This is a genomic window from Enterobacter cloacae complex sp. IR5401 (genome assembly GCF_049238425.1).
In the GTDB taxonomy this organism is placed as follows: Bacteria; Pseudomonadota; Gammaproteobacteria; order Enterobacterales; family Enterobacteriaceae; genus Enterobacter; species Enterobacter hormaechei_C.
Genome location: NZ_JBMKHN010000001.1, coordinates 576,059 through 633,729, shown reverse-complemented (window position 1 = coordinate 633,729; position 57,671 = coordinate 576,059). Strand labels below are relative to the sequence as shown.

The window sequence follows — 57,671 nt, the reverse complement described above, 5'->3', positions numbered from 1 at the left end:
TGGATTTGCACCATGAAGCTGGCGCGCCGTCTGTGGCCAGGGATCAAATACAGCAATATGGCGCTGTATAAGTCGCGCAAACTCAGCGTGCGAACGCCGGAAGGGCTGCATCATCACCGTGCCCTCTATGACTGCTATATCACCGCAGCGCTCCTGATTGATATCATGAATACTTCCGGCTGGACGCCAGACGATATGGCGACCATTACCGGGCGCCCCGCGCTACTGACTACCTTTACGTTCGGTAAATATCGCGGGAAGCCAGTATCGGAAGTGGCGGACAAAGATCCGGGCTATCTGCGCTGGCTGTACAACAACCTCGACAGAATGAGCCCGGAACTGCGCCTGACGCTGAAGCATTATTTAGGCGAAGCCTGAGTCCCCGCCCGGCCTGGCAGCGTATCCTGCGCCAGGCCAATCAAAAAGGCGTACTCCAGCGCCACCCCTTCATAGGATTTAAATCGCCCTGATTTCCCTCCGTGCCCCGAGTCCATATCGGTACACAGCAGCAGCAAATTATCGTCAGTTTTCAGCTCACGCAGCTTCGCCACCCATTTCGCGGGCTCCCAGTACTGCACCTGGGAATCGTGCAGGCCGGTGGTCACCAGCATATGCGGATAGGCTTTCGCCTCGACGTTATCGTACGGGCTATACTCTTTCATGTAGCGATAATAGGTTTCATCCTGCGGGTTCCCCCACTCTTCAAACTCCCCGGTGGTCAGTGGAATGGACTCATCCAGCATGGTCGTCACCACGTCCACAAACGGCACCTGGGCGATAACGCCTTTAAACAGTTCAGGCCGCTGGTTGATCACGGCGCCCATTAGCATGCCCCCGGCGCTGCCCCCCATGCCAAAGCAGAGCTGCGGATCGCCATAACCCTGCGCGATCAGCGCATCGCAGACATCAAGGTAGTCGTTAAAGGTATTTTTCTTTTTGAGAAATTTTCCGTCTTCATACCAGTGCTGACCCAGTTCGCCGCCCCCGCGAATATGGGCAATCGCATAAACAAAACCGCGGTCGAGCAGGCTCAGCCTGCTGCTGCTGAAATCGGCGTCCATGCTTGATCCATAGGAGCCATAGCCATAGACGAGGATGGGGTTTTTACCTTTGTTGAAGTGCGCCTTGTGATAGACGAGCGATACAGGGACTTCAACGCCGTCGCGTGCGCTCACCCACAGGTGCTCACTGCGATAATTTTCCGACTCAAAACCCCGGACCTCAGCCTGTTTAATCACCTGACGCTGCCCGGTGTCCATATCCAGTTCAAACAACGTATCCGGGGTGGTCATCGACGAATAGCCGTACCGCAGGCGGGACGATTCCGGTTCCGGGTTAAAGCCGATCCACGTTACGTAAGCCGGGTCATCGAACGCAATGCCCACCACTTCGCGGGTTTTGCGGTTGATTTGGCGGATACTGGTCAGTCCGCGCTGACGCTCTTCCACCACCAGCCAGTCGGTAAACAGGGTGAACCCCTCCAGCATCACCTGATCGCGCGCGGGAATTAACACTTCCCATTTGCGTTCATCGCGCACTTTGGTTTTATAAAGGCCAAAGTTTTTGCCCTCGCGGTTCGAACGCAGGTAAAAGCTGTGCTGGAAGTGATCCAGGCTGTACTCATGATCTTTACGGCGCGGCAGGAAGCACAGCGGCTGCGCATCCGGCAGCTCTGCATCCAGCAGCAGCACTTCTGAAGTGGTGGCGCTGGAGAGGAAAATGATCACGTAGTGGCGAGACGACGTTTTGTGCAGGCTGACATAGAACGTCTCGTCTTTTTCCTCGTAGACTAATTCATCGTCGGCGGAATCGGTCCCCACCGTATGACGCCAGACCTGATAAGGCAGCAGCGTTGAGGCATGCTTTTTAACGTAGTAGACCGTTTCTGAATCGTTACCCCAGACGAAATCGGGGGAGACATTATCCAGCATTTCGGGATACCAGTTTCCCGTTTCAAGATTGCGGAAACGCAAACCGTACTGGCGGCGGGAGAGGTAATCCTCAGCCAGCGCCATAATGGCGTTATCGGGGGAAATGGACATGCCGCCCAGCGTATAAAACTCACTGTGGGCAGCACGTTTGTTGGCATCCAGCAGGATCTCCCATTCGTCCCACTCGGCGCTCAGCACAGACTGGCGCTGGTAGATGGGATATTCGTTTCCCGGCTCATAAATATGGCGATAGCGATAACCGTTTTTGCACCACGGGGCAGAGACATCACGCTGGGGGATACGCTGCACCATTTCGTTCAGGAGCTGATCCTGAAGCGCCTGCTGGCTGGCCATGACCTGGCGGCCATAGTCGTTTTCCTCGTGCAGATAGTCGAGCACCTCTGGCCGGGAACGTGAATCGTCCCGCAGCCAGTAGTAGTTATCGATACGCGTATCGCCATGCGTGGTGATCGCATAAGGAGTACGTCGGGCTTTTGGAGGCATGGCATTCTTACTTTTTCGTTTTACATCCTATAAGGTTGGCAAAACACGCGTATGATGCAAGCGAAACATGGCCTTCTAGCCCGCGAGAGTCTGCTTCTGCTGCTGAATATCCTGCTCAATTCCCTCGCGAACGTCCTGGGGGATCTTCAGCGCATCGCCCAGGGCGTTCAGGTAGCTGCGCTCCATAAAGTGATCGATATCGATGGCGGCACAGCTCAGAAAATAGAGCTCCAGCGCCTCTTCTTCGTTTTTCACGCCTTGCGCCAGACGCTGCGGATCGAGCGGCTGTTCGATGGCCTGCGCCACCAGCGCCCTGCCCTGCTCCTCAACGCCCGCTTCCCGCATCTGCTGTTCAATTGCGGCACGTTCACTGGCATCAATATGCCCGTCACTCTTGGCCGCAAAGACCAGAGCGAGGATCAGCCGCTCGGTGCGTAAATCTAACGGCGATACCTGCTTCCCGTACTGCGGTTCATCCTGATGCGCGTTGCGCACCTTATCTTTGTATTTGCTCCATAAGACGGAACCTGCAATAGCCCCTCCGCCCGCCAGCAGCGCGCCGGTACCGTATTTGGTAAGCAGTTTCCGCGATGATTTATTGGCAACCAGCAAACCGGCCAGCCCGCCGAGCGCACCCGGCACCAGCAGCTTGCTCAGACCCTGCTCGCCCGACGACGAGCCTTTTTGTCCCAACAGGGATTGCAGTTGATTCATCCAGCCTGACATATTTTTCCTCACGTAACAGTGCGTAACCTTCACAGCCTAAGCGAGCGGGTGTCAGGAAATGTCTGTCAGTGCTAAAGAAGCGCAAATTTCACCGCTGTCCGTATATCCCCATACAAGACAGACGCAAACGTTTTCGTTTATACTGCCCGCATCTTTTTCAGGGGGATTTTTATGACTCGTTTAGGAACCGCGCTGCGCCCTGCCGCGACGCGCGTCATGCTGTTGGGATCGGGTGAACTGGGTAAAGAAGTGGCCATTGAATGCCAGCGTTTGGGCGTGGAGGTGATTGCAGTGGACCGTTACGCGAACGCCCCTGCCATGCACGTTGCGCATCGCTCGTACGTCATCGATATGCTTGACGGCAATGCGCTGCGGGCGTTAATTGCCGAGGAAAAACCGGATTTCGTGGTGCCTGAAATTGAGGCCATTGCCACTGAGATGCTGGTTGCCCTTGAGCAGGAAGGCCAGCGCGTAGTGCCTTGCGCCACTGCGGCAAAACTGACCATGAACCGGGAAGGCATTCGTCGCCTGGCGGCAGAAGAATTACAGCTCCCGACCTCCAGCTACCGTTTTGCCGGGGATAAAGCTGCGTTTCTCCAGGCCGTCGAAGAGATTGGCTACCCGTGCATCATTAAGCCGGTAATGAGCTCCTCCGGCAAAGGGCAGAGCTTTATCCGCGACAGCAGCACGCTGGACCAGGCCTGGGACTATGCCCAGCAGGGCGGTCGTGCCGGTGCCGGGCGCGTCATCGTGGAAGGCGTGGTGAAGTTTGATTTCGAAATTACCCTGCTTACCGTCAGTGCCGTGGACGGCGTTTATTTCTGCGACCCGATTGGTCATCGTCAGGAAGACGGCGATTATCGAGAATCCTGGCAGCCGCAGCAGATGAGCGCGCTGGCGCTGGCACGCGCGCAGGAGATCGCCCGCAAGACGGTGCTGGCGCTGGGCGGCTACGGCCTGTTCGGCGTGGAATTGTTTGTTTGCGGCGACGAGGTGATCTTCAGCGAAGTCTCCCCTCGCCCGCACGATACCGGGATGGTTACGCTGATTTCACAGGATCTCTCCGAGTTCGCGCTGCACGTGCGCGCTTTCCTCGGCCTGCCGGTTGGCGGCATCCGTCAATACGGCCCGGCAGCCTCCGCGGTGATCCTGCCGCAGCTGACCAGCCAGAATGTCACCTTTGATAACGTCGAAGGTGCGGTTGGTGCAGGCTTACAGGTCAGACTGTTCGGCAAACCGGAGATCGACGGAAGCCGTCGTCTGGGCGTGGCATTAGCAACCGGGGAAAACGTGGACGAAGCCGTCGCGAGAGCGAAAATAGCGGCCACTGCGGTAAAAGTGACAGGGTAAATAACTAAAGGCTGGTCAACTAAGCGACCAGCCACATTACATGATTAACATTGTTCCGTTTCTATCGCTTCCATTCGTATTCCATGTCCTCGTAGGCTTCATTCGTTTTCGAGATGAAAACAAAAATACCGAGGCCAATAAAAATAACGAAGGGAATGATGATGCTCGCAATCAGTTCCCAGATTGCTGGCGGATCGTTTTGCGCCAGGAAACTGATACGATAGGCAATGAGGGATAACACGCAGAATAAAGCCGCCATCCCCGCAGGATAAAGGGGATTACTCCAGTTACACCAGGTAAGTTTTTTTGGGATAGCTGTCTCCATGGAGGAAAGCGAAGTAATACAAAATTTGTTTTTGTCTGAATAAGCTGCCAGTTGCTCCCCCTGGGCATATTTGACCGCATCCGCCGCAAATGCCAGAGCCAGCCACCGATACCCGGCACTCTTTGCGCCCAGAGAGGCATCGATATCCAGCCGTTCCACCGTGAGCGCTTTTTTATCCAGTGCCTGCATTAATGGATATTTTTCAATACGGGACAGCCCGGTATACCAGAGATTTTTCGGCGTAAGTACCGAACCCGTCTCAAGGAAGACCGCCATTTTGTCCTCTACATCGGTCACGTCAGACATAGGCTGATATAAATATACCGGTTTTTCGCCCTCCTCCCGGACATAATGACTGGTCAGCAGGAATGCACATGCATTTTCCATGCTCTTTGATTCGCCGCTTTCTTCATGTAAATCAACGATAACAATCAACCGGTTTTCAACTCTGTAATCAGATAAGTTCATCCATTGGCTAACGATCGCGTAGTCAGGACATTCTGTGCTGTACTCAATTTTACACGTGCTTGCCGTTTCAATACCCAACCGCTCCAGAGTGCGCCTCAGTTCATCAATGCAGGATCCACTCCCTCCGTGAACCCAGACAACAGTTTCAAAAATACGGTAGTTATAGTCCTTCAATTTTTCTGCCATCGGGTCCAGTAAGCGGTAAAACATCTGTTCATTCCTGGTCTGGTCGAAGCGATCTTCCAGCTGAATATTAACCGGCGTTTTCGGTGCCAGCGGAAATTCGCCTTCCAGTTTCAACATATTCAGCGCGGGTTCCTCCAGGGGGGTGATTGCAGACCATGCTGCGATAGCGATATTTTTTCGCGCATACGCCTTTAAATTAATCTCCTGCTCTTTTGCTATGAATTTTCGGGTTTCAGCATAATGAATGTTGGCGTCATGAAATATGAAACTTGTAAAAACTAGCAACGATACAACACAGATGGGCAGAATAACTGAAGGCACAAAAAAGAGAGCCGTAACGTGTTCCTGTTCAGGCCAGGTGAGAGCCCGGATCGCGAGGCCCATTGCGACGGCTATCACATAGAGGAAAACAATCATGACGACTGGCACAGTGGAATCCGGGTCTGGCTGTTGTTTGTATAACCACCACGCGCGCATTACGAAGCTCCCGCCACAGGTAAGGTACTTTTGATTTCACATCCACACGCCGCGCGACAGCCATCTACCACAACCCCACGGCCATGCATGGTCCAGGTTGGGTGACATTCAGTGATTGCGAACGTCCCTTTATGGAGCGGACACTGCGCAAGATCATCTTTTAAGGCCACGGGCTGCCCCATAAAGTCTGCCCCAGAGGCCTTAGTGACTTTTCCTCCGCTTATCAGCGGATCGTTTAACCTAATGACGCCTTTCATCGCTTTATCTCCCTATTTTCCCGCATCCATGTTGCATTGCATGTGCTCCCAGCCGGTATAGCCTTTCACGTCGGGTACGCTGTCGGGTAAATCTTGCCAGTTAGCCTTAAGTTGCTGCGTGCTGCCCTCGAGCCCCTGCTTAGTCATGTAGACCATTCCCCACGCCCAGCCAGGGGAACGGGGGTCCAGCTTCCCGCTGACTTTATTTCCCATTCCGTCATCCACGGTATAGGCAATCCCCGGCCCGCCGGGCAGAATGCGCGGGTCTTCAAATGGCTTTGATGACATATAAAGCCGGTGTTTGGTCAGTAAAAAGCCCTGATCGTTGACGACAGTGAAAGATATGACATCATCATAATAAGGAGCGTTACTTCCATCAGGTTCATTGCTCCCTGGTGACATAGATGCACCACCTCTTTCCCACGTTTTCCCATAGTCTTTTGATACTGAAAAACCACCAGTAACATTTCCCCACCACGGAATTGCAAGATAGTGCTCTGAAGGATGCACGAATTTTTTGGTAAAGATTCGATAAAACTGACTGGCAATTTGTGAATGGATACCTTTCTTAGTATCGCTAAACCAGAGTTCGCCTTCACAATCCCACCCTTTCAGTTCGAGATAACGGTGATCATCGAATCGATAAACTACCTGCGTCGGCGGTTCTTTCGCCAGGCATCCGGTCACCAGCACAACAGACGTGGCTGCGAGAACGGTACATAATCCTTTCATCAGTTATCGCCCCGCATCCATATCACAGCGCATATGATCCCAGCCGGTATAGCCCTTCACCTCGGGTACGCTGTCGGGTAAATCTTGCCAGTTAGCCTTAAGTTGCTGCGTGCTGCCCTCGAGTCCCTGCTTAGTCATGTAGACCATTCCCCACGCCCAGCCAGGGAAACGGGGGTCCAGCTTCCCGCTTACTTTATTTCCCATTCCGTCATCCACGGTATAGGCAATCCCCGGCCCGCCGGGCAGAATGCGCGGGTCTTCAAACGGTTTTGACGACATATACAGCCGGTGTTTGGTCAGCATAAATCCCTGGTCCTTAACAACAGTAAAGGAAATAATGTCATCGTAGGGCGGTGAAGAATCTCCATTCGGTTCGTTAGAACCCGCTGAATAAAACTGAGGGGACCAGGTTTTACCATAATCTTTTGAAATTATTGTTCCTGGAGAGCCCCAGGTAGGGATAGCTATATAACGCTCCGATGGATGTATGAATTTTTTGGTGAAGATCTTGTAAAATTGGCTAACAGGTTGGGTATGTATACCCAGCTCAGTATCCGTGTACCAGAGTTCGCCTTCACAATCCCACCCTTTCAGTTCGAGATAACGATGTTCATCGAACCGATAAACAACCTGTGTGGGCGGTTCTTTGGCCTGGCATCCGGTCGCCAGCACAACGGACGTCGCTGCGAGAACGGTACATAATCCTTTCATCAGTTATCGCCCCGCATCCATATCACAGCGCATATGATCCCAGCCGGTATAGCCTTTCACGTCGGGTACGCTGTCGGGTAAATCTTGCCAGTTAGCCTTAAATTGCTGTGTGCTGTGCTTAAGCCCCTGCTTAGTCATATAGACCATTCCCCAGGCCCAGCCAGGGAAACGGGGGTCCAGCGTATCGCTTACTTTATTTCCCATTCCGTCATCCACGGTATAGGCAATCCCCGGCCCGCCGGGCAGAATGCGCGGGTCTTCAAATGGCTTTGATGACATATACAGCCGGTGTTTGGTTAGTAAAAAGCCCTGATCGTTGACGACGGTGAAAGAAATAATATCCTCATAGGATGGTTGGTTAGTACCATCGGGCTCATTAGGCCCTACCGAAAAAAACTGGGGAGACCATGTTTTACCATAATCTTTTGAAATCATTGTTCCTGGGTCATCCCAGGTGGGTATGGCAATATATCGTTCAGAAGGATGAACAAATTTTTTGGTGAAAATCCGATAAAATTGACTGACGGGCCTGGTATGAATACCCCGAAGAGTATCCGTATACCAGAGTTCACCTTCGCAGCCCCAGCCTTTCAATTCGAGAAAACGGTGATCATCGAACCGGTAAACAACCTGTGTCGGTGGCTCTTTCGCCTGGCAGCCCGTCGCCAGAACAATGGTAGTAATCGCCAGTCCTATAAATAATGTTTTCATGCTCTATCCTTGAACTAGTTGGCTCTCACTTTTGGGTTTAGGCATATCCCATTGCAGATTTGTCATTACCTGATTTCCTGCGGTTAGATCTCGGGACGGTTTTATAGTTGTAGAATTGTTAAAATGATTTTTCACACCATAGTCGCCTTTCGGTAGTACCTCATCAGGCCAGTTCATATAAAATTTAGTTTGTGTCTCTGGTAATTTTCCGCTTCGATAATATTCTAATGCTGGTTCATAACCGTTCTGCGGATCGCGCCAGTCCGCACGATGTAACAACCCTTCCCAAAATTTCCCCGCCTGATAATCGAATGATTTGCACTGCCCAATAGCCAAATCAAACGCCATAGCGTGCGATGGCGCAAATTCGCTCATCACAATAGAGGAGTGCTGGCTGTAGCCTACCGGGTCAATTTTCTGCCATTCCGCTTGCAGTTCTTCCGGTGTTTTCTTCCAGGTAAGGGTAACTAACTGAAAATCACGCGAACCTGACACCTCACCATAAATAACCTCATGCTTGCGTTCAAAACTCTCTTCTTTAAGCTCTGAAGCAGATAAAACGTGACCAGGCTGCCAGCCAATATTTTGATAGCGGTTCACAGCAAAGGTTGTCGTTACCGTGCGCTTAATGGCGCTGGCTTTGGCGGAATAGGAAATGTAGGCGTCCGGGCTGTCCGGATCGACATAATAGGTATACGGTTTATCACTGGTTTTAGGATCGTTATCCGGGTGATTATCCTCCCCCTGGAGTTTGAAAATAAAAGGTTCCGGTAACTCCTCACCGTTTATTACCACATCGCGAGCGCTGTAACTGGCGTTCGTGAGAAAGGCATATTTTGCATCCCCCTCATTTCGCGGTGGTAGCTCAAAGGGGTTAGCGTCAGGGATGTTTCCTACTTCACCATGCTGGTAAAACACACGCTGAAACAGATTCGGTATATCACTGGCAATATTCTGAGGAATGCCCCGCCAGCCAAACCCCTGCACATTCTCCAGCGACACGACGCCATCGTTCGGGCAAAAGTAGTTATACACTTTACCGTCGTTGCTTCGGCAATATCTGTCATCCGTTCGCAGCGGATTATCGGAAGGTTTACGCAGGGTACAGGAGGCCTCCAGAGCCTGTAATTCGCTCTCTGCCATTTTCCCACCCCCTTTCCATTGCGTATGCATCAGGCGACAGAAATTTTTAAATGTCTGCTGTCTGGCATCGTCGGTCTGTTGATAACCCGGCTGAATATTTTCAGCCACGCGCGACTCAAGAGAATACGGTGAGTGATTAAGAATCACACAGTTTACCGGAGCATACCCGGCCTGTTTCACCAGCATATTTGCCAGCATAGTAATAATCGTGCCCTGACTATGGGCCACAACGTTAATCACATCTTTCGCCGTAATCGGCTCACTTCGAACCTGAATAATCAAATCCGCCAGCCGTTGAGCGGCAAAAAACTGGTAAATGCGGTGCGGGTTTTCATAAATGGGATGGGTAAAATCGCCATCATTGAAGTGCAGCGAGGCAAATCCCGCAGCGGCAACGCCGAAGCCACCGGCGCCGGGCCCCAGCATATCCGGGATCGTCGTCGTCGCGTTGGCAAAGGTCCCGCCCCCCTTGGCAAAACTCTTATCAAGTGCGTTCTTAAAGTTATCGTTCTGGTACTGAAACGGCCCTTTTCCGTCATTACCCAGCGACTTTTTATTCGTCTCGTTATCTTCCTGGTACGCATCATAGGGAAGATGCGCTTTGTCACTCAGCTTCCCGACCTCCTCCCGGTAGCGCTTCTGGTCCGCCCGGTAGTCAGCATGCGTAACCGGTTTATATCCCCAGTAAAACGGGATGATGGGGGAACGCCCTGGAGTGATAATTCTGTAGTCTTTCCATTCGTGGGCGTAAAAATCCTGCCGGTTAAGTCGCTTACCCAGCCCGGCAAGTATACCTTTCTCCTGGTTCTGGTAGGCTTCACCCACGTCGTTCACGCCATGGACGAGGATCACAATGCCGGGCATCGGGCGCGGTATCCCGACGTTGCGCGTCTGGGCGACTTCGCCCAGGGTTTTGTGTACCGGAATATCGCCTTCTGATACCACCCGTGGAGCGTAGGGTTTTGTCTTCGCCTCCGTCATTCCATTATCTCCATTTTATAGCTGTCGAGGTCGTCAGCATCGAGCAGGGGTGAACGACCGCAGCTGTCCGTCACGCCTTCCACCACCTGTCCGGATGCACTGGTCAGCCTGAATTTTTTGTTTGCCAGAATTTGCTCCGGATCATCGCCGGCGTGCAGTTTGTAGCGAAGTTTAAAGGCGCCTTTCTCAAAGGATGGCGTCGGTACCGACACACTTTCCGGACCGTCGTATTTCAGGCTCGGCGCTTTGAGCTCAATGCCCGTCGGCGAGAAAATGGTGACCAGTCCGGTCGGGCTGATACGGATCCCGCCGCCCCCGCAGACAAACTGCATTCCCTTTCTGGCACTGCCGTTCATTTTCCCGGCGGTGCTCGTCAGCGTGAAATCCTGCTGCGACAGCATGTGCATTTCGCCCCGCTGCGCCTGCGTCGTAATATCCCCCGCACCGGCAATCATCTGGATGCCGAGTTTGCGGGCAAACAGCGACAGTTTTTCCCCTACGGCCAGCGAGAATTTTTTCACCACATTCACGCTGGCATTCCCGCCCGCTGTGGCAATCAGGTCTTTCCCGGCGGAAAGTTGCAGGCTGTCCGGCGTAACCAGCGCAATTCCACTTTTTCCATATGCCAAAATACCGGGCTCCGCGAGATGACTCAGCGTCTGGCTGAGCGCATTTTGCCGATCGGTTTCCACATTACTCGCACCTGCCGTAAGCGCACTTTGTTGTAGGGTCATCGCCAGCGATAACGCCTTTTCAAGTTGTGTAATAGCCGCTGTCATATCCAGTTGCTTACCCCCCGCGCGGGACTGTGCTTCCGTGGTGATCATCACGCCTTTGGCAGCACGCAGCGCCATCCAGTCGTCGGTGCGAGCCTCCACACCTTCCCCGCGCTTTTTGCCTTCAGCATCAACCAGGTGACCCACACTCACTTGCCCTTTGCCGTACTCCGTAGCGATTTTGATGTGCTCCTGCCCGCGACGATCTTCAAGACGGATCTTGTTCAACGCGGCCGTGCGGATCACGTTTCGGGTATCGTTACGGTTTGTGACTAAATCCGGGTGGCTGCCGTCGTGCATGACATGCGCGATAAAAGGTCTGTCCGGATCGCCGCCTTCGAAACCAACGGCAACTTCAGTCCCCTCCAGTAGCGGAAAGTGAATACCAAAGGTGTCACCGGCGTACGGCCTGCCGAGGCGTACCAGGGCGCTTTCGAATCCGACCCGTTTTTCATCAAGGTCAAAATCGAACTTAACCCTGTAGCGCCCAACCGCATCAAGTCCGGCATAGGTTTTATCTCCCCCGATAGCCTTCACTCTGGCGGGCACCGTTCCGGCTATCACCGGCCGGGATAAGTATTCAGGACGGAAGCTATAGCCCTGGATATAGGGGATCCCAGAAAGTACGGCGCGATAGTGTTCAGCACGGCTGCCGCGGATAGTCATCGCAGTTATCACAAACCCGGACTTAAACCCGTCAGGTACAGGCCCTGAGGGATAAAACATAATGCCTGGCTGAAGCTCGGGATCGCTGGTTGTCGCCCCCAGAAGACTCTGTCCGTTCAACAGGCGTTCATAACGCAGACGAGCGTAAAATGCGGCGGTTTCCGCCTCTTCACCGTGAAAATCCCCCGCAGTCAGATAGTGATCGGCATAGTGATAGTGTTGGCCTGTCGTTACACCTTCGGGAATATCGCTCGTTTTAACGGTCTTATCCGTCTGCGGCGATTGCGGGTCACGGTAGTTATAGGTGCGAACCAACACATTTTTGGGGATCAGGCCGTGCTGCTCCTCCAGATCGGTAATGTATTCGCTATAACTGGTCATGCCTGAATGTCGGACATAAGGCATCTGTTTGTCGCTGAAGTTGTAACGACGCGCAGAATCCCCAAAAATAACGACGGTTTCCGTTTTCACTTTGTTGTGATTCTCAAATCGGAACCAGATCCCTATCTCTGCCAGCAGCCGACGGATGAACCGCAAATCGGTTTCTTTCCACTGAACGATCATTTCCCGTCGTGGATAACTGTGGCTCAGTTGGTCAAAATCAATGTTGTAGCCGTCAAAGTGACCACTGTCCTTCATCAGCTTTGTAACGAGCTCCGGGACTGTCATGTTCATGTAAACCGCAGAACGGTAATTTTGATCCAGCAGCGCCAGCTCATGCTCCAGCACGCATTCATACAGTGCTTCGTCACCTGAAGACATCAGCCGCGAAAATTGGGTGATCGTGCCATTAATCTGGCGAACCGGCAGCCAGGAGGTTTGCCCATGCCATGAGGCTTCCAGATTGGGTGCACGCAGAATAAACTCAGCCCTTTGATTAAGAACAGCATTAATGGCAATGTTTAGATCCGGACTGGTAAAGCGAATGGTATAGCGATAAGGCTCGCTTAATATCTCTTTTCCTGTAAAAGAATGAACATCTGAAATAACATTTTTGCTACGCGGGAAATACAATAAATATCTGTTTAACGTGTCCTGCCTTTGAGCTACCTCAGATTCCCCTGACATTATTAGCTATCCTTTTAACAAACATTCCGTTCATTAAAAACAATACACCCATCACTCCCCCATTAAAATACCCAACTTCAGGTTGAATTAATTCACGGGAAGTGAATCTATTCACAGAATAAATAAAAAAGGACCAGACAATCTTATCACACATAAATTCAGAATGATTTATTCATCAAATATATAAGTGAAGGATTATTTAATAATGAAAAATAATACGCCTGGGGTTAGGGATATTAGAAATGTTGTGTAGAGAAGAAGAACTTATACATGCTGGTCACATAAAGTGACCAGCATCAGGCCAGAGGGCCTGCTTTATGCATTGGGCATTTGTTACTGTTTCGCGCCTTCTACCGCTTCGCGAGCCAGTTTAGTGATGCGATCCCAGTCGCCTGCTTCCAGCGCATCCGCCGGAACCAGCCAGGAGCCACCGATGCACAGCACGCTTTTCAGCGCCAGGTAGTCACGGTAGTTTGCCGGAGAGATACCGCCCGTTGGGCAGAAACGCACCTGGGAGAATGGGCCCGCAATCGCCTGCAACGCTTTGGTGCCGCCGTTCGCTTCAGCCGGGAAGAATTTGAATTCTTTCAGGCCGTAGTCCATGCCCAGCATCAGTTCAGAAACGGTGCTGATACCCGGGATCAGCGGAATAGAACCTTCGGTTGCGGCTTTCAGCAGGGGCTCGGTCAGCCCCGGGCTGATGGCAAACTGTGCGCCCGCTTCGGTCACTTCCGCCAGCTGCTGCGCATTCAGAACCGTACCTGCACCGATGATCGCTTCCGGCACTTCTTTGGCGATAGCGCGAATCGCATCCATCGCACAGGCCGTACGCAGGGTCACTTCCAGAACACGAACGCCACCCGCAACCAGCGCCTTCGCCATTGGGACAGCGTGCTCCAGTTTGTTTACCACAATAACCGGCACGACAGGGCCAGTAGTCAGGATTGCTTCTGCACTTGTTTTCCAGTTTTTCATCAGAGTTTTCTCTCGCCAGATCGTTAAAATCAAGTCGTCTTAAAACGTAATACAGGTTGCGCCCTGCTCCGCACCGGAGAGTTTCTCACGCAACGCACCAAACATTTCGCGTCCGGTACCCACGCGGGATGCGCTCAGGTCAGGAATATGTGGCTGACGCGCCGCCAGCTCTGCTTCGTCCACCAGCAGGGTTAACTCGCCTGTCTGACCGTTAACGCGGATCATGTCACCATCACGCACTTTCGCCAGCAGGCCGCCGTCGTAGGCTTCCGGGGTGACATGAATCGCTGAAGGCACTTTACCGGATGCCCCCGAGAGGCGTCCATCGGTCACCAGTGCAATTTTGAAACGGCGGTCCAATAATACACCAAGCGGCGGCATAAGTTTATGTAATTCTGGCATCCCGTTCGCTTTTGGTCCCTGATGACGCACCACGACCACACAGTCTTTATCAAGCAGACCCGCGTCAAAAGCAGGTAAAACGTCGTGCTGGCTTTCAAACACCACCGCCGGGGCTTCAATCACCTGATTCTCTTCCGGCACGGCAGAGGTTTTCATCACGGCACGTCCAAGGTTACCGCTCAGCACTTTGGTGCCGCCGTGAGGAGAGAATGGCTGTTCGAAGGTTGCGATAACCTGAGGATCGAGCGAGTCGCTCGCCCCTTCGCGCCAGTCCAGCTCACCGTTGTTCAGCCAGGGTTCAAGGGTATAGCGATGCAGGCCAAAGCCCGCCACCGTGTTGACATCCTCATGCAGCAGGCCGCCTTTCAGCAGCTCGCGCATCAGCACCGGCACGCCGCCCGCGGCCTGGAAGTGGTTGATGTCCGCCGGACCGTTCGGGTACAGACGCGCCATCAGCGGTACCACGGAGGAGATATCGGAGAAGTCATCCCAGTTAATCAGAATGCCCGCCGCGCGCGCCATCGCGACAAGGTGCATGGTATGGTTGGTTGAACCGCCGGTCGCCAGCAGGGCGACAATCCCGTTTACGATAACTTTTTCATCCACCATTTTGCCCATTGGCATCCACTCGTTGCCGTTACCGGTCAGGCGCGTCACCTGACGGGCTGCGGCTTCGGTCAGCGCTTTACGCAGTGGCGCATCCGGCTGGATGAACGACGAGCCCGGTAGCTGCATCCCCATAAACTCCACCACCATCTGGTTGGTGTTGGCCGTACCGTAGAACGTACAGGTGCCCGGCGCGTGATAAGACGCGGCTTCCGCTTCCAGCAGTGCCTGACGGTCCGCTTTTCCTTCGGCATACAGCTGACGGATACGGACTTTTTCCTTGTTTGGCAGACCGCTAGCCATCGGGCCTGACGGCACAAAAATCGCTGGCAGATGGCCAAACGACAGCGCGGCCATCACCAGCCCCGGGACGATTTTGTCGCACACGCCCAGATAGAGCGCGCCATCAAACATATTGTGAGACAGGCCCACTGCCGCCGACATGGCGATCACTTCGCGGCTCAGCAGGGACAGCTCCATACCGTCCTGGCCCTGGGTTACGCCATCACACATGGCCGGCACGCCGCCTGCAACCTGGCCCACCGCGTTCACGCTGTGCAGCGCATTGCGGATGATAGACGGGTAGACCTCATACGGCTGGTGGGCTGAAAGCATGTCGTTATAGGAGGTAATGATGGCGATATTGTTACGCAACATGCTTTTCAGCGCGTCTTTATCAACAGGCTGGCAGGCCGCAAAGCCGTGGGCCAGATTCCCGCAGGCCAGCTGTGAGCGATGGACCGTTTCACTCTTCGCCTGTTCGATGCGGGCAAGGTAGGCAGCACGGGTCTCTTTCGAGCGTTCAATAATGCGTCGTGTTACGCGTAACAATGTCGGATTCATAAAAGCTCCTCTAATTTATCTGTCCAGGCTCGGGAGTTTACACAGTTTCTGACGGTTGTTAACAACGCTGAAACGCCTGATATCCGGAGCACAGGGGCAAAATGTCTGAAGGGAGTGTAATAAAAAAAGCTCCGCGGGTGAATCCACGCGGAGCTTAAAAGATAAAAATTATGCCACTTGCTGTGTTAGATCATGTTACCGGTAAAATAACACCTTTGGGCTAGAGAAGGTGGTTATTCAAACTCGTTCCAGGAGCGGCCATCACGGGTGATCATCGCAACGGAGGCGACAGGTCCCCATGTTCCCGCCTGATACGGTTTTGGCGCGTCCTGATCGGCTGCCCACGCTTCGGTGATGGAGTCGACCCACTTCCACGCCTCTTCCACTTCATCGCGGCGGACGAACAGCGCCTGGATACCACGCATGGTTTCCAGCAGCAGACGCTCGTAAGCGTCGGCCAGATGCGTCTGGTTGAAGGTTTCAGAGTAGCTCAGGTCGAGCTTGGTGGTTTGCAGGTTGTGTTTGTGATCAAGACCCGGCACTTTGTTCAGGATCTGAATATCCACACCCTCGTCCGGTTGCAGACGGATGGTCAGTTTATTCTGCGGCAGTTCCTGCCAGGATTCTTTGAACAGGTTCAGTTCCGGATTTTTGAAGTAGACCACCACTTCGGAGCATTTTGCCGGCAGACGTTTCCCGGTACGCAGGTAGAACGGCACACCGGCCCAGCGCCAGTCGTCGATATCCACGCGGATCGCCACAAACGTCTCGGTGTTGCTGGACTTGTTCGCGCCCTCTTCTTCCAGATAGCCAGGAACTTTTTTCCCCTGGGCAAAACCTGCGGTGTACTGGCCGCGCACGGTTTTCTCACGCACGTTGGAGCGGTCAATACGGCGCAGTGATTTCAGCACTTTCACTTTGGCGTCACGAATGCTGTCGGCCGTCAGATCTGACGGTGGAGACATGGCAATCATGCACAGAATTTGCAGCAGGTGGTTCTGGATCATGTCACGCATCTGGCCGGCCTGGTCGAAGTAGCCCCAACGGCCTTCGATGCCCACCTCTTCCGCCACGGTAATTTCCACGTGGTCGATAGTGCGGTTGTCCCAGTTGTTCACAAACAGGGAGTTGGCAAAACGCAGCGCCAGCAGGTTCAGTACCGTCTCTTTGCCCAGATAGTGGTCAATACGGTAAACCTGACACTCCTCAAAGAACTCGCCTACCTGGTCGTTGATTTCACGCGAGGTCGCCAGCGACGTACCCAGCGGTTTCTCCATCACTACGCGCGCCGGTTTGGCGTTCAGCTTCGCCTCGCCCAGACCTTTGCAGATGGCGCCGAAGGTGCTTGGCGGCATGGCGAAATAGTTAATAGTGACACGATTTTCCTGGTCAAGCATTTCACCCAGACGGGTAAAGGCGCCTACATCGTTGACGTCCAGGTTGCAGAAATCGAGACGCCCGCTCAGCTTATCCCAAAGGCTTTCATCGATTTTCTCTTTCATGAACGTTTCGAGCGCCTCACGCACGACTTTGGTATAAGCCTCCTTATCCCAGTCTGCGCGCCCTACCCCAAGGATCCGGGTGTCGGGATGGATCTGGCCCGCTTTTTCGAGCTGATACAGGGAAGGCAGCAATTTTCGGCGTGCAAGATCGCCTTTCGCGCCGAAAATGACCAGGTCACATGCCTGGGCTGTTTGCGTTACCGCCATGTCATTCTCCTCAGTTAGATCGCCTGGTACTCTGCCAGGTATCGTTGTAATTTTATTACAATGCACTGTACTGCTTTTACGCGTTTCCTGAAACCATTAGCGCTTAACGTCACGTGCGATACGGTGATTTTTCGTCGCCAGGGCCATTACGCCCGTCTGATGACGCAACAAACGTCGATTCTTTGCGCAACGGGGTCAGAGCAAAACCCGACGTCGATCAAGTAATGAAAAAAAACAACAACATTTCTTGTCGACGATTACCCTTTCGGGAGTACTGGGGGTAATATCGGCTAAATCGAATCAAGGTTTCATCTCTTTATGAAATCATTTATGCCCTCATGAGCGTCTTGTTAACAATGAACATGCTGGAAAAAATCCAGTTTCAACTGGAACACCTTAGCAAATCCGAGCGCAAAGTGGCTGAAGTTATTCTCGCCGCGCCCGCTCAGGCGATTCATTCAAGCATCGCCGCTCTGGCACAGGAATCGGGCGTCAGCGAACCGACGGTCAATCGATTCTGTCGTAGTCTGGACACGCGCGGCTTTCCTGATTTTAAACTGCATCTGGCCCAAAGTCTGGCAAACGGCACCCCGTATGTTAATCGCAATGTCGATGAAGACGACAGCGTTGATGCATACACCGCAAAAATATTTGAATCGGCAATGGCCACGCTCGACCACGTTCGCCAGTCTCTGGACATGAGTTCAGTAAATCGCGCGGTCGATCTTCTCACGCAGGCCAAACGGATTGCCTTCTTTGGCCTTGGCTCGTCCGCCGCCGTGGCGCATGACGCCATGAATAAGTTCTTTCGCTTTAACGTGCCGGTGATTTACTCCGATGACATTGTGCTGCAACGCATGAGCTGTATGAATTGTAGCGAAGATGATGTCGTGGTACTCATCTCTCATACGGGCCGCACCAAGAGCCAGGTGGAGCTGGCGCAGCTCGCGCGTGACAACGATGCGATGGTCATCGCCCTGACGACGGCAGGTACGCCGCTCGCCCGGGAAGCGACGCTCGCCATTACCCTGGACGTACCGGAGGATACCGACATGTACATGCCGATGGTCTCCCGCCTGGCGCAGTTGACGGTCATCGACGTACTGGCGACCGGTTTTACCTTACGCCGGGGTGCAAAATTCCGGGATAACTTGAAGCGGGTCAAGGAAGCCCTGAAAGAATCGCGTTTTGATAAAGAATTGCTTATAAAGAGCGATGTTCCCTAATAACGACGAAGTACGATTTACGGCATTCGGTCCCCTCGCTACTGCCTTGCGATAGATGAAGGCCGATTCTATGTTCACGCAACACCAAAGTTGTTTCAGTCAACGGAGTATTACATGTCCAGAAGGCTTCGCAGAACCAAGATCGTCACCACCTTAGGCCCGGCCACCGACCGCGATAATAACCTCGAAAAGATTATCGCCGCGGGTGCTAACGTGGTGCGTATGAACTTCTCTCACGGTACGCCAGAAGACCATAAATTACGTGCCGACAAAGTGCGTGAAATCGCAGCTAAACTGGGCCGCCATGTTGCTATCCTCGGTGACCTGCAAGGTCCAAAAATCCGCGTATCGACCTTTAAAGAAGGCAAAGTCTTCCTCAACATCGGCGATAAATTCCTGCTGGACGCCAACCTGAGCAAAGGCGAAGGCGATAAGGAAAAAGTGGGTATCGACTACAAAGGTCTGCCTGCTGACGTTGTGCCTGGCGACATCCTGCTGCTGGACGACGGACGCGTACAGCTGAAAGTGCTGGAAGTTCAGGGTATGAAGGTGTTCACCGAAGTGACCGTCGGCGGCCCGCTCTCCAACAACAAAGGCATCAACAAACTCGGCGGTGGCCTGTCTGCCGAAGCGCTGACCGATAAAGACAAAGCGGATATCGTGACCGCAGCGCAGATCGGCGTGGATTATCTGGCCGTCTCCTTCCCGCGCTGCGGTGAAGATCTGAACTATGCTCGCCGCCTGGCGCGCGATGCAGGCTGCGATGCGAAAATCGTTGCAAAAGTGGAACGCGCTGAAGCGGTCTGCGATCAGGACGCGATGGACGACGTGATCCTGGCGTCTGACGTGGTGATGGTTGCCCGTGGTGACCTGGGCGTGGAAATTGGCGACCCTGAACTGGTCGGTATCCAGAAAGCGCTGATCCGTCGCGCGCGTCAGCTGAACCGCGCGGTGATCACCGCCACCCAGATGATGGAATCCATGATCACCAACCCAATGCCGACCCGTGCAGAAGTCATGGATGTGGCGAACGCCGTGCTGGATGGCACTGACGCGGTGATGCTGTCAGCGGAAACCGCGGCGGGTCAGTATCCGGCGGAAACCGTGGCCGCCATGGCGCGCGTCTGCCTGGGTGCGGAGAAGATCCCAAGCATTAACGTCTCCAAGCACCGCCTGGATATCCAGTTCGACAATGTGGAAGAAGCGATTGCGATGTCTGCGATGTACGCAGCCAACCACCTGAAAGGGGTCACGGCGATCATCACCATGACCGAATCTGGCCGTACCGCGCTAATGACGTCCCGTATCAGCTCCGGTCTGCCGATCTTCGCCATGTCCCGTCACGAGCGTACGCTGAACCTGACGGCGCTGTATCGCGGCGTGACGCCAGTATACTTCGACAGCACCAACGACGGCGTGGCCGCCGCGCACGATGCCGTGAACCTGCTGCGCGACAAAGGTTATCTGGTATCCGGTGATATCGTTATCGTGACGCAGGGTGACGTGATGAGCACCATCGGCTCAACCAATACCACCCGCGTACTGACCGTAGAGTAAGCTCCGCTCCCCTCTCCCCTAAGGGGAGAGGGGTGAAGGTTTCCTATTTTTTCGGGAAAAGCTCTTTACGCTTGTACGGCTCTGTTTCGCCAGGTTTGCGCGTTTTGAGCAGCTTTAGGATCCACGTATATTGCTCCTTATGCGGCCCCACCAGCACTTCCACCTCTTCATTCATGCGGCGTGCGATGGTGTGATCGTCTGCGGTCAACAGATCGTCCATCGGCGGACGTACCTCAATGCTCAGGCGATGCGTTTTACCGTCATAAGCCGGGAACAGTGGGATCACGCGGGCGCGGCAGACTTTCATCAGGCGACCAATCGCTGGTAGCGTGGCTTTATAGGTTGCGAAGAAATCGACAAACTCGCTGTGCTCAGGACCATGGTCCTGATCGGGCAGATAGTAGCCCCAGTAACCCTGACGTACCGACTGAATGAAAGGCTTAATGCCATCGTTTCGGGCGTGCAAGCGTCCGCCAAAGCGACGGCGCACGGTATTCCAGACGAAATCGTAGATTTTGTTTCCCTGATTATGGAACATCGCCGCCATTTTCTGGCCCTGCGACGCCATTAACATCGCCGGAATGTCGACCCCCCAGCCGTGCGGCACCAGGAAAATCACCTTTTCATCATTGCGACGCATCTCGTCGATGATCTCCAGCCCTTTCCAGTCAACGCGTTCGACGATCTTCTCCGGCCCTTTCAGTGCCAGTTCCGCCATCATCGCCATCGCCTGCGGCGCAGTGGTATACATGTCATCAATGATTGCTTCGCGTTCAGCGTCGCTTTTATCCGGGAAACAGTACAACAGGTTTATTTGCGCGCGTCGGCGCGCGCTCTTACCCAAGCGCCCTGCCAGGCGCCCCACTTTACCGAGCACCGGATCGCTGAGGGAAGCAGGTAGCAACGCCATGCCAGCAAACGCGTATACGCCAATCCAGGCGCCCCAGTTACGCGGGTGGCGAAAAGATTTTTCAAACTCAGGAATGTACTCAATATTGTTTTTTTTGGTTTCCATGCGGGTTCCAGGGTCTGGTGACGCAAAAATATATGCGGATAGTGTAGCGAGGCTGCCGCCCGCGCACAAAAGAAAAAGCCGGCGCATACTGACGCCGGCTTTTTAAATCAGGAGAGCTTAGTCGAAGCGCAGCTGCGGCATCACCTCTTTCACCTGCGCCAGGTAATCTTTGCGATCTTTCCCGGTCAGCCCTTCGGTGCGCGGCAGTTTCGCCGTCAGCGGGTTAACCGCCTGCTGGTTGATCCACACTTCATAGTGCAGGTGCGGCCCCGTCGACCGGCCGGTGTTACCGGACAGCGCGATGCGATCGCCACGTTTCACCTTCTGGCCCGGTTTGACCAGCAGTTTACGCAGGTGCATGTAGCGGGTGGTGTACGTACGACCGTGACGAATAGCAACGTAATAGCCAGCAGCACCGCTGCGTTTCGCCATGACCACTTCACCATCTCCTACCGCCAGCACTGGCGTGCCCTGCGGCATAGCGAAGTCAACGCCACGGTGCGGCGCTACGCGGCCCGTTACCGGGTTCAGACGACGCGGGTTAAAGTTGGAGGAGACGCGGAACTGTTTCGCCGTTGGGAAACGCAGGAAGCCTTTTGCCAGACCCGTACCGCTGCGGTCATAGAACTTACCGTCTTCCGCGCGAATAGCGTAGTAGTCTTTGCCGTCTGAACGCAGACGAACGCCCACCAGCTGGCTCTGCTCGCGCTTACCGTCCAGCATTTCGCGGGACATCAGGACAGAGAACTGATCGCCTTTTTTCAGTTTGCGGAAATCCATCTGCCACTGCATGGCTTTGATCACCGAGCTGATTTCAGCGCTGGTCAGGCCGGCATCGCGTGCGCTGGAAACAAAGCTGCCGCCGACGGTTCCTTTCATGACGCTGTTAACCCAGTCGCCCTGCTGCAATTCACTGGTCATTTTGAAACCGTTTGCAGTGCGATCGTAGGTGCGGGTTTCGCGACGGGACATCTCCCAGGTCAGACGTTGCAGATCGCCGTCGGGCGTTAAGGTCCAGGAAAGTTGCTGACCAATTTTCAGGTTACGCAGCTCTTTATCGGATGCGGCGAGCTGGCTGATGTTGCCCATGTCGATACCGTACTGGTTCAGGACGCTGCTCAGCGTATCGCCAGTGGATACAACATATTCATGAATGCCAGCTTCATTCTGGATCTTGTCATCCAGCTCATCCTGGGGAATCGCTTCATCTTCCTGAGCGGCCTGATCGATAGGCTCGCTGGCCTCGGGCAGCAGAGAGCGGATCTCGCTCTTCTCCAGTTCGATGGTTTTGATGATTGGGGCGGAACTCGGGTGGTAAACATAGGGCCGCCAGACGGCGACCGCTAATGTGAGAACTGTAAGCGACCCCAGCATAACGCGGTGGGGTCGAGGCAGATTGTTAAATGCCAGGGCGACAGAGCGGGCTATCTGTTGCACGTATTCACTTCCTCGTTAATCTCCTTTCAGGCAGCTCGCATACTGATTCGCCAGTTGGCTGAGGAACTGCGAATAGCTCGCTTTGCTCAACTGGATGTTCGTACCTAGCGGGTCAAGGGTTCCCATGCGCACGGATGTTCCCCTGGCCACGGCTTCTACGACCGCTGGCCTGAACTGTGGCTCAGCAAAAACGCATGTCGCTTTTTGCTCAACCAACTGTGTTCTGATTTCATGTAAACGCTGCGCACCAGGCTGAATTTCAGGGTTGACGGTAAAATGCCCCAGCGGGGTCAGACCGTAATGTTTCTCGTAATACCCGTAGGCATCATGAAAAACGAAGTACCCTTTTCCTTTAAGCGGTGCGAGCTCGTTACCCACCTGTTTGTCGGTTGCGGCTAATTGAGCCTCAAAATCCTTCAGGTTGGCGTCGAGTTTGATTCGACTTTGCGGCATAAGTTCCACTAATTTGTCGTGGATTGCAACCGCTGTAAGCCGCGCTATCTCTGGGGAGAGCCAGAGATGCATGTTGTATTCACCGTGATGGTGATGGTCGTCACCTTTTTCACCATGAGCATGGTCGTGGTCGTGCTCATCACCCTCGTCCTCAGCTCCTTTCATGAGTAACGGTTTCACGCCGGACAGCCCGGCAATCGTCACCTGTTTCTCAGCGGGAAGCTGTCTGGCTGACTTCTGCATGAACGCTTCCATCTCAGGACCAATCCAGACGACTAAGTCCGCGTTCTGTAAGCGTTTTACATCAGATGGACGCAGAGAATAATCATGCTCGGAAGCCCCGTCAGGCAGCAGAACCTGTGTCTCAGTGATCCCGTCCGCGATGGCAGAGGCGATAAATCCAAGCGGTTTAAGCGAAGCGACAACAGCGGCGTTAACATCTTGTGCTGTTGTACCCCAAAGAGCAGCGGATAAAGCTGCGAAAAGAAGCGTATTTTTCTGTAACATAATGCGACTAATCATCGTAATGAATGCGTGGAATGTGATATTATAACATTCGATGACTTCTGCAAGCTTAAATTGACATGACGACTTTAGTTTCTCTTGAAAATGTTTCGGTCTCATTCGGCCAGCGCCGCGTCCTTTCTGACGTGTCGCTGAATCTGAAGCCCGGCAAAATACTCACGCTGCTCGGCCCTAACGGTGCAGGCAAATCGACGCTGGTGCGCGTCGTATTAGGCCTGGTAGCCCCTGACGCAGGTGTTATCGTCCGCGAAGACAAATTGCGTATCGGCTATGTGCCGCAAAAATTACATCTTGATGCCACCCTGCCCCTGACGGTGAGCCGCTTCCTGCGCCTCCGTCCCGGTACGCGTAAAGCGGATATCCTCCCGGCGCTGAAACGCGTTCAGGCGGGACATCTTGTTGAGGCGCCCTTGCAAAAGCTGTCGGGCGGTGAAACCCAGCGCGTATTGCTTGCCCGTGCCCTGCTCAGCAGCCCTCAGCTGCTGGTCCTGGACGAGCCGACGCAGGGTGTTGACGTCAACGGTCAGGTTGCGCTGTACGATCTGATTGACCAGCTCCGTCGGGAGCTTAACTGCGCGGTGCTGATGGTCTCCCATGATCTGCATCTGGTGATGGCCAAAACCGACGAAGTACTGTGCCTGAACCATCACATTTGTTGTTCCGGCACGCCGGAAGTGGTGTCAATGCATCCCGAATTTATCTCCATGTTTGGCCATCGTGGCGCCGAACAGCTGGGCATCTATCGCCATAATCACAATCACCGCCATGATTTACAGGGACGAATTGTCCTGCGTCGGGGAAATGGACACTCATGATTGAACTGTTACTGCCCGGCTGGCTGGCCGGGATTATGCTTGCCTGCGCCGCGGGTCCACTCGGCTCGTTTGTCGTCTGGCGCAGAATGTCCTATTTCGGCGATACGCTGGCCCATGCTTCATTGCTGGGTGTCGCGTTTGGTTTATTACTGGACGTGAACCCGTTTTATGCGGTGATTGTCGTCACGCTGCTGCTGGCTGCCGGTCTGGTCTGGCTGGAAAAACGCCCTCACCTGGCAATTGATACCCTGCTCGGCATTATGGCGCACAGCGCCCTGTCGCTGGGCCTGGTGGTAGTGAGCCTGATGTCAAACATCCGCGTAGATCTGATGGCCTACCTGTTTGGCGATCTGCTGGCCGTCACGCCCGAAGATCTCATTTCCATTGCCATTGGCGTGGCGGTGGTGCTCGGGATCCTGCTGTGGCAGTGGCGGAGTTTACTGGCGATGACCGTCAGTCCGGATCTGGCCTTTGTCGATGGCGTGAAGCTTCAGCGCGTGAAGCTGCTGTTGATGCTGGTGACGGCGTTAACCATCGGCGTGGCGATGAAGTTTGTCGGCGCGCTGATCATCACGTCGCTGCTGATAATCCCTGCCGCCACGGCGCGCCGTTTTGCGCGTACGCCGGAGCAAATGGCCGGTATCGCGGTGATTATCGGAATGATTGCGGTGACGGGCGGGTTAACCTTCTCGGCGTTTTATGACACGCCAGCGGGGCCGTCGGTGGTATTGTGCGCGGCGGTGTTGTTTATTTTCAGTATGATGAAAAAGACCGCGCAGTAGTCAGCATGTCCCCGGTGGCGCTTCGCTTACCGGGGCTAGAATTTATCGCTACTTACGGCATCGCGGGCGGCGTAATGCCGAAATGATTCCACGCCCGCACCGTCGCCATACGACCGCGCGGGGTACGCTGCAAGAAGCCTTGCTGGATCAGATACGGCTCCAGCACATCTTCGATAGTCTCACGCTCTTCGCCAATTGCCGCCGCCAGGTTATCCAGCCCTACTGGCCCGCCAAAGAACTTATCCAGCACCGCCAGCAGCAGCTTACGGTCCATATAGTCAAAACCTTCAGCATCGACGTTCAGCATATCCAGCGCCTGGGCGGCGATCTCGGCCGATATAGTGCCGTCGTGCTTCACCTCGGCAAAGTCACGCACCCGGCGCAGCAGGCGGTTGGCGATACGCGGCGTACCGCGGGAGCGCTTCGCCACTTCAAACGCCCCCTCTTCGCTCATATCCAGCCCCATGTAGCGCGCGCTGCGCCCCACAATATGCTGAAGGTCGGGCACCTGATAAAACTCCAGACGCTGCACGATACCAAAACGGTCACGCAGTGGAGAGGTCAGCGAGCCGGCACGGGTCGTGGCGCCAATCAGGGTAAACGGTGGCAGATCGATTTTGATCGAGCGCGCGGCCGGACCTTCACCGATCATGATATCCAGCTGGTAATCCTCCATTGCCGGATAGAGCACTTCCTCCACCACCGGAGAAAGACGGTGGATCTCGTCGATAAACAGCACGTCATGCGGTTCGAGGTTAGTCAGCATCGCCGCCAGGTCCCCTGCTTTCTCCAGTACCGGGCCGGAAGTGGTACGCAGGTTAACGCCCATTTCGTTGGCGACGATATTCGCTAAGGTGGTTTTACCTAACCCCGGCGGACCAAAAATCAGCAGGTGATCGAGCGCATCGCCGCGCAGCTTTGCCGCCTGGATGAAAATCTCCATCTGAGAACGAACCTGCGGCTGGCCGATATACTCATCCAGCAGTTTGGGACGGATCGCGCGATCCACCACGTCATCTGGCTGAATGGTGCCTGCCGATACCAGGCGGTCTGCTTCAATCATCCTTTACCTCACAATGCAGCGCGCAGCGCTTCACGAATCAGGGTTTCACTGCTGGCATCCGGTTTAGCAATTTTGCTCACCATCCGGCTGGCCTCCTGAGGTTTATAGCCCAGCGCCACCAGCGCGGCAACCGCTTCCTGCTCGGCATCATCATCCGATGCAGGCGCGCCCGGGGAAGTCAGCACCAGATCGGCTGCCGGCGTGAACAGATCGCCATGCAGACCTTTAAAGCGGTCCTTCATCTCGACAATTAAACGCTCGGCAGTTTTCTTCCCGATGCCCGGAAGTTTAATTAACGCAGCCGGATCTTCACGCTCAACGGCGTTCACAAACTGTGGCGCTGACATACCGGACAGAATCGCAAGCGCCAGCTTCGGCCCGACGCCGTTGGTTTTGATCAATTCGCGGAACAGGGTGCGTTCCTGTTTGTTATTGAATCCGTACAGCAGCTGAGCGTCTTCACGCACCACAAACTGGGTAAAGACAACCGCCTCTTTGCCCGCCTCCGGAAGCTCGTAGAAGCAGGTCATCGGCATATGGACTTCATAGCCCACGCCACCCACTTCCAGCAGCACTAACGGGGGTTGTTTTTCAATGATGATGCCTCTGAGTCTGCCTATCACGTGACGCTCCTGCGTTCTGGAAGAAATTATCTGCCGACATAATAAAAAAAGGCTGGATAAACATCCAGCCTGATTTGTCATTATCGTAACCTGCCTCGCGCCAGATTGAGCCGCGACTCGCTCATTTGCATCGCATTCTGGCTGACGTGACAGTGGGTAATCGCAATGGCCAGCGCATCCGCGGCGTCGGCCTGCGGGTTCGCAGGGAGCTTCAGCAGGGTACGCACCATGTGCTGCACCTGGCTTTTCTCCGCGCTACCAATGCCCACCACCGTCTGCTTAACCTGACGGGCCGCATACTCGAACACCGGCAGATCCTGGTTCACGGCGGCAACAATCGCCACGCCGCGCGCCTGACCGAGCTTTAACGCCGAGTCAGCGTTTTTCGCCATAAAGACCTGCTCGATGGCGAAATAGTCCGGCTGAAACTGAGTGATGATCTCCGACACGCCCGCATAGATGAGCTTCAGGCGCGACGGCAGATCGTCCACTTTGGTGCGAATACACCCACTGCCGAGGTAGGTTAACTGGCGTCCCACCTGACGGATAACGCCATACCCGGTGACGCGTGAGCCTGGGTCAATCCCGAGAATAATCGACATCACGCGTCTCCTGTAACGGATCTACACGCTCTCATCAGAGAGTCGCTGCAACCTCATCAGAGATTTCACCGTTGTGGTACACTTCCTGTACGTCGTCGCAGTCTTCGAGCATGTCGATCAGACGCAGCAGTTTCGGTGCGGTTTCCGCATCCATGTCCGCTTTGGTAGACGGGATCATGGAGACTTCAGCGTTATCCGCCTTCAGGCCAGCCGCTTCCAGCGCATCGCGCACGGCACCCATCTCTTCCCATGCGGTGTAAACATCAATAGCGCCGTCGTCGTAGGTCACCACGTCTTCCGCACCGGCTTCCAGCGCCGCTTCCATGATCGCATCTTCGTCGCCTTTCTCGAAGGAGATGACGCCTTTTTTGCTGAACAGGTACGCTACAGAACCGTCAGTGCCCAGGTTGCCGCCGGTTTTGGTGAACGCGTGGCGCACTTCCGCAACGGTACGGTTACGGTTGTCGGACAGACACTCAACCATCACCGCCGTACCGCCAGGACCGTAACCTTCATAAATGATGGTTTCCATGTTCGCGTCTTCATCACCGCCCACGCCACGTGCGATTGCACGGTTCAGGGTGTCACGCGTCATGTTGTTGGACAGGGCTTTATCCACCGCCGCGCGCAGACGTGGGTTAGAGGCCGGATCGCCGCCGCCCAGACGCGCCGCTGTCACCAGCTCACGAATGATTTTGGTAAAGATTTTACCGCGTTTGGCATCCTGTGCCGCTTTGCGGTGTTTGGTGTTGGCCCACTTACTATGACCTGCCATAAAAAGTTCTCCAAAAATCGCGCCTTCTCAGGCAGCGTTAATTACAAATTCTTCAATCGCCTGCCGGTTGCTCCACGACTTGGTCAGTGCGGCGGCATCCGCCGCATCCACCCAGCGGTAGGTCAGGTGTTCCGTGAACACGATCTCCCGCTCATGGGGAAGCGCAAGGCAGAACCATGATTCCGTATTGCGCTCAATTCCCGGTGCATAGCGATGACGTAAATGGCTAAAAATTTCAAACTCCACCGTGCGCTGACAGTCCTTCAGGGTCAGTTGCTCGTAAGCAACATCAATGGCGACCTCTTCCTTTACTTCACGCGCGGCGGCCTGCGGTGCGGTCTCCCCCTCTTCCAGGCTGCCGGTAACCGACTGCCAGAAATCCGGATCGTCGCGCCGCTGCAACATCAGCACCCGCTTCGTGTCTTCTGCATAAATGACCACCAGAACCGAAACGGGACGCTTATATGCCATATCAGTTTTTCTCTTCCTTCTTCACCACCTCAATGCCCAGCTCAGCCAGTGCGGCCGGGTTGGCAAAGCTTGGCGCTTCGGTCATCAGACACGCGGCTGCAGTGGTTTTCGGGAAGGCGATCACATCACGGATGTTATCGGTGCCGGTCAGCAGCATGGTCAGACGGTCAAGACCGAAAGCCAGACCCGCGTGCGGAGGCGTACCGTATTTCAGCGCGTCCAGCAGGAAGCCGAACTTCTCGCGCTGCTCCTGTTCGTTGATGCCCAGGATGCCGAACACGGTCTGCTGCATTTCACCGCTGTGAATACGCACGGAACCACCGCCCACTTCGTAGCCGTTGATGACCATATCGTAGGCGTTTGCCACTGCGTCTTCCGGTGCTGCCTTCAGCTCTGCCGGCGTCATGTCTTTTGGCGAGGTGAACGGGTGGTGCATCGCGGTCAGGCCGCCTTCACCGTCGTCTTCAAACATCGGGAAGTCGATCACCCACAGCGGCGCCCATTTACTTTCGTCGGTCAGGTTCAGGTCTTTGCCGAGCTTCAGACGCAGCGCGCCCATCGCATCCGCAACCACTTTCTTGTTGTCTGCACCGAAGAAGATCATGTCGCCGTCCTGCGCGCCGGTGCGCTCCAGGATCGCTTCCACGATGTCCGCGTTCAGGAATTTCGCCACCGGGCTGGTGATACCTTCCAGACCTTTCGCACGCTCGGTCACTTTAATATAGGCCAGACCTTTCGCGCCGTAGATCTTGATGAAGTTGCCGTAGTCGTCGATCTGCTTACGGCTCAGAGCCGCTCCGCCCGGCACGCGCAGTGCCGCCACGCGGCCTTTCGGATCGTTAGCCGGGCCAGCAAAGACCGCGAACTCAACGGCTTTCACCAGGTCTGCCACGTCCACCAGCTCCATCGGGTTACGCAGGTCTGGTTTGTCGGAGCCGTAGCGACGCTCGGCTTCCGCGAAGGTCATGATTGGAAAATCGCCCAGCTCGACGCCTTTCACGTCATTCCACAGGCTACGCACCAGGGCTTCCATCACTTCACGCACCTGCTCAGCGGTCATGAAGGAGGTTTCCACATCGATCTGGGTAAATTCTGGCTGACGGTCAGCGCGCAGGTCTTCGTCGCGGAAGCATTTCACGATCTGATAGTAGCGATCGAAGCCAGACATCATCAGCAGCTGTTTGAACAGCTGTGGAGACTGCGGCAGCGCATAGAATTTGCCTTTATGGACGCGGGATGGCACCAGGTAATCGCGCGCGCCTTCCGGCGTGGCTTTGGTCAGCATCGGGGTTTCGATATCAAGGAAACCGTGGTCATCCATAAAACGGCGCACCAGGCTGGTGATTTTCGCACGGGTTTTCAGGCGCTGAGCCATTTCCGGACGACGCAGATCCAGGTAGCGGTATTTCAGACGCGCTTCTTCAGTGTTGACGTGGTTGGAGTCCAGCGGCAACGCTTCCGCGCGGTTGATGATCGTCAGATCGGACGCCAGCACTTCGATAGCGCCGGTCGCCATGTCGGCGTTGACGTTTTTCTCGTCACGCGCACGCACGGTGCCCGTCACCTGAATGCAGAACTCATTGCGCAGCTCAGAAGCCAGCTTCAACGCATCAGCGCGATCCGGATCGAAGAACACCTGAACGATACCTTCGCGGTCACGCATATCAATAAAGATAAGGCTACCAAGATCGCGACGACGATTGACCCAACCACACAGGGTGACCTGCTGCCCGACGTGGGACTGACGCAGCTGCCCGCAATATTCTGTACGCATGAGATATCCCTTAATTAGCCGCAGGCTGATTGTCGCCTGTCTCGCAGGCTACGATGTCGCAGCTTTCTGTATGTCACAACTGGATGAAAAAAGGCGGCTATTATACTGGAAATTCTGCCGCACGATAAGAGCGAAGCACGGCCTGACGCGCGTTTGCTGAACTCTTATTGCCTATTCTCACAAAAATTAACAAAATTATCCGACCGATAACAGGCCATCACGTCGTAAGGTGTAGAAAAGCAATCATTTGACGGGAGCGACGATGTTTACACTTGATGCCACCAAAACCGCCCTTGTGGTCATTGATTTACAGGAAGGCATTCTGCCTTTTGCCGGTGGTCCGCACACCGCTGACGATGTGGTCAGCCGCGCTGCGCGCCTGGCAGAAAAATGCCGCGCCAGCGGCTCGCCTGTTGTTATGGTGCGCGTCGGCTGGTCCGCTGATTTCGCCGAAGCGTTAAAACAGCCGGTTGATGCTCAGGCCCCGGCGCAGGCGCTGCCGGACAACTGGTGGACATATCCTGTCTCGCTCGGTAAACGCGACAGCGATATAGAAGTCACCAAACGCCAGTGGGGCGCATTCTACGGCACCGACCTGGAGCTCCAGCTGCGCCGTCGCGGGATCGACACGATTATTCTGTGCGGGATCTCCACCAACATTGGTGTGGAATCCACCGCCCGTAACGCCTGGGAGCTGGGCTTTAACCTGGTGATCGCGGAAGATGCGTGCAGCGCAGCCTCTGCGGATCAGCACCAGGGCAGCATGACCCATATCTTCCCGCGTATCGGTCGCGTGCGCAGCACGGATGAGATCCTCAGCGCGCTATGATGTACGTGGGCCTGCCCCAGTGGTCGCACCCGAAATGGGTGCGCCTGGGTATTACCAACCTTGAAGAGTATGCCCGACACTTTAACTGCGTGGAGGGCAATACCACGCTGTACGCTCTGCCCCGCGCGGAGATCGTCGAACGCTGGCGCGAGCAAACCACCGACGACTTCCGCTTTTGCTTTAAATTCCCGGCGACCATCTCCCACAACGCCGCGCTGCGCAACTGCGATGATTTAACCCACGAGTTTTTCACCCGGATGTCGCCTCTGGCCAACCGTATTGGCCAGTACTGGCTCCAGCTTCCCGCCACGTTTGGCCCACGCGACCTGCCCGCCCTCTGGCAGTTTCTCGAGGCCCTGCCACTTGATTTCACCTACGGCGTAGAAGTGAGGCATCCGGAATTCTTTGCCAAAGGCGACGCGGAGAAAGCGCTCAATCGCGGCCTGCATGAACGATCGGTCAACCGCGTGATCCTCGACAGCCGCCCCGTGCACAGCGCAATCCCGCACAGCGAAGCCGTTGTTGATGCCCAGCGCAAAAAACCGAAAGTACCCGTCCATGCGATCGTAACGGCGCAGAACCCGATGGTCCGGTTTATCGGCAGCGATAACATGCAGCAAAATGAGGAGATGTTCGCCGTCTGGCTGCAAACGCTGGCGAAATGGGAGCACACCACCACGCCGTACCTTTTTTTACATACGCCGGATATCGCACAGGCGCCTGAACTGGTCGATGCTCTCTGGCAGGCCTTGCAGCAGGCGGTTCCGTCGGTTGGCCCCGCGCCGTCCATCCCACAACAATCTTCTCTTTTCTGAAATCACCCCCTATCATAGAGACGTGCCATCTGCCAAAAACAGGGAGTTAGTATGGTCAGCGCGCTGTATGCGGTGTTAGGTGCATTACTGCTGATTAAGTTTTCATTTGATGTTGTGCGCCTGAGAATGCAGTACCGCGTCTCGTACGGTGACGGGGGCTTTTCTGAGCTGCAAAGCGCAATCCGGATCCACGGCAACGCGGTCGAGTACATTCCCGTCGCGTTAATTTTACTGCTGTTAATGGAGATGGATGGCGCTGAAACCTGGATGGTGCACGTCTGCGGGCTGCTGCTGATAGCAGGGCGTTTGATGCATTATTATGGTTTTCACCACCGCCTGATCCGCTGGCGTCGTTCCGGCATGAGCGCGACCTGGTGCTCGCTTTTGCTGATGGTGCTGGCTAACCTTTGGTATATGCCGTGGGAGTTGGTTTTCTCCTTCCATTAGCGCACAATATGCCCCTTTATTTTTCCCGGATTTTTACGTTATGTCAGATCGCGACACGCTTTTTTCCGCGCCTATCGCCAGCCTGGGCGACTGGACCTTTGATGAACGGGTAGCCGAAGTCTTCCCGGATATGATCCAGCGCTCTGTTCCCGGTTATTCCAATATTATCTCCATGATCGGCATGCTGGCGGAGCGTTTTGTTCAACCCGGCACGCAGGTCTATGACCTGGGCTGTTCGCTGGGAGCGGCAACGCTGTCCATTCGTCGTAACGTTCATCACGAAGGCTGCAAGATTGTGGCTGTCGATAACTCACCGGCCATGGTCGAACGCTGCCGTCGCCACATTGACGCGTATAAAGCCCCTACGCCTGTGGAGGTGGTAGAAGGCGATATCCGCGATATCGACATCCAGAACGCCTCGATGGTGGTTCTGAACTTTACCCTTCAGTTCCTGGTGCCGGACGATCGTCAGCGGTTGCTGGATAAAATTTATCAAGGCCTTAACCCGGGCGGCGCGCTGGTGTTGTCTGAGAAATTCAGCTTTGAAGACGCCAGCGTGGGCGAACTGCTGTTCAACATGCACCATGATTTCAAGCGTGCAAATGGCTACAGCGAGCTGGAGATCAGCCAGAAGCGCAGCATGCTTGAAAACGTCATGCTGACGGATTCCGTAGAAACCCACAAAGCGCGCCTGCGCAAAGCCGGATTTGAACACAGCGAACTGTGGTTCCAGTGCTTTAACTTTGGTTCTCTGGTGGCGCTGAAAGCCGGAGACGCAGCATGATCGAGTTCGGTAATTTCTATCAGCTGATTGCCAAAAACCATCTTTCCCACTGGCTGGAAACCCTGCCTGCGCAAATTGCCACCTGGCAGCGCGATCAGCAGCATGGTCTGTTGAAGCAGTGGTCCAACGCCGTGGAGTTTCTGCCTGAACTGACGCCTCATCGTCTGGATTTACTGCACAGCGTGACGGCGGAGAGCGAAGAGCCGCTCCCGGCCGGGCAGATCAACCGCATCGAAACGCTGATGCGTAACCTGATGCCGTGGCGCAAAGGGCCGTTTTCACTTTACGGCGTAAACATCAACACCGAGTGGCGCTCTGACTGGAAGTGGGATCGCGTTCTGCCGCATTTATCCGACCTGACCGGGCGCACCATTCTGGACGTGGGCTGCGGTAGCGGCTATCACATGTGGCGCATGATCGGCGCAGGCGCGCATCTGGTCGTCGGTATCGATCCGATGCAGCTGTTCCTGTGCCAGTTTGAAGCGGTGCGTAAGCTGTTGGGTAACGACCAGCGTGCGCACCTGTTGCCGCTGGGTATCGAGCAACTCCCTGCCCTGAAAGCCTTTGATACCGTTTTCTCGATGGGCGTGCTGTACCACCGTCGTTCCCCGCTGGAGCATCTCTGGCAATTGAAAGATCAGCTGGTCAGCGGCGGCGAACTGGTGCTCGAAACGTTGGTTATCGAAGGCGATGAACATGCCGTTCTGGTGCCGGGCGATCGCTATGCGCAGATGCGCAACGTTTACTTCATCCCTTCCGCGCTGGCGCTGAAGAACTGGCTGGAGAAATGTGGGTTTGTCGATGTACGCATCGCCGATGTGTGCGTGACGTCGATTGAAGAACAGCGTCGCACCGACTGGATGATCACCGAATCGCTGGAGCAATTCCTCGACCCGGACGATCACAGTAAAACCATCGAAGGCTATCCGGCCCCGATGCGTGCGGTATTGATTGCGACGAAGCCGTAGTTTGTGCCGGGTGGCGGCTGCGCCTTACCCGGCCTACGCGTCGCACGTTTTCTCCAAAATAGTTCAAGTTGCAGCAAGGCGGCAACGCAGCGAATCCCCGGGAGCTTACATCAGTAAGTGACCGGGGTGAGCGAGGCGGCCAACGCGGCTGCGGCTTGAAATATGAAGGAGAAAAAAAGGCCCCTGTGTAATTTGCAGGGGCCTGGTACAAGCAAGCATCATATTGGGCGACATGATGCGCGGTAAAAATCGGTACGTTGCTACACGTGATGACGTTCAATCAACGATTTCATTACCGCAACCGACTCTCCATCCACACCGTAGCGCGAGTACTCATCCGCTTCAGCATCCGTCGACATTGACAACCCTGTATTGCGATAACGCATGGGTGAAGGTATCCATTTACCCGCTGAGCTGTGCAGCTCTTCCACCCCTGCGTTTAAAAACAGTTCCAGATTGCTGGCGCGTACTCCTGCGCCCGCCATGATTATTGGAACACCGGAATGTGCTTTTAGTTCCGTAATTAATTTCAGTCCTTTTTCAGCCGAGGACTGCTGGCCCGACGTCAGAACGCGCGCCACGCCCAGTTCTGCCAGCGTATCAAAGGCTTGTATCGGATCCTGACACATATCGAACGCACGATGAAAAGTGACCACCATCCCCCGGGCGGCGCGCATGACCTGACGCATACGCGGAAGATCGATGTTGCCGTCTTCGTCCAGTACACCGATCACCAGCCCCGGAAAACCTAAATCACGGACGAGGGCGATATCCTCAAGCATGGCACTGAACTCACCCGCCGTATAACAAAAATCACCGCCGCGCGGGCGAATAATCGGGTGCACCGGAATAGTGATGGCCTGACGGGCTGATTTCAGCACGCCAGAGGACGGGGTTAATCCTCCTTCTTTCGGTGCCGCGCAAAGCTCGATGCGATCGGCCCCGTGCCGTTGCGCAGTGACGGCACACTCCACGCTGTAACAACAAATTTCCAGCAGCGCCATGTCATCCTCCTTAAATTTCACTCAACGTATCATCGTGGCACGTTGCCCGATTGGTGTCTGGATAGACGCTCACAATGCTTACGCTTCGCTGGCGACGATCTGCTCGATAGTCCAGGGATGGAATTTCACCGTCACGTTGCCGTCCGTTACGGCAAGCGTAGGGTTCGGTAAGCGTTCGCGCTCCCCTTTTGGCGAGCTGGTTTTGACGAAAATACCCGGCTGGCTTAACCCCTCGTCGGAAAGCAGCGCCAGCGCACTGGCGTTCAGCGTCTCGGGTTCCCCAGGCAGAACAATTTCGATATGCTCCCAGCCTTCGTGCGGATAACGCTTCTCTCCTGGCCAGGGCAGTTCCACAACGGTGAATTGCCAGTGCGCCACCGTTACCGGCGCGTGAAGTTTGAACAGGCAAATCGGGCGACCGTTAATGATATTCTCTGACAGCAGTTCTCCGCACTGTTCAAAGCCACGCCGCCAGCGTTCGGCGGTGGCATTCTGGTGGCAGCGCAAAGAGATGTGATCGGCCTCAAGCGGCGCGATATCCAGCCCGAGACGGGTGGCAAGTTCTGTGAACGCCTGGGTGAAGCGCGGTAAATCTGCGGAAATATCATGCAGTTCGTCAATGGTGTGCCAGTTCGCCATAGGTCAGTCTCGTTTCGTGTCGCAAAGCCGCTAATTTACTCTGTTGCCCTCTGTCGACCAACAGCAGAATCACGGTTTTTTCGACTGCATGATTATGCATACCGTCTTCGCCTGGATTCTGAGCGATCTTCGCCCCCCGCAGGGCTGACGCCCGAAGGCATTTGCAGTATACTCCCGCCCTAAATTCTTAAACTGGCGTGGGTGTTTTTTACCCGCATCAAAAACGTAAGGTATCCAGGTGAATATTCAGGCTCTTCTCTCAGAAAAAGTCAGTCAGGCACTGATTGCCGCAGGTGCGCCTGCGGATTGCGAACCACAGGTTCGTCAGTCAGCGAAAGTACAGTTTGGCGACTATCAGGCTAATGGCGTGATGGCAGTGGCTAAAAAACTGGGCATGCCGCCGCGACAGCTCGCTGAGCAGGTACTGACGCATCTGGATCTCACCGGCATCGCCAGCAAAACCGAAATCGCCGGTCCAGGCTTTATCAACATTTTCCTTGAGCCTGCGTTCCTGGCAAGCCACGTTGACGCGGCGCTGAAATCTGACCGTCTGGGCGTGGCTCAGCCAGAAGCGCAGACCGTGGTGGTTGACTACTCCGCGCCAAACGTGGCGAAAGAGATGCACGTCGGTCACCTGCGCTCCACCATCATCGGTGACGCGGCAGTGCGTACCCTGGAGTTCCTTGGTCACAAGGTGATCCGCGCTAACCACGTAGGCGACTGGGGCACGCAGTTCGGCATGCTGATCGCGTATCTGGAAAAACAGCAGCAGGAAAACGCAGGCGAAATGGCGCTGGCAGACCTGGAAGGTTTCTACCGTGAAGCCAAAAAGCACTATGACGAAGACGAAGCCTTCGCCGAGCGCGCGCGCAGCTACGTGGTGAAACTTCAAGGTGGCGACCCGTACTTCCTCGAGATGTGGCGCAAGCTGGTGGACATTACCATGTCCCAGAACCAGCTTACCTATAATCGTCTGAACGTGACCCTGACCCGTGACGACGTGATGGGTGAAAGCCTGTATAACCCGATGCTGCCAGGCATTGTGGCGGACCTGAAAGCTAAAAATCTGGCGGTGGAAAGCGAAGGCGCAACGGTGGTGTTCCTTGATGAGTATAAAAACAAGGAAGGCGAACCGATGGGCGTGATCGTCCAGAAAAAGGATGGCGGCTATCTTTACACCACCACCGACATCGCCTGTGCGAAATACCGTTACGAAACCCTGCATGCGGACCGCGTGCTGTATTACATCGACTCCCGTCAGCACCAGCATCTGATGCAGGCGTGGACTATCGTGCGTAAAGCGGGTTATGTGCCGGATTCCGTGCCGCTGGAACATCACATGTTCGGCATGATGCTGGGTAAAGACGGTAAGCCGTTCAAAACCCGTGCGGGCGGCACCGTGAAGCTTTCCGATCTGCTGGATGAAGCGCTGGAACGCGCGCGTCGCCTGGTGGCCGAGAAGAACCCGGACATGCCTGCTGACGAGCTGGAGAAACTTGCTAACGCGGTGGGAATTGGCGCGGTGAAATACGCGGATCTCTCCAAGAACCGTACCACCGACTATATCTTCGACTGGGACAACATGCTGGCGTTTGAAGGCAACACGGCGCCATACATGCAGTACGCTTATACCCGCGTACTCTCCGTCTTCCGTAAAGCCAATATCGACGAAAGCGTGCTGGCGAATGCTACGGTGTCTATTACCGAAGACCGTGAAGCACAGCTGGCTGCCCGCCTGCTTCAGTTCGAAGAGACGCTCTCCGTGGTCGCGCGTGACGGTACGCCGCACGTTATGTGTGCTTACCTGTACGATCTGGCCGGTCTGTTCTCTGGCTTCTACGAACACTGCCCTATCCTCTCTGCCGAGAGCGAAGTGGTGCGCCACAGCCGCCTGAAGCTCGCGCAGCTGACGGCGAAGACCCTGAAGCTCGGTCTGGACACTCTGGGTATCGAAACCGTAGAGCGTATGTAAAAAATAAACCCGGCAAGCGCCGGGTTTTTTATTATCAGAAATACTTCCGCAAATACTCCGTCAGGCACAGTATCGCCATCGCCTGCCCGTACGGCATCGACGTGAGCGGTATCTGGCGATAAAACTCAAGATCGCTTCCCATCCCGGTCCCGAACGAGGTTTGCAGCAGCTCCCCTTCCGGCGAGATGTTTTTCACGATACCGCGAATCGCTTTCTCCGCCACCTCTGCGTACTCTGCGCCGACATAACGCTTGCGCACGGCTTTCAGAATGCCGTAGGCAAACCCTGCCGTGGCCGACGCCTCCAGATAAGATTCAGGATCGTCCAGCAGCGTATGCCACAAGCCACTCTCGTCCTGACATTTTGCCAGTGCGGCGATCTGCGCGTTCAGTATCTGCACCAGATAGCGACGAACGGCGTTGTTTTCCGGCAGATCCACCAGCTCGAGGAAATCCGGGATCACGATGGTCAGCCAGCTGTTGCCGCGCGCCCAGCGGGCCCGGGCAAAGTTGTGATTGCCGTCGTAATTCCAGCCGTGGAACCACAGCCCCGTCTCCCGATCCATCAGGTTCTGTACGTGGAGCAGGAACTGATAGATCGCCTCCTCGACGTACTCCGGCTTGTTCAGCAGCTTGCCGATTTTCGCCAGCGGCAGCACCGTCATCATCAGCGTGTCATCCCACATTTGCTGATGGTTCTCTTCCGCCAGGGTGATGTGCTGCATGCCACCATGTTCGGTGCGCGGCATCTCATTCATCGCCCATTCCGCCCAGCTTTCCAGCCACGGCAGCCAGGCCGGGTTTTTGGTCTCTTCGTAGCGATACGCCAGCGTCAGGAACGGCGACATGGTATTCACGTTTTTGGTGGTTGCGCCTTCAGCGAAACGGTCAGTAAACCAGCTGTCGATAATCTCGCGCATGCCCTCGTCACCGGTCTGGCAGTAATACTGCCAGATACCGTATAAACCGACGCCGTGGGTCCATTCCCATCCGGCCCAGCCTTTGGTGTCGATCACGCGCCCGTCGTCCAGCCGCAGTAAAAACTCACCCGTTTTGTCGTGGATATTGACCAGGTTATGCGTCACCTTTTGAATCAGCGATTTCAGCTCATCCCTGGCGATAAAGCGCTCAGGCTGACGCAGTAACGGGCTATGTTTGACAGGCCAAACTTTCATCATCTTAACCTCTGTTGTATGTCGAATTCAGTACCGCGCGATCCTTCAGCGAAGGGGCCGCCGGCTTATTGCGATTCAGATAACCGATATTGTTGTTGCCCCACAGGGATTCATACGGCATACCGGCCAGCATCTCCACGGTGGCGCGGGCCTGCGGGGTCGCCGCCTCCGGCATCGCATGGCCGGACTCGCGCATTTTCGCGGTCTCTTCACGCAGGGTGCTGTGGGTCTGCAAATTGAGTTTGAAGCGCAGGGAGACCAGGAAGCCGCAGAACAGTACCAGAATGGTGCCGACGCTCAGGATCATCAGGATAGTGTGGCTCACTTCCGCAGGCTGCACTTTTTGACCGCTGACAAAGCCAGACATCTGCATCACGATCCCCACCAGCATTACCGCACCGGCCTGGGACGCTTTACGGGTCAGCGTCATGATGCCCGCGAAGATCCCTTCGCGACGCTGACCGGTGATCACTTCGTCCACGTCAGCAATGTAGGTGTAGGTATTCCACGGTACGTAGTTGATCCCCCCGCGACCAAGACCGGCAACCGCAGAGATCAGCAGCAGCAGAGCGTAAACGTCGCTCAGGCCCGCGTAATAAAGCACCGCGTAAGAGAGCGAGGCCAGGCCAAACAGCACGACCACCATGCGGTAAGACGGCGCAGGTCCGAAGCGAATGCACAGCGGGATCATGCCGATCACGGCGAGGAACTGGAAGATGGCCATCGTGCCCAGCAGGTTGGACGCCATTGACGCCTCCTGCATCAGCACAAATACCACGTAATAGGTAAACACGGCATTAAAGACGTCCTGTGCGATGTAGCCGCCAAGGTACATCCCCAGATGCTGGCGGAAAATCTTGATACGCAGCGTCGAACTTATTTCAACAAAAAGGCGATTCAGGCTCTGCCCAAGGGTCAGCTTTTTCTTCTCTTCTTCAGCACGCAGGGCCGCTTCAGACCACTCTTCCCGCGGGCGCTCCCAGGTAAAGAACCAGACGAACGTAAGCATCAGTGCGCAGAGTACGGAGAAGACCAGGCTTGCATAGAAGAAGGAGATCGCGTTGTCTTTGCCGAAATGCGTGAGCAGGATCCCCGGGAGGAAGGAAGCCAGAATAGCGGACATCTGCGCCATAGAGATACGCGCCCCGGAGAATTTGGTTTTCTGTTTGAAATCGTCCGTCATCTCCGGCACCAGCGTTTCGTATGGCACCAGGATCATGGTGTAGACGATATCAAAGATCAGATAGGTCAGCAGGTAGTACCAGAAACTCATGTCCCCTACCCACATCAGCGAGTAGCTGAAAACGCAGGGAATACCGAGCAGGATGAAGAACTTACGACGGCCAAAACGCTTGCCCAGCCAGGTGGTGCCAAAGTTATCGGTTAAAAAGCCCATTAACGGGCTGACAACCGCATCCAGCACCCTTGCGGCGGCGAAGATAAAGGTTGCTTCAATCGGTGTGAGTCCACAGAAGGTGGTATAAAAATACAAAAGCCAGGCGGCCGTCAGGGCGGTGGTTCCCGCCCCGAGGAAGTCCCCTGACCCGTAAGCAAGATAATTTGCGAGTCCAATTTTACGTGTTTTCATTGCCGTCAACCCTAATCAGTTTTGGGAGACTCCCTGTAAGCAAACCTCGTCCGGGAGTTTTTACACGGCTACAGTAAAAGTATCGACCTGTTGATACCTTTCTGTTTCTGCCATCACAAAGGGGTGAATGGCAAAAATGCAAAGAGTGTCAATACGCGTGTCACTGATTTATAAAACGGCGTTTCTTTTGTATCAAAAGGGAAGGTCAATTTTGCGAGCCAGCCTTCAGAAATGCCTGAAGACTGGTGAAAAGGCAGGCAGTTAGCGGTAGTTGACGAGCACCTCGTTGCGCTGAACTTTCAGCGCCGGGATCAGACGTCCACCGCCTGGCACTTCCCAGATAAAGCGTAAAGGCTCCTGAGCAGACACCCCGTTGAAGGCCTGGGTGGTGCCACTTTGTCCCTCGATTTCCGCGCAGCGGGTCAGCGAGCACAGCCGCACTCGCAACCCGGCTGGTGTGGGTCCCGTCAGGGTGTAATTCCAGGCCACCAGCGTCATCTGCCCGGACACGGGCTCAGAGGCGGACAACGGACGGGAGGAGATCGACTCCCCGCGATGGTTGAGCGTTAAGCCTATACTGCTGGCCTGCCATGCCCCCTCGCCTGCGGCCTGCGCCGCCAGCGGGAAAAGTAAGATCCACAGCCACTTCCGCATTATTTCCCTCCTATGGTCGCCGTCATGCGAATATTGCGGTTATCGGACAGCTCCATATTCGACAGCACCACCAGCTGGTTCAGGCTCCGGCGCAGGAAGCGCGACAGCAGCGGACGCAGCGCATGATTCACCAGCAGCACCGGCGGCGCGCCCAGCATCTCCTGACGCGCCAGCGCCTCCTGGGTTTGCGCCAGTAATCTGTCCGCCAGACCCGGCTCCAGCCCGCCACCGCCCTGCAACGCCTGAAGCAGCAGCCGTTCCAGCGGCGTATCCAGGCCAATGACCTGCACTTCGCCGGTTCCCGGGAACCATTGCTGGGTAATGGCGCGTCCGAGCGCCACGCGTACCACCGCCGTCAGTTCGTGCGGATCGCTTTGCAGCGGCGCATGTTCGGCCAGCGTCTCAAGGATGGTACGCATATCGCGAATGGGCACCTTCTCGTCGAGCAGGTTTTGCAGCACTTTATGCAGGGTGGTTAAGGTCAGCACGCCCGGCACTAAATCTTCGGTCAGTTTCGGCATCTCCTGCGTTACGCGGTCGAGCAGCTGCTGCGCCTCCTGACGACCAAACAGTTCCGCAGAGAACTGGCCAATCAGATGGTTGAGGTGCGTCGCCACCACGGTACTGGCCTCAACAACCGTGTAACCCTGGATCTGCGCCTGCTCTTTCAGAGCGCTCTCAATCCAGATTGCCGCCAGACCAAAGGCCGGGTCGGTCGTCTGCTCACCCGGCAACGTGCCTGCGGCCGTGCCCGGGTTAATTGCCAGCCAGCGGCCGGGGTACGCATCACCGCTGCCGATTTCTACCCCTTTCATCAGGATGCGATAGCGCGCGGGCGGGAGATCCATGTTGTCCCGGATGTGGACCACCGGCGGCAGGAAGCCCATATCCTGGGCGAATTTTTTACGAATGCTGCGGATACGGCCAAGCAGTTCACCATCCTGCTGGAAATCCACCATCGGGATCAGGCGGTACCCCACTTCCATCCCCAGCGAATCTTCGAGCTGAACGTCGTTCCAGGTGGCCTCCACCGCCTGGGTGTTCTCAGGCATTTTGACCGGCGCTGGCTCTGCCTTAGGCTGCGTTTCACGGCCACGCATCCACCAGGCAAGGCCCAGCAGCGCGGCAGTAAACAGCAGGAATACCAGGTTTGGCATGCCAGGCACCATACCGAGCAGGCCCAGTACCGCCGCGGAGAGCAGCATAACGCGCGGGTTGCTGAACAACTGCCCCACCATCTGCTCGCCTACATCCTGATCGGTGCTGACGCGGGTCACAATCACACCCGCCGCGGTGGAGATCACCAGCGCCGGGATCTGCGCCACCAGACCATCACCAATGGTCAGCAGCGTATAGCTTTCCGCTGCGTGGCCCATGTCCATGCCGTGTTGCAGCACGCCGACGAGCAGGCCGCCGACGACGTTAATCACCATGATCAGAATGCCCGCGATGGCGTCACCGCGCACAAACTTACTCGCACCGTCCATGGAGCCGTAGAAATCTGCCTCCTGGGTCACTTCGGCACGGCGTTTTTTTGCTTCATCTTCCGCGATCAGCCCGGCATTCAGGTCGGCGTCGATGGCCATCTGCTTACCCGGCATACCGTCGAGCACGAAGCGCGCGCCCACTTCTGCGATACGCCCCGCCCCTTTAGTGATAACCATGAAGTTGATAATCACCAGAATGACGAACACCACGATACCGATGGCGAAGTTGCCGCCCACCAGGAAGTGACCGAAGGCTTCGACCACCTTGCCCGCCGCCGCCGCGCCGGTGTGCCCTTCCATCAGGATGATACGCGTGGAGGCAACGTTCAGCGCCAGACGCAGCAGCGTGGTGAACAGCAGGATCGTTGGAAACGCGGCGAACTCCAGCGTGCGCTGGGTGAACATCGCCACCAGCAACACCATGATGGACAACGCAATGTTGAAGGTGAAAAGCAGGTCGAGAATAAATGCCGGTAACGGCAGCACCATCATCGACAGAATTAGCAGGATCAGAATCGGTCCGGCAAGGATCTGCCATTGCGTCGATTTCAGGTTGCCGGGCAGGCGCAACATTGCCACCAGATTAGCCATCAGTGTCCTTCTCGTTCAAAAAATCCAGTGCTTCAGGCACCGGAAGGTTCTCAGGTTTTACAGGTCGTTGACCGCCCGCTAAACGCCAGCGTTTCAGTTGCCACACCCAGGCCAGCACCTCTGCGACAGCGGCGTAGAGCTGGCCCGGGATCTGTTGTCCAATTTCCGCGTGGCGATACAGCGCACGGGCCAGCGGCGGTGCTTCCAGGATCGGTACGCGGTTTTCCGTCGCGATTTCACGAATGCGCAGCGCAATCAGCCCGGCCCCTTTCGCCACCACTTTCGGCGCGCTCATTTTGTTTTCGTCGTACTGAAGCGCCACGGAGTAGTGGGTCGGGTTGGTGACGATGACGTCGGCTTTCGGCACATCTTCCATCATGCGCCGACGCGCGGCGGCACGCTGCATCTGCCGGATACGGCCCTTAACGTGGGGGTCGCCTTCCATCTGTTTATATTCATCGCGGATGTCCTGACGCGACATTCGCAGCTTTTTGATATGGGAATAGATCTGGAAGATAACGTCGAACGCCACCATCGGAATAATGCTGAGTACCACCAGCAGCGAGCATAACCCGACCAGGTTCAGGGCATTTTTCATCGCCGTCATCGGTGACTCGCTGATCAGGCGCATCATCTCCGGCCAGTGGTGCCACAGAAAAAACCCGGCTGTACTGCCCATAAGAAGCGATTTCAGGATCGCTTTAAGAAGCTCAGCCCCGGTTTGCGCGGAGAACATTTTCGCAATACCGGGTAGCGGGTTGAGCTTGGAGAATTTCGGTTGCAGCGATTTACCGCTGAACACCAGGCCACCGAGCATGACCGGCGAAACAAGGGCCACGATGACCACGCCCGCGATCAGCGGCAGCAAGGCGATCATCGCGCTTTTCACAAGGTTGATGATTTGAATGAGGATCAGATTGGGGTCATTGACCATGCTGTGATCAAAACGTAAGCCAGCAGAGAGCATTCCCGCCAGTCTGCGGGCGAGCATCTCCCCGCCCCACCAGATTATGCAGACGCCCACCACCAGGATCAGCAGGGATGTCAGCTCTCGGGATCGGGGGATCTGCCCATCCTCACGGGCTTTTTCAAGTCGGTGGGGTGTGGGGGCTTCTGTTTTGTCGTCGTTCTCTTCTGCCACTGTGCCTGCTCGCAGCCCATTAATTCACGGGTATCATGCCAGCGCAGAGAAAATCCAATGGCGGGAAAAGCCCGTTTATTCGGGCTCTTTTCGCTGTTTTTGTTCTGAGCTGCCTCAGGCCGCGTTAACGACCTGAGGCAGAACGGGCAATCAGAAACCAAGGCTATCCAGCAGATCGTCCACCTGATCCTGGCTTGCCACCACGCCCGCTTTGCTGGTGTCAAGCTGTGGACCATTGAGCAGGCTTTCGTTCTCGCGTTTCGGACGGGCAGCCGGTTCCGGAATGTTCTCCAGCAGCACCATCAGCAGCTGACGTTCAATCTCCTGAATCACATCCATCATGCGCTTGATCACCTGGCCGGTAAGGTCCTGGAAATCCTGCGCCATCATGATGTCCAGCAGCTGGGCGTTAGTGAAGCTGGTGTGGCCCGGCACGTCACCCAGGTACTGACGGGTATCCGTTACCAGTTCGCGGGCATCCGCCAGCTCAATAGGGTTCTCAAACCACTCATCCCAGCGTTTGCTCAGCGCTTTCGCACCCTTCTCCATGGCATCCTGGTGCGGCTGCGAGGCTTCAACGCTGTTCAGCGCACGCTCGGCCGCCTGCGCGGTCATCTGCACGACGTAGTCCAGACGGTCGCGCGCGTCAGGGATGGCTTCCGCCGCTTCGGCGATAGCCTGGTCCAGCCCCAGCTCACGCAGGCTGTCGCGCAGCATGCGGGTCAGGCTACCAATGCGGGCAATAATGTCGCTCGGCGAATGTTCTTCAACGGGTTTCATAGCAGGTTGCAACATATCCATCACCTCACATGCCGAGTTTCTCGAAGATCTTCCCGAGCTTCTCTTCCAGAGTCGCCGCGGTGAATGGCTTCACCACGTAGCCGCTTGCGCCCGCCTGTGCAGCGGCAATAATGTTCTCTTTCTTCGCTTCTGCGGTTACCATCAGTACCGGCAGAGAGGCCATACCTGCATCCGCGCGGATGGTTTTCAGCAGTTCGAGACCGTCCATGTTCGGCATGTTCCAGTCGGAAATCACAAAACCAAACCCGCCAGCCTGGAGCTTGTTCAGCGCATCCACCCCGTCTTCTGCTTCTTCAACATTGTTGAAGCCCAGCTCTTTCAGCAGGTTGCGCACAATGCGACGCATGGTGGAAAAGTCATCCACAACCAAAAACTTAAGCTCTTTATCCGCCATAAAATAATACTCCTGAGTCAAATACGTATTGCCTGTCCGGCACTGATTTTCGCCAGCATCTGCTGGCTTACCTGGCTAAGATCGACCACTTCGCTTACGCCACCCATATTGATGGCCTCGCGCGGCATGCCGAACACCACACAACTTGCTTCATTCTGCGCAATCGTCCAGGCGCCAGCCTGGTGCATCGCAAGCATTCCGGCGGCGCCGTCGTTACCCATCCCCGTCAGGATCACCCCAACGGCGTTGCGCCCCGCATGTTTCGCCACCGAATGAAACAGCACATCCACCGACGGACGGTGCCGGTTAACCGGCGGTCCGTCATGAATTTTGATTTGATAGTTCGCCCCGCTGCGCGCCAGCTCCATGTGCTTGTCACCCGGGGCGATATAGGCGTGACCCGGCAGCACGCGCTCGCCGTCTTCCGCCTCTTTCACGCTGATCTGGCACAGCTTATTCAGGCGCTCCGCGAACGAGCGGGTAAAGCCCGGCGGCATATGTTGCGTAATCAGAATACCCGGGCTTGAGAGCGGCAATGGCTGGAGTACATGGCGAATTGCCTCTGTTCCTCCGGTTGACGCGCCAATCACCAGCAACTTTTCCGAGCTGAGTAACGGCCCCGCCTTCAGGGTTGCCGGGGCTGCCGTCGGTTTATGCGCGGCAAGCTTCGCCCGGGACGCGGTGCGGATCTTCTCGGCGATCATCTCGCTGTACGCCAGCATCCCCTCGCGAATGCCGAGCTGCGGCTTGGTGACAAAATCCACCGCCCCCAGCTCCAGCGCGCGCAGGGTGATTTCTGAACCCTTACCGGTCAGAGATGACACCATCACCACCGGCATCGGGCGCAGGCGCATTAATTTTTCCAGGAAATCGATGCCATCCATGCGCGGCATTTCAACATCCAGCGTCAGCACGTCGGGGTTATATTTTTTGATTAAATCCCGCGCGACCAGCGGATCGGGCGCTGTCGCCACCATCTCCATATCGCTGTGGCTATTGATGATTTCGGTCATGATCTGACGCATCAGCGCCGAATCATCGACAGACAATACCCTGATTTTACTCATGCTTTTTCCTTACTCAGCGCATATACCGTTTGCCCACGCAGGCTAAACTCACGCACGAGGTTGCTGAAGTTTTCCGAGTGCCCGGCAAACAGTAAACCGTCAGGCTTGAGCAACGGAACAAAGCGACGCAAAATGTCCTGCTGCGTCGTTTTATCAAAATAGATCATCACGTTACGACAAAAAATGGCGTCGAATGGCCCCGGCACGTTGTACTGCTTATCCAGTAAATTAACGGGGGCAAATTCCACGCAGTTCGCCAGCTCCTGGCGTACGCGCACCAGTCCTTCATGCGGGCCGGTACCGCGCATGAAGTAACGCTGTAGCTGCTGGGGAGACAGCGTTTTCAGCTCATCCTGGCGATAAACGCCGTTACGGGCTTTTTCCAGCACTTCCGTGTCGATGTCGCTGGCGTACACTTTCCAGCGACCCGGCGCCATGCCCAGGGTGTCCGCCAGGGTGATGGCCAGCGAGTACGGCTCTTCCCCGGTAGAGGCCGCCGCGCTCCAGACGCGATACTCTCCGCCACGGCGGCGGGCGTGTTCCGCCAGCACCGGGAAGTGATGCGCCTCGCGGAAAAACGCGGTCAGGTTGGTGGTTAATGAGTTGATAAATGCCTGCCATTCGGCGCTGTTCTGGTTCGCTTCGAGCATGCTCAGATAGCGGCCAAAATCGTCCAGCCCCAGCGTGCGCAAGCGCCGCACCAGCCGGTTGTAGACCATGTCTCGCTTATGGTCCGCAAGCACGATCCCCGCACGCTGGTAGATTAACTGACATATCCGACGAAAATGCGCGTCGGACAGCGCGAGGCGCTGTGTCATCTGCAACAATAATGACGTTTGCCCTGAGGGCATGGGTGATGTCATAGCGCCTTCTCAATCACATTCAGGATACAACGGGCACGGCCTGTGACCGTCCGACTTCTGTTACTGCTTCAACGTGCTCTTTCACATTAAATACGGCGACTAACCCGGTAAGGTGATCCGCATGGTTTGCCAGCTGATCGGTCGCAGCCGCCGCCTCTTCCACCAGTGAGGCGTTCTGCTGCGTAACCTGATCCATCTGTGTAACGGCCTGCGCCACCTGCTCAATACCACGGCGTTGTTCATCAGACGCCGAGGCAATCTCGCCCATAATGTCGTTAACCCGCGTCACGGAGGTGACTATCTCGTGCATGGTCTGCGCGGCGGTATCCACCAGCGCGGAGCCCTGCTGTACGCGGGAGACCGACTCTTCTATCAGCCCTTTGATCTCTTTCGCCGCATTGGCGCTGCGGCTGGCGAGGTTTCGGACTTCACCGGCAACCACCGCGAACCCGCGCCCCTGCTCGCCGGCACGCGCCGCTTCCACCGCCGCGTTCAGCGCCAGAATATTGGTCTGGAACGCGATACCGTCGATAACGCTGATAATGTCGCCAATTTTCTGCGAGCTGGCGGCAATCTCCTGCATCGTGCTGGCAACGTGAGAAGCCTGATCGCCCCCACGTTTCGCCGTCATCGCTGCCTGTTTTGACAAGTCGGACGCCTGACGCGCGTTATCGGCGTTCTGGCTTACCGTCGCGGTCAGCTGCTCCATGCTGGCCGCCGTCTGCGCCAGCGATGCCGCCTGCTGTTCAGTGCGGGAAGAGAGGTCGTTATTGCCTGCCGCAATCTCGGAGATCCCGGTATGCATGGCGTAACTGCCCTGGCGAACGTTGCTTACCGTTTCCCGCAGCGAACTCTGCATCGCCTTCAGGCTGGCGAAAATCGCTGATATTTCATTCCTGCCATACACGGCCACCGGACGCGCCAGGTCGCCCTTCGCAATACTGTCGAAGTGACTGCTGACGATGGCCAGCGGCTGGACGATCATTTTGCGCGACCACCACAGCGAGCCGCCGGTCAGCAGGGCCGCCAGGATTACCATAGTCAGGAATATCACCCCTGACATGCGGTAACTGGTACGGCTGTCCGCACCGGCACGCGCCACAAACTGGTTAATATCCTGCTGCCATGCGTTAAAGCTGTCGTCAAACGCCGCCTGAGACGCCTGCACCGGCGCGGTCAGGAAGTCAGAAAGCTGGTTGTTCTCCAGCCACGTCGCCTGATGGTCGAGATCGCCGTACCACACATCAAAGGTCTTTTTCATGGCGACTTTGAGCGCTTTCTCTTTCTCACTGACCGCCTCCTGCGCCGTAAAAGCCTTAAACTGCGCGTCGGCCTGCTTCAGGCTGCTGCGGGCCACAACCATCAGCCCCTTAATATCCTCCGGCGGATAGCTCAGCGCGGTTAACGTCCCTGCTTTGTTCAGCGCAGTGCTTGCCTGCAACAGCACGGCACGCGTTTGTGCCAGTGCGGAGCGCTGCTGATTACTCGTCTCAACTTCCTGCAAATTCTGATAGCCATCGCGAAACGCCCAGAAAGACAACCCGTTACTGCCAACCTGCAAAACCCCACACAGGATCAGAATCAAAAACAGTGTGGTCGAGATACGAATACGATTTAACATCCACGCTCCCATCAAGCGGCAAGCAGCCGCGGTTTAATTGTCAGTCAAAATGTTTCCCAGTTTTCATCTTGTCCGGTCACCGCTGCGCGCGTACGTGCTGTCACGGGCGCCGGGGCTGCTTCGCCGTACACCGACCGCGAGCTGACCGTATTTGTTGTTTTTGAAGTAAGACGGAACGCCGAGACGGCCATTTTCAGGCGGCTCGCCTGGTCCTCCAGCGCAGCGGCCGCGGCAGCGGACTCCTGCACCAGGGCGGCGTTTTGCTGCGTCACACGATCCATTTCCGATACCGCCAGGGCGACCTGGTCAATACCACGACTCTGCTCATCCGATGCAGAGGCGATTTCACCCATGATGTCCGTCACGCGCGTCACGGCATTCACGATGTCATTCATGGTTTCACCCGCACTTTCCACCAGCACCGAGCCGGTATCCACGCGTGAAACAGAGTCTTCAATCAGAGCTTTGATCTCTTTCGCCGCATTGGCGCTGCGGCTGGCGAGGTTACGCACTTCGCCGGCGACTACGGCAAACCCGCGCCCCTGCTCGCCCGCACGCGCCGCTTCAACGGCCGCGTTCAGCGCCAGGATGTTGGTCTGGAAGGCGATGCCGTCGATAACGCTGATGATGTCGGCGATTTTCTTCGAGCTGTCGGCAATGTCATGCATGGTTTTCACCACGCCGTCGACCACCCGACCGCCGCGCTGGGCGGTGTCGGACGCGCTCTCTGCAAGCTGCGACGCCTGGCGGGCATTGTCGGCATTCTGCTTCACGGTCGCGGTGAGCTGCTCCATGCTGGCCGCCGTCTCTTCCAGAGCGGATGCCTGCTGTTCGGTACGGGACGAAAGATCGTTGTTGCCCATCGCGATTTCACTCGTGCCGGTATAGATGGCATCCGCCCCCTCGCGCACGTTGGCGACGGTATCAATCAGCGAACGCTGCATATGGTCGACGCTGGTTGCCAGCTCGGTGATCTCATTGCGCCCAGAAACAGTCAGCGTTTTCGTGAGATCGCCCCGGCCAATATCACGGATATGGGCAATGACGCGGCCAAGCGGGTTAAGAAGGATATGACGAATGCCGTACCACACGGCCACCAGTACGATGACCAGCGCGAGGGCGAGAACCGCCATCTGCCATTTAGCGAAACGGTAGTCGTTCTGGCTTTGCGTGAACGCGGAGTGATAAAGCTCGCCGCTGGCTTTAGCGTACTCGCCGAGCGCCGCGCCGAGGGCGTTCTGCATTCCCTGGGTCGGCTGCGCGAAATAGGCGTCCATATTGCCCTTCTCCAGGAACTGCACCAGCTCCGTGAGGCCGGCGAAGTAGGCCTGATATTTTTCATCTATGTTCGCGCTCGCCTGCGCCATTGCCGGCTGAGGGGCGATTTTTTTGAAGGCGTCGTAATGTTTCGCCGCGTCTGCCAGCGTGGCGCGCGCATTCTTCAGCAGTTCCGTTTTTGCGCTGCTCTGCTGGTTATTTGGGTCCATCATCATGCGGGCAGACGAGCGGCTCAGGTTGATACGCGTCTGCAACATCAGATCCCAGGTCGTGGTCAGTTCGCTTTGCTGCATTCGCAAATCGTTCGAGGCCGCGAAGCTGTCCTGGTTCTGTTTTAACGACGAGAAAAAGAGGCCGCCAGAAGTAAGCTGAAGAAGTGCGAAAATGACCAGCACCATCATAAGCATTGTGATAACGCGGATACGGTTCAACATACAACACCTTCTCATAGATTTATTAACGGTGTTATCGGCACAGGCCACAGGAACTTTACATTTGCGAAAGGGAAAAGCGCGGGAGTCAGAATGCGACGTCGACAATCAGCGTGTCGGTGTAGGTTCCGGCAGGCGGCGTGGCCTGGCTGGTCAGAACTTTGGCGGTGTAGTTGTAGGTACGTAAAAGCCCGTCCGTACTGACCTGCGATGAGCTGGCGCTGGCCCAGCGCTCGCTGCCGCTGCTGCCCCAGCGGTTGCTGGTCGCCTCTTTGTAGATGTCGTAACTCATGAAGTTGCTGCCGCTGACCATACGACGCACGTTGTTCAGGGCATTTGCCCCATTATTAATGCCTATGGTGTAGGTGCTGCCTTTGGTACAGGTTACGGCAACCGACTGTGAAACGGTGGGAAAATTTTGCACCAGCGGCGCGCTGTTAAAATTCACGTCCGGCGTGGTCATGGTGCTGCAATCGTTGGTAACGGTCATGTTGAGGAGGATCGAGGTGGTTGCCGTGCCGGTTTGCGGGGTCAGGCACGCTCCGACCGCGCCAACGGCGCACACGTTGTAGTTAATGCTGAACGTTAACAACACCTGGTACGGCCCGGCAGTGACGTTCTGCCCCATTACGGTCCGGAAATAAAGGGGAATGTTGTAGCGCCTTGAACCCAGCAGCCCGAGCAGCGTGTTTCCACTCCAGGTATAGGCTTTGCTGATTTGTATTTCACTGTTTCCGCCGCAGCCGGACGCCCCGCACAGCCGCGCAGGGATGACATCGGTAATAGCCGCGTTGTCCGTACGCTTCATGGTCGCCCGGCTATTCGCGAAGACGGATGCCGAAGTGTAATTCAGCGTCACCGAGTCGTTGGTTAACAGGTTGAGAACGGTATCGCAGGTCACCACCAGCGTGCCCGTCGTTTCCACTTCCCCGGTGCCGCTGAGTGCGAACGAGGTGACGCTGCCAAACGAGGCATTCACCGTACTGACGGTACAGGCCGCCCAGCAGCCGCCGGAGCACAGCAGCAGGAGCGCGATTAACAGGCGTCTCACGGCGCCTCCCGACAGGTCAGCGGACCGTAGGTTTGCAGCTTATGTTCAGGGTTTGCGCCAACGGTCAGCGTTGCCGTACAGCGTTTACCCTCCGGGGTGGTAACCTCGAGCGGATTCACGTCGTTGAGGTTTTCCAGCCAGGCGAGGCCGTCGTAGCCGACAACCGCGCTGCTGCGGGACGCGCGTCTGACCTGGCTTCCTACCGGGATCGCATTGCCCTGCGCATCGTGCAGGATCACGCTGGCAACCCGCTCCTGCTCCATCGGGAAATCCACCAGATAACCGTTATGCCGACGAATCGCCACCCGACGCTCGGTCTCTTTCAGCCGGGTATCCGCGGGTAAGTTCAGGGTATCAATGCGGTAACTTGCCGGGTAATAGGCGGAAACGCCGCTCACCAGCAGATAGCCTTTGTTATTGGTTTTTCCGACCGGCTGGTTTTCGTAGCTGACGGGAACATCCGGATGTCCATCGGTGCTGATCACCACAAACGCATCGTTGATTTTGTTCGCCGCAAACAGCTCACCGTCCATCAGCACGACAGAGCCCATCGCCTCGCCCCACCAGGTCATCATGCCCTTCTCACCATAGCCGCCGCCCTGTAGCTCCACGTTGTTATTCCGCCAGCCGAGCGTGGCCTGCTGATAGTTACTCGACCGCGACTGGTTGGCCCAGGCCATGTTCCAGCTAAAGCCGCCGTCTGAAGGCATCGAGTGGTTGTAGTTAATGCGTTGAGTACTGCCTGCGTCAGGAGTGTTTTCAAAGGTGACGGCGGCGCTGTCACGTTCGCCGAGGGGAACCTGCAACGACAGCGCAACCGTCCAGTCGCCCCGCTGCTGGTCACGGCTGGCAGCCAGATAAATACTGCTTGAGCCCCACAAATTACGGCTCCAGGAGAGGTTGAGCAGCTCAGTTTTTTTGCTGTCAAAACTTTCAACCCCGATCCACGCCGCGCCGATATTGCCGTAACCGCCGAGGTTAAAGGTTAAGGAATACTGGTCGGTATTGCGGCTCAGGCTGGCAACGGGGTTATCATTTTCATCATAAACGGTGGGCTGATCGTACAGGGCGAGGTTGCCGAAGCCACGGTCGCGCCGGGTATGCTGGGTCGCTACGCTAAACTCGCTGGTGTTGTACTGATAGCCCCAGTTTATCTGGCCGCCGCTATCGCCGCGCATGCGGCTTTGGGTCCACGAGGTATTTACCACGCCAAAACGCCCGAGCTTCAGCACCGTGCCCGCTCCGCCGAGCGCCAGCGACTCCGCCCCTTCCGCATGCCCCTCCAGCGTCAGCCAGTCGGTCACCCCGTAGCGATACGATCCGCTGCCCGCCGCCGGGCCATAGTCAAAATTCTCAATACCGTAGTTACGCCGCAGGCTGCCCAGCGTCACGGCGCCGTCGCTTAACCCCTGCTTAAGCAGATCGCTGCTGACATAAAACGGCAGCGTGGTACTCACCTGACGACCCAGCGCATCAGTGGTAACCAGCACCGCATCCCCGGCACCGTTGATATACGGCAGATTGGTGAGGGTAAACGGCCCCGGCTGAAGGCGGGTGGAGCCGGAACGGTAGCCATTAATAAAGAGATCGACCGAGGTCGGGACAGCCGCCTCGCCGGAAAACGCCGGCAGCGGCCAGGTCACCAGATCAGGACGCAGGGAGAAGTCGCGCCCGTAGCTGATCCCGCCCATGCGCACGCTGGTGCTCCAGCTCAGCGCATCGCTGATGACGTCCCCGACGGTCCAGGTGGTGGCATCTTCCTCGTTGGTGATCAGAAACGTTGAGTCGTAGCGCACGTACCCTTCCTGCTGCCCGCTGTTACCGGTGAAATTCTGCCGGGCGTAACCCGTCGATGAAAACGAATAATCCTCATTGAAATAGCGGAACTCGTGCCAGACCGACGCCTGGCCGCCCGTGTGCTCGGAATGGTTGGTATAAACGTCGTAATTGAGCAACGCGCCGCGGCCATAGTGCGGCTTGCTATGCGTGTTCTGTTCGCTGAACGGCGTGATCCGCGCGGCGACCCAGTCCCGGGGGACCGTCAGCAACAGACGCTGGGCCGTGCTGTCGTACTCTGCGCGTACCGACGTAAGCGTCGAGAGATTCACCTCTCCGGCAGGCACATGCGCGGGCGGCAGCCCGGCGCGGAGCAAATCCGCGCCCGAAATAAACCAGGCACCCTCGCGCTGCGTCACCGGCACCACCAGACCCGTGTCATAGTGGTTCAGCACCAGGGCGAGCTGGAATACTGCTTCGCCGTTCATCGTCCGTGCATCCGGCGGCGGCGGTAAACTGTCGTCGCCGGTTTCGGCAAAGGCGCTGGTACTGACGCAAAGCAGGATCATCATCGCCGGTTTCAGTTGACGGGCGTCGATTGCCATTGCGTATCCCTGGCATTAATTTGCGCGCTCATCCGGTTCGGCTGATAAATCCCTGCCGGAAGCGGCCAGCTTCGGGTGCTGCCTGGCAGCACATAACCCAGCAGCCCCTCGGCAACCGTGCGTTTTTGCCCGCCCTGCTCAACCGCAACCTGGCTGAGCCGGACGTGAACATCCCCCTGATTACGGACCTGAAGCGCGGGTTTCCCCCCCTCCTGAACGACCCGCCAGCTCAGCTGTTGGGTATTCGCCAGCGCGTGGTGTGCCCCTTCGTTGAGGGTGGGGATCCCCTGCCCATAAACAAATAAAGGAATCGAATAGCGCATTTGCAGTTTGAGGCCCATGGACGGTTCCGCTTTGGCATCCGGCTGGGGAATTTCATCCACAATAATGCGGTAGGCCTGCTCAACCCCCGACGGGATCGTCCCCTGCTTGATCAGGCGAATAAGCTGTTTACTGCCTTTAGCGATAGTCACGATCGGCGGGCTGGCGACCACATCCTGCTGGGCGGTGTAACGCTCATATCCGCCCTCCTGTTTCCAGCGCACAATGCGTATCTGCATTGTCGTGGCGCTGTTGCCCTGATTCTGGATCCACAATTCAGTTGCTCTGGCCTCTGCCGAAAGCCACGGATCGATGGGCCACAAAAGAATGGTTGCCGCTGCCTGCGCCTGGCCCGCTGCCAGAGCCGTTGCCCCCAACAGACCCACCAGGCCTGATCGCCTGAAAAATGGCTTCATCGATGTTCTCCCTTTCCTACCATGACAAGGTCACGGTGAGTTGATCTGAATATGTTCCCGGCAGGCTAAACCCCGTCAGGAGCGCGACGCCAAAAAGAGGCAACGCGATGTTATTGCTGTTGGTATAGGTAATCGGTATGGCCTGGTTAACGCCAATTTCACTGTTCGCGGCCAGTGAGCTGCTGCTGTAGAGCCGGTAACCGACCACCTCTGTCCCGCCTGAACGCGTCATCCGCCTCACAGAGCTATAATTCTGACCGCCGTTAATGCTCATACTTAGCGCCACACCCGGTGTGCAGGCGATGGACAACGCGCCGTCGGCGACAAAGCTGGTGCTGACCGGCGTGTTGTCCACGCCATTGCGGGTTCCAAAATCCAGCGTCCCAAAGCGCCCGCCCGTGCCGGTACTCACCGAGCATCCTGGTACTACCGTCGCGCTCACCCTGAAGGACTGGGATGTCACCGCCCTGGCGTCGCAGATCATCATCAGCCCGACGATCAGGGCCAAAAAGGGTGCACGACGCCCTCTGCGCTTTCGCGCAGACATAAACACAATGCCTTCATGGCTGAATCAGTAGGTGACGCTGACGTTAATCGTGTCGGTATAGGTTCCCGGTACAACCGTTACGCTATTGCCGCCGCCCGTTATGCGCCCGTAGAGGGTATAGCTGTTCACCCCGCCCGCTGTGGAAGCTACGGGCAACGCGGCGTTGTTAGCAATCACGTTGTTGTACCCGCTGTCGCTATAGAGGCTGTATGCCACGCCCTGTGCCGCATTGGCGGTGTTCACCAGATATCGGGCGGGTGTGCCGGGGGTGCCGACAACGGTTCCGGGTGCGGTCGCGTTGGTGTTGCCGGTGATCGCCACCGTGTAACTGGCAGTGGTACATTGAATGGTAAAGGTATTTCCGCCGCTGGCCCCGGTTAACTGGGTTGTCAGGGTGGAGAATGTCGCAGGATGGGTCCCGAAATCGAGTGTCCCGAAGTTAATGCCGTTTTGCGTTGGCGAGCCGTTGATCAAACAACCGTTCGTCAACGTCAGCGTCGCCCCGATAGTACCGCTACTGGTGACTGCCAGCGCCTGACCGACAGTCGCCGCCGTCAGCAGTGTACCCGCGCAGATAAAAAGAAGTTTTCTTTTCATTTACCACCCTCCAGAAGAAATAATGGTCCGCTTGCCATATTTTATTCATACTGTTCAGTATGTTAGCCCCGCTTAAACATTCCCCGGCGCGGTTACTGAGAATTTAGTTTATGGTTCACGCTTCAACCACTTTCAACGAAGGTGAGACACCCGCCCCCAATTAACAGACTATTAACAAACATTACAAAGAGTTAGCAAAATAAAACGGGCATTATTCTTGCTTAATATGAGGATATATCGCGTGTAATGTGATCTGCATCACAATATATCGTTATGATAAAAACAACGAATTTCATAAAAATTAAAAACAAGTTGTAACTCACGCAGCTTTACTTCAATTTATGCCTCGAATATTTTCCTGCGCTTAAATAAAAATTTTGTATGCATCGACGCAGGAAACTCTTTTAGCGCATAGAGGATCTTTTTGTGGCAAGTGCAAACAAACTCACGCTCTTCATCGTGATTTTCATGCTGGCGGGTATTCTTTCAGGTGCGGCGATCCATGAGTATGCTTCGTCCGACGCGATACAGGCCTGGTCGGAGAACATTACGCTACTGACCGATATTTTCCTGCGGCTGATTAAGATGGTGATTGCCCCGCTGGTGTTCAGCACCCTGACGGTGGGCATTATGAAGCTGGGTGAAACGTCGACGATTGGGCGCGTCGGGGGTAAAGCGATGGTGTGGTTTATCAGCTCATCCGTGCTTTCCATTCTGGTGGGGCTGTTTATTGTTACCCTTGAACAACCCGGCAGCGGTCTGAACCTGAGCATCCCCACAGAGACGGTTGATACCGGCCTGGCCGTTAGTGGGATGTCGCTGAAAGCCTTCCTGTCACACACCATTCCAACCAGCATTGCCGGCGCGATGGCGAACAATGAGATCCTGCAAATTGTGGTCTTCTCGATGTTCTTCGGCATTGGCGGCGCGTCACTGGGCCAAAAATTCAACGCCCCGCTGGTCGCGGCGCTGGATGTGGTCTCCCACATTATGCTGAAGGTGACGGGCTACGTGATGTACGTTGCGCCGCTGGCCATTTTTGCCGCAATTTCGTCCGTCATTGCCACCCAGGGGCTGGGCATTTTGCTGAACTATGCCTCGTTTATTGGCGGTTACTATGTGGCGATCCTTCTGACCTGTCTGGT

At 55.9% G+C, this 57,671-nt stretch carries 52 protein-coding genes (2 of these 52 running past the window's edge); 13 read left to right on the top strand and 39 right to left on the bottom strand.

The genetic code is table 11. The features are described from left to right. On the top strand, positions 1-378 hold the 3' portion of the coding sequence (exoX, locus tag ACOTX1_RS02930; RefSeq protein ID WP_015570288.1) for an exodeoxyribonuclease X. It extends 285 nt beyond the left edge of the window; 378 of the gene's 663 nt are visible here — the last part of the coding sequence; its start codon lies beyond the left edge, outside the window; it ends in the stop codon at positions 376-378. Here the strand turns inward: exoX and ptrB are convergent. Both ptrB and ACOTX1_RS02920 read right to left on the bottom strand, forming a co-directional pair. Next, positions 360-2,435 carry an oligopeptidase B gene (gene ptrB, locus ACOTX1_RS02925; RefSeq protein ID WP_023314339.1) on the bottom strand — a complete coding sequence of 692 codons (2,076 nt, stop codon included), beginning with the start codon at positions 2,433-2,435 and terminating at the stop codon, positions 360-362. The genes exoX and ptrB overlap by 19 nt on opposite strands. Before the next feature lie 75 nt (positions 2,436-2,510). Continuing rightward, positions 2,511-3,161, bottom strand: coding sequence for a tellurite resistance TerB family protein (locus ACOTX1_RS02920; RefSeq protein ID WP_023314340.1), 651 nt, complete (start codon positions 3,159-3,161; stop codon positions 2,511-2,513). A 171-nt stretch (positions 3,162-3,332) separates the two neighbouring features. Between ACOTX1_RS02920 and purT the strand changes: the two genes are divergently transcribed. Further along, entirely contained in the window at positions 3,333-4,511 is a 1,179-nt protein-coding gene (gene purT / locus ACOTX1_RS02915; RefSeq protein WP_023314341.1) for a formate-dependent phosphoribosylglycinamide formyltransferase, read from the top strand. Between the two features lie 61 nt (positions 4,512-4,572). On the opposite strand, the gene ACOTX1_RS02910 is transcribed toward purT, so the two are convergent. The 10 genes from ACOTX1_RS02910 to zwf all read right to left on the bottom strand — a co-directional run bounded on the left by ACOTX1_RS02910 (position 4,573) and on the right by zwf (position 17,547). Continuing rightward, a complete protein-coding gene (locus ACOTX1_RS02910) occupies positions 4,573-5,967 on the bottom strand; it encodes a hypothetical protein (RefSeq protein ID WP_023314342.1) in 1,395 nt (464 codons plus the stop codon). Then, positions 5,967-6,149, bottom strand: a complete 183-nt coding sequence (locus ACOTX1_RS02905) for a PAAR domain-containing protein (protein ID WP_369705944.1) — start codon at positions 6,147-6,149, stop codon at positions 5,967-5,969. The genes ACOTX1_RS02910 and ACOTX1_RS02905 overlap by 1 nt, the downstream gene beginning before the upstream one ends. 87 nt (positions 6,150-6,236) lie before the next feature. Continuing rightward, entirely contained in the window at positions 6,237-6,956 is a 720-nt protein-coding gene (locus ACOTX1_RS02900) for a T6SS immunity protein Tli3 family protein (RefSeq protein ID WP_032667431.1), read from the bottom strand. A gap of 3 nt (positions 6,957-6,959) precedes the next feature. Next, entirely contained in the window at positions 6,960-7,667 is a 708-nt protein-coding gene (locus ACOTX1_RS02895) for a T6SS immunity protein Tli3 family protein (protein ID WP_032667430.1), read from the bottom strand. Between the two features lie 3 nt (positions 7,668-7,670). Then, positions 7,671-8,378 (bottom strand): T6SS immunity protein Tli3 family protein, encoded by a 708-nt coding sequence (locus tag ACOTX1_RS02890; RefSeq protein ID WP_023314345.1) that lies wholly within the window; start codon positions 8,376-8,378, stop codon positions 7,671-7,673. A gap of 3 nt (positions 8,379-8,381) precedes the next feature. Continuing rightward, positions 8,382-10,502 carry a T6SS effector phospholipase Tle3 domain-containing protein gene (locus ACOTX1_RS02885; RefSeq protein ID WP_023314346.1) on the bottom strand — a complete coding sequence of 707 codons (2,121 nt, stop codon included), beginning with the start codon at positions 10,500-10,502 and terminating at the stop codon, positions 8,382-8,384. Continuing rightward, on the bottom strand, positions 10,499-13,012 hold the full coding sequence (locus ACOTX1_RS02880) for a DUF2345 domain-containing protein (RefSeq protein WP_023314347.1): 2,514 nt from the start codon (positions 13,010-13,012) through the stop codon (positions 10,499-10,501). Before ACOTX1_RS02880 ends, ACOTX1_RS02885 begins: the two co-directional genes overlap by 4 nt. Before the next feature lie 333 nt (positions 13,013-13,345). After that, complete coding sequence (gene kdgA / locus ACOTX1_RS02875; RefSeq protein WP_003859774.1) at positions 13,346-13,987, bottom strand: bifunctional 4-hydroxy-2-oxoglutarate aldolase/2-dehydro-3-deoxy-phosphogluconate aldolase; 642 nt, start codon at positions 13,985-13,987, stop codon at positions 13,346-13,348. Positions 13,988-14,026: 39 nt separating this feature from the next. Continuing rightward, positions 14,027-15,838: a phosphogluconate dehydratase gene (gene edd, locus ACOTX1_RS02870; RefSeq protein WP_023314348.1), complete on the bottom strand. Its 1,812-nt coding sequence runs from the start codon at positions 15,836-15,838 to the stop codon at positions 14,027-14,029. Positions 15,839-16,071: 233 nt separating this feature from the next. Beyond that, on the bottom strand, positions 16,072-17,547 hold the full coding sequence (zwf, locus tag ACOTX1_RS02865; RefSeq protein ID WP_003859771.1) for a glucose-6-phosphate dehydrogenase: 1,476 nt from the start codon (positions 17,545-17,547) through the stop codon (positions 16,072-16,074). 356 nt (positions 17,548-17,903) lie between these two features. Between zwf and ACOTX1_RS02860 the strand changes: the two genes are divergently transcribed. Together ACOTX1_RS02860 and pyk are read left to right on the top strand one after the other, a co-directional pair. Next, positions 17,904-18,773: a MurR/RpiR family transcriptional regulator gene (locus ACOTX1_RS02860; protein WP_003859769.1), complete on the top strand. Its 870-nt coding sequence runs from the start codon at positions 17,904-17,906 to the stop codon at positions 18,771-18,773. A 114-nt stretch (positions 18,774-18,887) separates the two neighbouring features. Further along, positions 18,888-20,330: a pyruvate kinase gene (pyk, locus tag ACOTX1_RS02855; protein ID WP_003859767.1), complete on the top strand. Its 1,443-nt coding sequence runs from the start codon at positions 18,888-18,890 to the stop codon at positions 20,328-20,330. A 43-nt stretch (positions 20,331-20,373) separates the two neighbouring features. Here pyk and lpxM read toward each other — a convergent pair whose 3' ends face one another. The 3 genes from lpxM to znuA form a co-directional block, all read right to left on the bottom strand. Beyond that, complete coding sequence (lpxM, locus tag ACOTX1_RS02850; protein WP_263521503.1) at positions 20,374-21,345, bottom strand: lauroyl-Kdo(2)-lipid IV(A) myristoyltransferase; 972 nt, start codon at positions 21,343-21,345, stop codon at positions 20,374-20,376. 117 nt (positions 21,346-21,462) lie between these two features. Then, a complete protein-coding gene (gene mepM, locus ACOTX1_RS02845) occupies positions 21,463-22,782 on the bottom strand; it encodes a murein DD-endopeptidase MepM (RefSeq protein WP_003859762.1) in 1,320 nt (439 codons plus the stop codon). 15 nt (positions 22,783-22,797) lie between these two features. Then, positions 22,798-23,742 (bottom strand): zinc ABC transporter substrate-binding protein ZnuA, encoded by a 945-nt coding sequence (gene znuA, locus ACOTX1_RS02840; protein ID WP_032610246.1) that lies wholly within the window; start codon positions 23,740-23,742, stop codon positions 22,798-22,800. Positions 23,743-23,819: 77 nt separating this feature from the next. Here znuA and znuC point away from each other — a divergent pair, with 77 nt between their 5' ends. Together znuC and znuB are read left to right on the top strand one after the other, a co-directional pair. Continuing rightward, positions 23,820-24,575, top strand: coding sequence for a zinc ABC transporter ATP-binding protein ZnuC (gene znuC, locus ACOTX1_RS02835; RefSeq protein WP_003859757.1), 756 nt, complete (start codon positions 23,820-23,822; stop codon positions 24,573-24,575). Continuing rightward, positions 24,572-25,357 carry a zinc ABC transporter permease subunit ZnuB gene (znuB, locus tag ACOTX1_RS02830; protein WP_003859755.1) on the top strand — a complete coding sequence of 262 codons (786 nt, stop codon included), beginning with the start codon at positions 24,572-24,574 and terminating at the stop codon, positions 25,355-25,357. The genes znuC and znuB overlap by 4 nt, the downstream gene beginning before the upstream one ends. A 52-nt stretch (positions 25,358-25,409) precedes the next feature. On the opposite strand, the gene ruvB is transcribed toward znuB, so the two are convergent. The 6 genes from ruvB to aspS all read right to left on the bottom strand — a co-directional run bounded on the left by ruvB (position 25,410) and on the right by aspS (position 30,665). Beyond that, on the bottom strand, positions 25,410-26,420 hold the full coding sequence (gene ruvB / locus ACOTX1_RS02825; protein ID WP_003859753.1) for a Holliday junction branch migration DNA helicase RuvB: 1,011 nt from the start codon (positions 26,418-26,420) through the stop codon (positions 25,410-25,412). 8 nt (positions 26,421-26,428) lie between these two features. Then, positions 26,429-27,043 carry a Holliday junction branch migration protein RuvA gene (gene ruvA, locus ACOTX1_RS02820; RefSeq protein WP_003859751.1) on the bottom strand — a complete coding sequence of 205 codons (615 nt, stop codon included), beginning with the start codon at positions 27,041-27,043 and terminating at the stop codon, positions 26,429-26,431. A gap of 80 nt (positions 27,044-27,123) precedes the next feature. Then, positions 27,124-27,645, bottom strand: coding sequence for a crossover junction endodeoxyribonuclease RuvC (gene ruvC / locus ACOTX1_RS02815; protein ID WP_003859749.1), 522 nt, complete (start codon positions 27,643-27,645; stop codon positions 27,124-27,126). A gap of 34 nt (positions 27,646-27,679) precedes the next feature. Continuing rightward, positions 27,680-28,420, bottom strand: coding sequence for a YebC/PmpR family DNA-binding transcriptional regulator (locus ACOTX1_RS02810; RefSeq protein ID WP_003859747.1), 741 nt, complete (start codon positions 28,418-28,420; stop codon positions 27,680-27,682). Positions 28,421-28,447: 27 nt separating this feature from the next. Beyond that, positions 28,448-28,891: a dihydroneopterin triphosphate diphosphatase gene (nudB, locus tag ACOTX1_RS02805; RefSeq protein ID WP_003859745.1), complete on the bottom strand. Its 444-nt coding sequence runs from the start codon at positions 28,889-28,891 to the stop codon at positions 28,448-28,450. Between the two features lies 1 nt (position 28,892). Then, positions 28,893-30,665 (bottom strand): aspartate--tRNA ligase, encoded by a 1,773-nt coding sequence (gene aspS / locus ACOTX1_RS02800; protein ID WP_003859743.1) that lies wholly within the window; start codon positions 30,663-30,665, stop codon positions 28,893-28,895. A 262-nt stretch (positions 30,666-30,927) separates the two neighbouring features. Between aspS and ACOTX1_RS02795 the strand changes: the two genes are divergently transcribed. The 5 genes from ACOTX1_RS02795 to cmoB are packed head-to-tail and all read left to right on the top strand — an operon-like array spanning position 30,928 to position 34,508. Then, on the top strand, positions 30,928-31,494 hold the full coding sequence (locus ACOTX1_RS02795; protein WP_017384353.1) for a hydrolase: 567 nt from the start codon (positions 30,928-30,930) through the stop codon (positions 31,492-31,494). Then, entirely contained in the window at positions 31,491-32,309 is an 819-nt protein-coding gene (locus tag ACOTX1_RS02790) for a DUF72 domain-containing protein (RefSeq protein ID WP_023314350.1), read from the top strand. The genes ACOTX1_RS02795 and ACOTX1_RS02790 overlap by 4 nt, the downstream gene beginning before the upstream one ends. 51 nt (positions 32,310-32,360) lie before the next feature. Continuing rightward, a complete protein-coding gene (locus ACOTX1_RS02785) occupies positions 32,361-32,756 on the top strand; it encodes an MAPEG family protein (RefSeq protein WP_003859737.1) in 396 nt (131 codons plus the stop codon). 40 nt (positions 32,757-32,796) lie between these two features. Continuing rightward, the gene (cmoA, locus tag ACOTX1_RS02780; protein WP_003859735.1) at positions 32,797-33,540 is read left to right on the top strand and encodes a carboxy-S-adenosyl-L-methionine synthase CmoA; all 744 of its coding nucleotides are present in this window, start codon (positions 32,797-32,799) and stop codon (positions 33,538-33,540) included. Next, a complete protein-coding gene (cmoB, locus tag ACOTX1_RS02775; RefSeq protein ID WP_003859733.1) occupies positions 33,537-34,508 on the top strand; it encodes a tRNA 5-methoxyuridine(34)/uridine 5-oxyacetic acid(34) synthase CmoB in 972 nt (323 codons plus the stop codon). Before cmoA ends, cmoB begins: the two co-directional genes overlap by 4 nt. A gap of 260 nt (positions 34,509-34,768) precedes the next feature. Here cmoB and cutC read toward each other — a convergent pair whose 3' ends face one another. Continuing rightward, positions 34,769-35,512, bottom strand: a complete 744-nt coding sequence (gene cutC, locus ACOTX1_RS02770; RefSeq protein WP_023314351.1) for a copper homeostasis protein CutC — start codon at positions 35,510-35,512, stop codon at positions 34,769-34,771. A 78-nt stretch (positions 35,513-35,590) separates the two neighbouring features. Then, positions 35,591-36,151 (bottom strand): VOC family protein, encoded by a 561-nt coding sequence (locus tag ACOTX1_RS02765; RefSeq protein ID WP_194303516.1) that lies wholly within the window; start codon positions 36,149-36,151, stop codon positions 35,591-35,593. A gap of 238 nt (positions 36,152-36,389) precedes the next feature. On the opposite strand from ACOTX1_RS02765, the gene argS reads away from it, so the two are divergent. Then, positions 36,390-38,123, top strand: a complete 1,734-nt coding sequence (argS, locus tag ACOTX1_RS02760) for an arginine--tRNA ligase (protein WP_023314352.1) — start codon at positions 36,390-36,392, stop codon at positions 38,121-38,123. A gap of 34 nt (positions 38,124-38,157) precedes the next feature. Here argS and ACOTX1_RS02755 read toward each other — a convergent pair whose 3' ends face one another. The 16 genes from ACOTX1_RS02755 to ACOTX1_RS02680 form a co-directional block, all read right to left on the bottom strand. Continuing rightward, positions 38,158-39,297, bottom strand: a complete 1,140-nt coding sequence (locus tag ACOTX1_RS02755; RefSeq protein ID WP_032634560.1) for a glycoside hydrolase family 88/105 protein — start codon at positions 39,295-39,297, stop codon at positions 38,158-38,160. Positions 39,298-39,301: 4 nt separating this feature from the next. After that, positions 39,302-40,885 carry an MFS transporter gene (locus ACOTX1_RS02750; protein WP_045326557.1) on the bottom strand — a complete coding sequence of 528 codons (1,584 nt, stop codon included), beginning with the start codon at positions 40,883-40,885 and terminating at the stop codon, positions 39,302-39,304. A gap of 261 nt (positions 40,886-41,146) precedes the next feature. Then, the gene (gene flhE, locus ACOTX1_RS02745; RefSeq protein WP_003859725.1) at positions 41,147-41,539 is read right to left on the bottom strand and encodes a flagellar protein FlhE; all 393 of its coding nucleotides are present in this window, start codon (positions 41,537-41,539) and stop codon (positions 41,147-41,149) included. Continuing rightward, positions 41,539-43,617: a flagellar biosynthesis protein FlhA gene (gene flhA / locus ACOTX1_RS02740; protein WP_003859723.1), complete on the bottom strand. Its 2,079-nt coding sequence runs from the start codon at positions 43,615-43,617 to the stop codon at positions 41,539-41,541. Before flhA ends, flhE begins: the two co-directional genes overlap by 1 nt. Beyond that, complete coding sequence (flhB, locus tag ACOTX1_RS02735; protein WP_003859720.1) at positions 43,610-44,758, bottom strand: flagellar biosynthesis protein FlhB; 1,149 nt, start codon at positions 44,756-44,758, stop codon at positions 43,610-43,612. The genes flhA and flhB overlap by 8 nt, the downstream gene beginning before the upstream one ends. Positions 44,759-44,908: 150 nt before the next feature. Next, positions 44,909-45,553: a protein phosphatase CheZ gene (gene cheZ, locus ACOTX1_RS02730; protein ID WP_003859718.1), complete on the bottom strand. Its 645-nt coding sequence runs from the start codon at positions 45,551-45,553 to the stop codon at positions 44,909-44,911. A 10-nt stretch (positions 45,554-45,563) separates the two neighbouring features. Then, positions 45,564-45,953 (bottom strand): chemotaxis response regulator CheY, encoded by a 390-nt coding sequence (cheY, locus tag ACOTX1_RS02725; protein WP_000763862.1) that lies wholly within the window; start codon positions 45,951-45,953, stop codon positions 45,564-45,566. Positions 45,954-45,970: 17 nt separating this feature from the next. Beyond that, positions 45,971-47,020 (bottom strand): protein-glutamate methylesterase/protein-glutamine glutaminase, encoded by a 1,050-nt coding sequence (locus ACOTX1_RS02720; RefSeq protein ID WP_003859716.1) that lies wholly within the window; start codon positions 47,018-47,020, stop codon positions 45,971-45,973. After that, on the bottom strand, positions 47,017-47,883 hold the full coding sequence (cheR, locus tag ACOTX1_RS02715) for a protein-glutamate O-methyltransferase CheR (RefSeq protein ID WP_003859714.1): 867 nt from the start codon (positions 47,881-47,883) through the stop codon (positions 47,017-47,019). The genes ACOTX1_RS02720 and cheR overlap by 4 nt, the downstream gene beginning before the upstream one ends. Positions 47,884-47,902: 19 nt before the next feature. Then, positions 47,903-49,504, bottom strand: coding sequence for a methyl-accepting chemotaxis protein IV (tap, locus tag ACOTX1_RS02710; RefSeq protein WP_003859711.1), 1,602 nt, complete (start codon positions 49,502-49,504; stop codon positions 47,903-47,905). A gap of 44 nt (positions 49,505-49,548) precedes the next feature. Next, positions 49,549-51,216 (bottom strand): methyl-accepting chemotaxis protein II, encoded by a 1,668-nt coding sequence (gene tar / locus ACOTX1_RS02705; protein ID WP_194303514.1) that lies wholly within the window; start codon positions 51,214-51,216, stop codon positions 49,549-49,551. An 85-nt stretch (positions 51,217-51,301) separates the two neighbouring features. Continuing rightward, positions 51,302-52,264: a Csu type fimbrial protein gene (locus ACOTX1_RS02700; RefSeq protein WP_023314356.1), complete on the bottom strand. Its 963-nt coding sequence runs from the start codon at positions 52,262-52,264 to the stop codon at positions 51,302-51,304. Beyond that, positions 52,261-54,645, bottom strand: coding sequence for a fimbria/pilus outer membrane usher protein (locus ACOTX1_RS02695; protein WP_023314357.1), 2,385 nt, complete (start codon positions 54,643-54,645; stop codon positions 52,261-52,263). The genes ACOTX1_RS02700 and ACOTX1_RS02695 overlap by 4 nt, the downstream gene beginning before the upstream one ends. Beyond that, entirely contained in the window at positions 54,621-55,382 is a 762-nt protein-coding gene (locus ACOTX1_RS02690; protein ID WP_022651454.1) for a fimbrial biogenesis chaperone, read from the bottom strand. Before ACOTX1_RS02690 ends, ACOTX1_RS02695 begins: the two co-directional genes overlap by 25 nt. Before the next feature lie 16 nt (positions 55,383-55,398). Next, positions 55,399-55,869, bottom strand: coding sequence for a Csu type fimbrial protein (locus tag ACOTX1_RS02685; RefSeq protein WP_395240929.1), 471 nt, complete (start codon positions 55,867-55,869; stop codon positions 55,399-55,401). Between the two features lie 84 nt (positions 55,870-55,953). After that, complete coding sequence (locus tag ACOTX1_RS02680; protein WP_003859701.1) at positions 55,954-56,526, bottom strand: Csu type fimbrial protein; 573 nt, start codon at positions 56,524-56,526, stop codon at positions 55,954-55,956. A gap of 426 nt (positions 56,527-56,952) precedes the next feature. Here ACOTX1_RS02680 and ACOTX1_RS02675 point away from each other — a divergent pair, with 426 nt between their 5' ends. Then, positions 56,953-57,671, top strand: the 5' portion of a protein-coding gene (locus ACOTX1_RS02675) for a dicarboxylate/amino acid:cation symporter (RefSeq protein ID WP_003859700.1). Its footprint extends 541 nt past the window's final position; 719 of the gene's 1,260 nt are visible here — the first part of the coding sequence; it begins with the start codon at positions 56,953-56,955; the stop codon falls past the right edge of the window.

Coding starts and splice junctions, on each gene's coding strand:
- ptrB (WP_023314339.1), bottom strand. CDS start 2,435: ATGCCTCCAAAAGCCCGACGTACTCCTTATGCGATCACCACGCATGGC.
- ACOTX1_RS02920 (WP_023314340.1), bottom strand. CDS start 3,161: ATGTCAGGCTGGATGAATCAACTGCAATCCCTGTTGGGACAAAAAGGC.
- purT (WP_023314341.1), top strand. CDS start 3,333: ATGACTCGTTTAGGAACCGCGCTGCGCCCTGCCGCGACGCGCGTCATG.
- ACOTX1_RS02910 (WP_023314342.1), bottom strand. CDS start 5,967: ATGCGCGCGTGGTGGTTATACAAACAACAGCCAGACCCGGATTCCACT.
- ACOTX1_RS02905 (WP_369705944.1), bottom strand. CDS start 6,149: ATGGGGCAGCCCGTGGCCTTAAAAGATGATCTTGCGCAGTGTCCGCTC.
- ACOTX1_RS02900 (WP_032667431.1), bottom strand. CDS start 6,956: ATGAAAGGATTATGTACCGTTCTCGCAGCCACGTCTGTTGTGCTGGTG.
- ACOTX1_RS02895 (WP_032667430.1), bottom strand. CDS start 7,667: ATGAAAGGATTATGTACCGTTCTCGCAGCGACGTCCGTTGTGCTGGCG.
- ACOTX1_RS02890 (WP_023314345.1), bottom strand. CDS start 8,378: ATGAAAACATTATTTATAGGACTGGCGATTACTACCATTGTTCTGGCG.
- ACOTX1_RS02885 (WP_023314346.1), bottom strand. CDS start 10,502: ATGACGGAGGCGAAGACAAAACCCTACGCTCCACGGGTGGTATCAGAA.
- ACOTX1_RS02880 (WP_023314347.1), bottom strand. CDS start 13,012: ATGTCAGGGGAATCTGAGGTAGCTCAAAGGCAGGACACGTTAAACAGA.
- kdgA (WP_003859774.1), bottom strand. CDS start 13,987: ATGAAAAACTGGAAAACAAGTGCAGAAGCAATCCTGACTACTGGCCCT.
- edd (WP_023314348.1), bottom strand. CDS start 15,838: ATGAATCCGACATTGTTACGCGTAACACGACGCATTATTGAACGCTCG.
- zwf (WP_003859771.1), bottom strand. CDS start 17,547: ATGGCGGTAACGCAAACAGCCCAGGCATGTGACCTGGTCATTTTCGGC.
- ACOTX1_RS02860 (WP_003859769.1), top strand. CDS start 17,904: ATGAACATGCTGGAAAAAATCCAGTTTCAACTGGAACACCTTAGCAAA.
- pyk (WP_003859767.1), top strand. CDS start 18,888: ATGTCCAGAAGGCTTCGCAGAACCAAGATCGTCACCACCTTAGGCCCG.
- lpxM (WP_263521503.1), bottom strand. CDS start 21,345: ATGGAAACCAAAAAAAACAATATTGAGTACATTCCTGAGTTTGAAAAA.
- znuA (WP_032610246.1), bottom strand. CDS start 23,742: ATGTTACAGAAAAATACGCTTCTTTTCGCAGCTTTATCCGCTGCTCTT.
- znuC (WP_003859757.1), top strand. CDS start 23,820: ATGACGACTTTAGTTTCTCTTGAAAATGTTTCGGTCTCATTCGGCCAG.
- znuB (WP_003859755.1), top strand. CDS start 24,572: ATGATTGAACTGTTACTGCCCGGCTGGCTGGCCGGGATTATGCTTGCC.
- ruvB (WP_003859753.1), bottom strand. CDS start 26,420: ATGATTGAAGCAGACCGCCTGGTATCGGCAGGCACCATTCAGCCAGAT.
- ruvC (WP_003859749.1), bottom strand. CDS start 27,645: ATGTCGATTATTCTCGGGATTGACCCAGGCTCACGCGTCACCGGGTAT.
- ACOTX1_RS02810 (WP_003859747.1), bottom strand. CDS start 28,420: ATGGCAGGTCATAGTAAGTGGGCCAACACCAAACACCGCAAAGCGGCA.
- nudB (WP_003859745.1), bottom strand. CDS start 28,891: ATGGCATATAAGCGTCCCGTTTCGGTTCTGGTGGTCATTTATGCAGAA.
- aspS (WP_003859743.1), bottom strand. CDS start 30,665: ATGCGTACAGAATATTGCGGGCAGCTGCGTCAGTCCCACGTCGGGCAG.
- ACOTX1_RS02795 (WP_017384353.1), top strand. CDS start 30,928: ATGTTTACACTTGATGCCACCAAAACCGCCCTTGTGGTCATTGATTTA.
- ACOTX1_RS02790 (WP_023314350.1), top strand. CDS start 31,491: ATGATGTACGTGGGCCTGCCCCAGTGGTCGCACCCGAAATGGGTGCGC.
- ACOTX1_RS02785 (WP_003859737.1), top strand. CDS start 32,361: ATGGTCAGCGCGCTGTATGCGGTGTTAGGTGCATTACTGCTGATTAAG.
- cmoA (WP_003859735.1), top strand. CDS start 32,797: ATGTCAGATCGCGACACGCTTTTTTCCGCGCCTATCGCCAGCCTGGGC.
- cmoB (WP_003859733.1), top strand. CDS start 33,537: ATGATCGAGTTCGGTAATTTCTATCAGCTGATTGCCAAAAACCATCTT.
- cutC (WP_023314351.1), bottom strand. CDS start 35,512: ATGGCGCTGCTGGAAATTTGTTGTTACAGCGTGGAGTGTGCCGTCACT.
- ACOTX1_RS02765 (WP_194303516.1), bottom strand. CDS start 36,151: ATGGCGAACTGGCACACCATTGACGAACTGCATGATATTTCCGCAGAT.
- ACOTX1_RS02755 (WP_032634560.1), bottom strand. CDS start 39,297: ATGAAAGTTTGGCCTGTCAAACATAGCCCGTTACTGCGTCAGCCTGAG.
- ACOTX1_RS02750 (WP_045326557.1), bottom strand. CDS start 40,885: ATGAAAACACGTAAAATTGGACTCGCAAATTATCTTGCTTACGGGTCA.
- flhE (WP_003859725.1), bottom strand. CDS start 41,539: ATGCGGAAGTGGCTGTGGATCTTACTTTTCCCGCTGGCGGCGCAGGCC.
- flhA (WP_003859723.1), bottom strand. CDS start 43,617: ATGGCTAATCTGGTGGCAATGTTGCGCCTGCCCGGCAACCTGAAATCG.
- cheZ (WP_003859718.1), bottom strand. CDS start 45,553: ATGTTGCAACCTGCTATGAAACCCGTTGAAGAACATTCGCCGAGCGAC.
- cheY (WP_000763862.1), bottom strand. CDS start 45,953: ATGGCGGATAAAGAGCTTAAGTTTTTGGTTGTGGATGACTTTTCCACC.
- ACOTX1_RS02720 (WP_003859716.1), bottom strand. CDS start 47,020: ATGAGTAAAATCAGGGTATTGTCTGTCGATGATTCGGCGCTGATGCGT.
- cheR (WP_003859714.1), bottom strand. CDS start 47,883: ATGACATCACCCATGCCCTCAGGGCAAACGTCATTATTGTTGCAGATG.
- tap (WP_003859711.1), bottom strand. CDS start 49,504: ATGTTAAATCGTATTCGTATCTCGACCACACTGTTTTTGATTCTGATC.
- tar (WP_194303514.1), bottom strand. CDS start 51,216: ATGTTGAACCGTATCCGCGTTATCACAATGCTTATGATGGTGCTGGTC.
- ACOTX1_RS02695 (WP_023314357.1), bottom strand. CDS start 54,645: ATGGCAATCGACGCCCGTCAACTGAAACCGGCGATGATGATCCTGCTT.
- ACOTX1_RS02690 (WP_022651454.1), bottom strand. CDS start 55,382: ATGAAGCCATTTTTCAGGCGATCAGGCCTGGTGGGTCTGTTGGGGGCA.
- ACOTX1_RS02685 (WP_395240929.1), bottom strand. CDS start 55,869: ATGATGATCTGCGACGCCAGGGCGGTGACATCCCAGTCCTTCAGGGTG.
- ACOTX1_RS02680 (WP_003859701.1), bottom strand. CDS start 56,526: ATGAAAAGAAAACTTCTTTTTATCTGCGCGGGTACACTGCTGACGGCG.